Consider the following 55315-nt stretch of genomic DNA (forward strand, 5'->3'; position numbering starts at 1 on the left):
GCAACTCGCCGCCGAGTTTCAGCGGCGCGCAGACCTTCAGCGCGAGTTTTTATCCGAGGCCGACTTCGTCGCCTACGTGATGGCCGAGCGTGGCGATCGGTCATAGAGGGCTCAATTCCGCAAGGCCGCAGCCGCGCCAGAAGCGTCAAGTGCTCTTTGGGCCGGGGGAGCTGACGAGGGCCATCCTAGACGTGCTCAGGGACGCTACGGAGCCAATGGCGACGCGGGAGATCGCGCGGGCCATTTTGGCCGTGAACGAGCAAGACCCGCGCGATAGGCGGCTGCTTACAGAGCATACGCGGCGGGTGAGCAAGGCGCTGCGCATTTTTAAAGAGTAAGGTCTGGCGGCAGGAAGGGCAGAAATGAGCGGCGCGCTCGAATGGTCCGCAACTGGAACCTTGCATGGCGCAAAACGTTGATAAATAAAGACGTTGATTCGTGCCTCGTAAATTATTAGCTTAAGCATGCTGATTTGGAACGTCGGCCAATCTGAAGCGTTCCTACAGTATGTGGCGTTTACCTTACGTTCATTTCGGCCGGTGCAAAATCTGGGAGCCTACAATGGGTCTTGCACAGGTGATGAATTACGATCTTGCCGAAGACTCGGTTAACAAAAAGGCGCGCGAGCGGATTGAGTCCGCGCATCTCGGAGATTTGGTTTTTATCGTCAAGCGCATCGCCAAAAAGGCGCTCAGCGACGATGATGCGATCTTCCTTGCATCCGTTCTAAAAGAAGCTCTAAATCTTTCGTCAGAAGTTACGAAGGACCGCATTGTCGAGCTTATGATGAAGCGCGGTCGCACGCGTCACAAAGCGGAAGACCTATCTGCGGCGATCTTCAAGTAGTTAATTTTGAGTTAATTGATAGTCGCTACGCCATGCGCTATGCGGGAGCTATTATTTGGGCAATGGCGTATGACTGATTCGGAGCAAGACCGTCGCTTTAGTGAAGCTTCTGACCTCCACAAGGCGCTAGAATCCCTCTGCAATGTTGACCAGAGTCAACGTCAGATCTTCGCGCATGACAGGCTTATGTCGGCGATTGAACTTGTGTGCAAACCTTCGGATGAAGGCAGGCGCGCTTTCACCAAAGAACAAGTTGATATTTTAAAAGAGATTTCATTCCGTATTTTTTACATACTTGATCCTCTTAACAAACCCAAGCGCGGCTTTATCAATGCACTTAGACGCGAGTTTAGTGAGAAAAGCCCTTTCCAAAAGATTGCGGCCGTTGCTGGTGTGCTGGTCTTTCTCGTTACATCTTCATATGGAATAGTTACAACATCCGTTGATGTTTATCAAAAGTATGGTCAGCCGCCAAAAGCAGCATCAGCAACCGAAAAACTAGACCCAACAAAAACAACCCCAGCGCCACTCATCCCTCAGTTGCCGGGACTTCTCGGCAAGCCTTAGCGCTGCCAATACCCCTTCCACTGGCGCGAAACCGGATGCGTGAGCGCCGCAAGGCCGCGCCTGCTTCGTCTCGTCTGGCGCAGCAACTTTCGTCGCGCGGCGCGCGTCCGGTTCTGATAGACCAAGGTCTCGCGCGGCTTAACGGACTCCGGCCTCGGGACGGCCACCTTGTGGTTTTGCGTCAAGTTGACGCGAAACCATCTCCGCTAGCCGTAGCCACTCGGCACGCGACCGCAAACATTTAGAAACTGCGGATCGAGGGCGTTGGCGACGACGCCTCCAAGGATTTCTCGTCAGCTGCGGCTCTGTCGACAGCCTCGATTAATTCTTGAATGACTTGAAGGCTCGCCGCCCAACTTTCCGGACGCTCGGTTTGCGGCTCGATCCCCAATCGTGCAAGTCGGCGCCGCTCCGACACCAGCTTTTCCCTAAGAGAGTTCAAGATCTCGAATTCGGACATAGCTGTCTCCAATGCGATGGTGACGCAACTGGCGCGCAATCCGCCACGCGGACGCGCTACAGAGCAGCATTAAGTTTCGTCGCCCTTTTTGTCGATACGTAAACAAATGCTGGAAAATAGATCGGCAAAAACCAGCTGCCTCGCCACAGAAATAATATTAGCCACCTACTCGGTTTGTCTTTTTCGCTAAGGCAATTGATCATGACCTCTCTTTCGCTTTCTGCTTTTATCGCCAGCAGCAAGGTCCCAGGGATACCTGTGTCGATCAGTCGCGTCTTCTCTATATAAAGGCCAATTACATTTGCGCCTCCGCGACCGATCTTAATTCGGCAGAGATCGCGAACTAAACGCATGCTCTTCGCCGGATTGATGATCCTCAATATGAGATCGCAGGGGACGGACTTGCCCGGCTCGATTTCAAATTGAGGACGATCTGGAAGGAACCGCGCTAGGGCGAGTAGTGAGCTGAGAACGGCGCCCCAGATAGCTGCAAAATCCCGCCACTCCGGATCGATAGTCATTTGCGCCTTTGCTCTTTCTCAGCCGCACACAAGCTCGCCGATTCACTTCCTTCCGAGCGCCTTCTCAATCAGCCGCCGAAGGGCCTCCGATCGCGACGGCGCGTCTTTTTGGCGAGCCGCCCATGCGTCAATTCGTTCGGTCAGTTCGGCGCGCGCGAACCTTAAGGCCACCACCATGCCTTGGGCCATTGGTGCGAATTCCACCAATGGGAGGGGACAGGCGATGGCCGAACATGCTTCGTCTCCGGGTACAGCGCCTCATAGGCGTCCTTGCGGCGCTTGGTGATGGCGCGCGCCAGCACACACTTGCCAGCGGATGCTTCGCCGCTAACTGAGCACTGTCGCTCGGGGTATGCAATCGAGCGACAATCGACACTAAAGCACTTGCCCGCGGTTCGGACCAGGGTTGCGGGCCTTCCTGATCTTTGCCTACTCACTCGCCGCTATGCGTGCAAAGCGAGATCGGAGCCGCCATGCCAAAACCGCTTTATGGGGAGCCAAGAATTGACCAGACAAAGGGGAACATCATCGGAAGGGCGAGCGCGAGCTGTAGCCACGGTGGACGGTGGGGCGTCGCTGCGATCGGCCGCGAAAGAGCTCGGCGTGTCACGCGAGAGCGTTCGCACTTGGGTCAACAACGCGCGCGCGACGCGCATTGTTGAACCTGTCAAAGTTTCGCATGCGCGCACCGCGCGCGAGCAATCCTTATCGACGGGACGAGGCTTGGACGCCTGGCGCTGTGGAAGTGAGATGTAAGGCAGTGCGGCATTGGGCGACGCGCTGGCGCTGTTTCACGCCAAGCTCGTCGAAGTCGCAGTTCCTCCCGCATGAAAAAGCCCGATCGTCGCTGGCCGGGCTGCGATGGGAGCTACAAGCCTCCCCGACGATCTTTTCGCCATTCCCAAGGCGGTTGAGCCGAGCCGGCCCATAGCCCTCTTTTTGCGTTCTTCGCTTCCTGTTCGGCGCCGATGTGGTCGCTCGAATAGCGACGATACGCGAACGCATGCCCGTTTCGAACAAGCCAAGCCTCTATATCGACGCCGCGCACGGCGCACGTGGCGACAGTGCGGCCGTAGCGATCTGTGTCTCGCTCTAGGCAGGCGACAGGCGACGCGCCGATGAATTCATCGAGAGCCATCGCGGCAATCTGGCCGCAGCGATAGGACTTGCCAGAGGCGTCAAAACAGGGCTGTCCTTTCTCGGGTGCGTCGATGCCGTGAAGCCTGATACGCTGTCCATGAATTTCGATCGTGTCGCCGTCGATGACCGAGGCGCGGCCAACGACGTCGGCGAGCGCGGCGCTTGAAAGGGTCGCCGCTACGATGGTGATGATGATCCGCTTCATCGAGGCAATCACTTTGGCGCGACCTCCTTTGGCTGCTTGGATTCGATCACCTTCACTCCGAACTTGGCCGCCTCTGCGGCGCCAGCATTCGGACCCTCGGGCGTGCAGCGTGTCTCCGGCGGGCTCCCGCACTTGCGCCCGACATCAGCCCAGCCGACGCAGCGGCCGTCCGGCGCGCGGTAGCCGGGTCCCCCGCGGCACCCGCAGCCGCTGCAGGCCTCCGTCTGCGGGATCGCGCCAACGAAGGATAAGAGAACGGAAGCGATGAAAAGCGCCACGCGCATCTACCCGCCCCGCCAAAGCGCGTAAGTGAATGCGACCAGAAAGATCACGAAGAGCGCGAGGCTCGGCCAGTCATAGCGCTCGCGGAGCGGCAGCTTGCGCCACTCACGTTCCGCAGCACGGTCCCGGTTGTCTTGCCCGCGCCAGCCCATGAGCGCAGGCTAAAGGAGTTCCTGGAGCGCTGGAAGAGATGAATCCCCCTCCTTACACCTTGCCGCTGCGCATCCGACATGCCGCGGAGTCTTTCGTCGTCGAGGACGCGAACGGCGTCGCCCTGGCCTACGTCTATTTCGAGGAAGATCCGAGCCGGCGAGGACTCGTGAATCGGCTATCGGGCACCGACGCCAAAGCCGTTGCGCAGACGATCGCCAGGGCGCTGACGGCTCGAGCGGATGGGGACGGCGGATGATGCGTGGTGGGCGGATCGGTGCGATGAAATGCGCATGTGAGGGCGTCGGCTCGTCGCCGACGATCAATCTTTTTTGGTGGGCTTTTGCATTACAGGTGGTGGCAGTTGCTCTTGCGTCATAGGTGCGCTTTTCCTTTGTTCCTGTTGCTCTTTCACCACAGCTTGCACAACATCGCGAACGTTCATGCCGCGACCGAATAAGGCGTCACCGTAAGTGGCGAGCGCCACTGCTAAGGCACCCAATGCGAAAGCACTAGTTAAGACAGTTCCGATTAAGATCCATCGGCTATCATGGTTATATTGCTCGCCGGATGAGATCTTTTCCTTGATTGCTTCATTCTGAGCAGTATTCGCCGCAGCGTTAGCGTTGATCGCCGCCGTTATCGTGGCCGTAAGGGTATCGATCTTGCCCTCCAGGCGCGCGAGCTTCGTCTCGTTCCGAGCCTCAGATGCTGCAATCATAGCGCTGATTTCATCTCTGGTCGGGTCGCTCATGCTGACCTTGTGTCTAGTTGGCAGCGGGATCTCACTTAGTGTCGGACCCGTCATTGTGACATTGCCCGTGACGGTCGGCTGCGCCTTTAGGAGGTAAGCTACCGATGCGGCGTTCGCGCTCTGTTTGGTTCTATAGGCCTCAAACTCGAATACCTGATTCTGAGTCTGCTCAGCGTCCACTCCAGACGAATGAGCAAGGCCGCTAGCGGGCATTATCATCCGCCTCTGGCGTATCGGTTGTTGATGGGGAGAGCGAAGCGGCGGTAGTTGCCACTTTGTTGGCATCATCAACCTGCTGCTGTGTAATAACTCCTTGTTCAATCATGACTTGAAGCTTCTGTTGCAAAAATGCCGCCGACGCCACGAACCCAGTGATCGGCATTACTATCTGAAGAATAGGAGTCGGGACTGCTCCGCCACGTCCATAAATGTTCGGATCAACCCGCCCCAGATAGAGTTTCACGACCTCGGCCGAATGCGTGGCGCTCCATATTAGATCCACGAATACAGCAGGAAATGTCGAGGAAGGAAATTCCTCCGGTGGACGTCCTTGTCTAGGGTCGCTCGCCGATTCAGTGTCCAGCTTGTCGGCCACCGCAGCCTCCTCTAACTTTCGTTCGCTCAAAACATGCCCGATAAGCAGAAACGATTGCAACAAGGCAAGACATCGCGTCTGGCAAAAAACGAGAACGCCCCGCGCATAGGCGGCGGGTTTGCTATGCTGCCACCACGTGCGGCCGCTTCACACGCCATCTCTATATCGCGTCAATATTGCCTACGGAATCCGCTACTTAGGTGCCATGGACGCGCTCGAATATTTGGACATGATCGTCGATCCAACGATCGCTGAGTTCGAGAGGGAGCCGACCTGTCGCAGGCGCGCTTTCCTGGCCTGTGTCGTGACCTTCCACACCGTTGACTACCTCGAAGCATCAATGGGGAGCACGGGACTGAGACAGCAGTTCTGCCGGGAGTATGAGGATTTTCTTTTAATCGACCGCGTTGCTCACGCCTTTAAGCATGTTGAAACCGGATCGAACAAATCCGGTTCCCCCAAGCTGCCTCTTCTCGTTTCGGAAATCGGGAGTCGGCCGCCGGCGAGATTGGGCCAGATGAAATTGGGCCTGTCTCGCCTTGGCGATGCAACCGGCGGCGTCGCTACCGCTTTTGGCCGCGGAAAGGACCTGCTTGCTCCGGTCAAGCACGCCGCAGCATTTCTTCGTCGAAAGGCGATGGAGTCGCCGCAATAGAAAACGCCCCGCCGTTACATCCACGGTCGGGGCGTTCTGTTGCGGCGGGCGGGGCCGTCACTCCATACAAATTTTAGGCGCTAAACCCGGGGACCATCACGGTCCCGGCGAAACCGCTGCGGTGAAAGGGTCCGTCGTTATCGGATATGCCGGCTTGGGAGTTTTCCGCAGGGATGGCAAGTCTTTTTGCCATGAGCCCAATGCCAGCAGGGACAAACGTGTGCGTAGGCTGACGTCGTAGCCCCCACAAATAAGATCGCAGCGGCTAACGCAGGAATAGTGATCCATTTCCGTGTCATGCGCATATCTCCACTCGGGCGACTGGAATAGCCCACGACCAAGCCTCCGGCTGCCCATGGCCAAACGATAGCACTTACGTAGCTCCAATCGTCAACCCGCACCCCAACCCGTGAACACAAACGCAAAAAACGCCCCGGCCGTACATCCCGGCTCGGGGGCGCTCACGTAGGGATACGCTTCGTTATTTCTACAGGCTCAGATCACGCTTGGTACTTGCCGAGGCAGAGAAGCCCGCTAGGCGCGTTTCGAATCCCGAAAACGCGCCCCATGGGTCGTTTGCGCCTCGGCAAACGCGGCCAAGGTCCTTCGCCGCCGTCCAGGCCGTCGAGGCATTGCCCAAACGTCCAGCCGAGCCCGAGGCGCTTGACATCTGGGAATCGCTTGTGAGCGTCCCTCATGATCGCGGCGAGGTCAAAGGTCACGGCTTCAGCCTTCTCCGCAACTCGTCCGAACTGACGGCGCAGCGCTCGGCGCTCTCGACGATGCGCCGAGACGCTCGCATCGCCACGCCGTCGTAAGTGTCCGTCACGCGCGCGAGCCAAAGAAAGAACCGCGCGAGCTTGAGCCGCCATGTCAGCGCAATGATGGTGCGAAGCGGCAGACGGTGAAGCCGCGCCTTGACGTTGCTCAGGTCAGTCATCGGCGCGCCTCCACACTGGCCACAGTCGACGCGGCGAACATGGCATATTCATTAACGCAGTTGAGGAAACCGAATTCTAACCCACCGACTCGGCCACGCTCCGCCATCTCGCGCACGATGCTATTTAGGAGAGTGGCGTTGCCGTTCGTGGGATATCGTCCGATGAATGCCAGATATTCGCGCCCAAGCGCGCGCCCGGTTTCGTAGTCACGGGAGTAGCTTCCCGATGGCTTCACGGTCCAATAGTTTATGCCCGTCCCCTTTGGTTTTCGCCGCTTCATAAAAGACAGCGCCTCAGCATGGTGGGGGACCTCGCCGCGCTGACGGTCGCGCACGTCCGCAAGCTTGGTAATGTTGCTCATGACCGCGCCTCCTGCTCCATCACCGCGACGGCGGTGCGGATCGAGTCGCCAATCATGTCGCCGACCCAATTGTCATTGACGACGTCGTCTTCGTCCAGAAAGTTGGCGATGAACCGAAGGAATTTGGCCGCGCCTGCAGGCGTCGTCGGCTTAGTTGAGTGCAAGTCGATTTCTGCATCGAAGTAGACGCTACAGGCGGCGTCTTGGTCGGGCCCTTCCTCCGATTGATTGAAAGCGGCATAGGCGCGTTGGTATTTCTCAATAGCCGCAAAGATCGGATCAGCTTCCGTGGCGCCGCCGGCAATGGCGGGAAGCCCGGCGACGGGCGCAGCGGCGAGGCCGGCCATGACGGCGCGGCGGGTGGTTTGGGTAGTCATGACTTGGCTCTCCAAATGCTTATAGAGCGCTTATATCCGCCCTATGGTTGCGATCAGGAAGCCGACAAAAGACGATAACTCGTTGTTTTTGTTGGTGCCGCTTGAGGGATTCGAACCCCCGACCCCCTCATTACGAATGAGGTGCTCTACCAGCTGAGCTAAAGCGGCGATTGGCGGACGCCCAAAGGCGCGCGGCGGGTCACTCTTATCGGCGCGCGGCGGGTTTTTCAAGCAGCCTCGCGCCTTGCCAGCGCAGAGCCGCTCAGAAAAGGGGAGGGCGCTCAGAATTAAGGACGCGGCGCGGAAAAAGCCGAATAGGCCTGCGCGACGGCGCGGGCGATGTCGGGCGTCGCATTGACCGGCGCGCGGCGCCAGTCGTCGAGCGCGCCGCTCCAGATGCGGATCGCGCCGGCCTCGGCGAGCGCCGTGAGATAGGCGTCGATCTTGCCTCGGCGGCCGGGCGGCGGGATGACATAGACCGGCGCGGCGGTCGCGATCGCCTCTCCCACCATATTGACGCTGTCGCCGGTGACGATGATCGCGTCGGCGTTCGCCAGCATCGAGAGATAGGGGTTCTCTCCCTCTCCATCCCAGAAGAAGCCGCTTGGGGCGACGAGAACGCGCCGAAGCCTCTCGCGCAGGGCTGTGGGCGTGCGTCGCGACGCTGTGGCCATCACGCCGCGCCCGCTCGCGAGCAGCGAAGCGGCGATGTGCGCCAGTTTGGCGATGTGCGCCGCGCCATAGGCGCCGTGCCGGCTGTCGCCGCCGACAATGAGCGCGATGCGTGGGCGGCGCAGGACGGCGATGCGGGGATCTGGCGCGGCGCACGCGGCGGCGAGCCGCTCCGGCGAGATCCGGTTCGCCGGCGTGAGCGGCGAGAAGACATTGGCGGCGCGGAGGCAATCGTGGCGCGGCGCGACGATGAGATCGGCGGCGCCGGGCCCGTTCGCGGGCTTGTTCAGATAGACCGTGAATGTCCGCCCGCCGGAGTCGCGCTTCAGCCGCTTGAGCGCCGGGATCGTTCGCCGTCCCGCGGCGATTGCGATATCGGGGTAGGGCGCGGCGTGTGTGAAGCAGTCCCGCGGGTCGGCTGGCGCAAACGGCGCGAGCGCTGCGTAAATCGCGCGCGGCGCGACGCAGCGAATGTCGGGCGCCGCGCCCAGCGCTTCGGCGACGCCGAGCGTCTGCGCCTCATGCCCGGCGCTTCCGTCGGAGAGAATGCGAAGCGTCGTGCGCGGTGGCAGCGCCGGGCGAGCGGATGCGTCCCCACCCCAACTCTCCCCCGCTTCGCGGGAGAGGGGGTTCGATCCGGGCCGGTGCGACAAACCGCGTAACCTTCGTGGTTAGGACAGGGACAGGGCGCCGCCCCGCGCCTCACCCAAACGCGACCTTGAGGATCTCGTAGCTCTTGCCGCCGCCCGGCGTCGTCACTTCGACGGTGTCGCCGACGGTTTTCCCGATCAGGGCGCGAGCGATGGGGCTCGTGATCGAGACCCGGCCGCTCTTCACATCGGCCTCGGTCTCGCCGACGATCTGATAGGCCTTCTCCTCTTCGGTGTCCTCGTCGACGATCGTGACCGTCGCGCCGAATTTGATCGTCGAGCCGTTAAGCTTCGACACGTCGATGACCTCGGCGCGCGACAGCTTGTCCTCGAGTTCGGCGATGCGGCCTTCATTCAGCGACTGCGCCTCTTTCGCCGCGTGATATTCGGCGTTTTCCGACAGATCGCCGTGCGCGCGCGCTTCAGCGATCTGCTGAATGATTCGCGGACGGTTCTCCTGCTGTCTGCGACGCAATTCTTCGGTGAGCGCGGCGTAGCCGCCGGCTGTCATGGGCACCTTCTCCATTGCTCTCGCTTTCCGGCCTTTTTTGAGTTTCGCCAATCATGCGGCGCATCGGCGGCGGCTGCGCCCGCCGATCCGTGGCCATGCGCCAAAAGCTTAGGCCACCGAGTGGCGGTCATTGTTGCCGCACCGCCGCTTGCGTCGCAGAACTCCCAAATGTCACTTGGTCGCGTTCGGCGGAAAATAGTCCTGCAGCGCCCGGACCCGTAGGTCTCCGGACACGTAGGCGCGTATTCCCTGGGCCGCCGCGACCGCCCCCGCCAGGGTCGTATAATAGGGAACCTTATGCAGAAGCGCCGCGCGGCGCAAGGAGCGCGAATCCGCAAGCGCCTGCGCCCCTTCGGTCGTGTTGAAGACGAGCGCGATCGAGCCGTTCTTGATCGCGTCGACGATATGCGGCCGTCCCTCCGACACCTTGTTCAATTTCTGGGCGGGAATTCCCCGCTCGACGAGGTAGCGCGCCGTGCCGCCCGTGGCGACGATGGAGAAGCCGACCTCCTTCAACAGGCGAACCGCCGGAATGATTCGGCCTTTGTCCGCATCCCTGACCGAGACGAAAACGACGCCCTCGCGCGGAGCCTTGGTGCCGCCGCCGAGCTGGCTCTTGACGAAGGCGGCGTCAAACGAGGTGTCGAGACCCATGACTTCGCCCGTTGAGCGCATTTCGGGGCCAAGGACGGTGTCAACGCCTGGAAACCGCGCGAAGGGGAAGACGGCCTCCTTCACGCCGACATGCGCCGGCTTCGTGTTGAGCGGTTCGAAGTCGACGAGCTTCGCGCCGGCCATCACCCGAGCCGCGATCTTGGCGATGGGGCTGCCGATCACCTTGGCGACAAACGGCACGGTGCGCGAGGCGCGCGGGTTCACCTCGAGCACGTAGATCTCGCCGTCCTTGAGTGCGAATTGCACATTCATCAAGCCGATGACTCCAAGCGCCATGGCGAGGCTTTCGGTCTGCGCCTCGAGCGCGGCGATCGTCTCGGGCGCGAGCGAGCGCGGCGGCAGCGAGCAGGCCGAATCGCCTGAATGAATGCCCGCCTCCTCGATATGTTCCATCACGCCGGCGATAACGGCCTCGTCGCCGTCGGCGAGACAATCCACGTCGATTTCGATGGCGTCGGTCAGATAGCGATCGAAGAGCAGCGGATTCTTGCCGAGCACCGTGTTGATCTGCCCGGTCTTGTCATTCGGGTAGCGCGCCTTGATCTCGGACGGCACGAGGCTCGGCAACGTGCCGAGAAGATAATCGTCGAGATCGCTTTGATCGCGGATGATCGCCATGGCGCGGCCGCCCAGCACATAGCTTGGGCGCACGACGAGCGGCAGTCCAAGCTCCTGCACGACGATGCGCGACTGCTCCACGGAATAGGCGATGCCGTTTTTGGGTTGTTTCAGCCCCAGCTTGTCGAGGAGCCGCTTGAAGCGATCGCGGTCCTCGGCGAGGTCGATCGAATCGACCGGCGTGCCCAGAATAGGCGCGCCCGCCTGCTCGAGGCCGTGCGCAAGCTTCAGCGGCGTTTGCCCGCCATATTGCACGATGACGCCCACAAGCACGCCGTTGGACTTCTCGACATCGAGAATTTCGGCGACGTCTTCATTCGTCAGCGGTTCGAAATACAGCCGGTCGGAAGTGTCGTAATCCGTCGAAACCGTCTCCGGATTGCAATTGATCATGATCGTCTCGAAACCGGCGTCGGCGAGCGCGAAGCAGGCGTGACAGCAGCAATAGTCGAATTCGATGCCTTGCCCGATACGGTTCGGGCCGCCGCCCAGAATGACGATCTTGTTCTTTGCCGAGGGATGCGCCTCATTCGCGGGACTCCCTATGAACGGCGTCTCATAGGTTGAATACATATAGGCCGTGGGCGAGGCGAATTCGGCCGCGCATGTATCGATGCGCTTGTAGACGGGTCGCACGTCGAGACGGTGGCGCATGTCGCGCACGTCTTCTTCTTCCAGGCCCGTAAGCGTCGCGAGGCGCGAATCGGAGAAACCCGCGAATTTGAGCTTGCGAAGATTCTCGGCGTCCTCTGGCAGGCCGTATGTCTTGACCTTGTTTTCGAGCGCGACGATTTCCGCGATGCGCTCGATGAACCAGATGTCGATCTTGCTCGCCTCGTGAATGGCTTCAGCGGTCATGCCGAGCCGCAGCGCCTGGCCGACGACGAGCAGCCGGTCCGGCGTCGGCGTGCCGAGCGCGCCGCGCAGCACATTCATGTCGTCGCCTTTTCCGAAGCCTTCGATCTCGATGTCATCGAGGCCGCAAAGGCCGGTCTCCAGCGAGCGCAACGCCTTTTGCAGCGACTCGGCGAAATTGCGTCCAATCGCCATCACTTCGCCCACCGACTTCATGGCCGTGGTCAATATCGGTTCGGAGCCCGGAAATTTTTCGAAGGCGAAGCGCGGAATTTTGGTGACGATGTAGTCGATCGTCGGCTCGAAGGAGGCAGGCGTCGCCCCGCCGGTGATGTCGTTGGCGATCTCGTCGAGCGTGTAGCCGACCGCCAAGCGCGCCGCGACCTTGGCGATCGGAAAGCCGGTGGCTTTCGACGCCAGCGCCGACGAACGCGACACGCGCGGGTTCATCTCGATGACGATCATGCGGCCGTTTGAGGGATCGACCGCGAATTGCACGTTCGAGCCGCCGGTTTCGACGCCGATCTCGCGCAACACCGCGATCGAGGCGTCCCGCATGATCTGGTATTCTTTGTCGGTCAGCGTCAACGCCGGCGCGACGGTGATGCTGTCGCCCGTGTGCACGCCCATCGGATCGATGTTCTCGATGGAGCAGATGATGATGCAATTGTCCGCTTTGTCGCGGACGACCTCCATCTCATATTCCTTCCAGCCGAGAACGCTTTCTTCGACCAGCACTTCATTGGTCGGCGAGGCGTCGATGCCGCGCTCGACGATCTCGATGAACTCCACCTTGTTGTAGGCGATGCCGCCGCCGGTGCCGCCGAGCGTAAAGGACGGACGGATGATCGCCGGCAGGCCGATATCGTCGAGCGCCTCGAGCGCGGCCGCCAATGTCTTGACGTGATGCGAGCGCGGCGTGTCGAGGCCGATTTTCGTCATTGCCTCGCGAAACAGTTCGCGATCCTCGGCCTTGTCGATCGCATGGGCGGTCGCGCCGATCATCTCGACGTCGAATTTTTTCAGCACGCCCATTTTTTCGAGGCTGAGCGCGCAATTGAGCGCCGTCTGTCCACCCATCGTCGGCAGCAGCGCGAAGCCGCCGGGCGCCGCGTAGCGCTCCTTCTCGATGATCTTGGCGACGATTTCGGGCGTTATCGGCTCGATATAGGTGCGGTCCGCCATGTCCGGGTCGGTCATGATCGTCGCCGGATTGGAATTGACGAGAACGATCCGATAGCCTTCCGCCTTGAGCGCCTTGCAGGCCTGGGTGCCTGAATAGTCGAATTCGCACGCCTGGCCGATGACGATGGGGCCGGCGCCGATGATCATGATCGTGGAAATGTCGGTTCTTTTCGGCATGCCGCCTCAGTTGTCATCCGCTCGTCAGCGCTCTTCCGCCCTCATGCTGAGAAGCGCCGTAAGGCGCGTCTCGAAGCAGGAGGGCGAGATTTGTCCAGCGGTTTCCTCGTCCTTCGAGACGGCGGCTGCGCCGCCTCCTCAGGATGAGGAAACCTTTCGTCTTTTGCCCGGCGCACGCCGCGCGGGAGGCGAGCGCGCATAAAAAAGGGCCGCGTTTCCGGCCCCTGGACCGGAACGCGTCCCGAACTTGCCCGTCATTCTGTCGGCGAACCGGCGATGCGGGCGGCGAGCGGGGCGCGCCCGGCTCGAAAGTCGCCGACTATCTAGACGAGATTGACGGTTATGTGAAGGGGCGGCGGTGGCGGGATAGGAGCCTCGGATCGGCGGGATCGCGCCGCAGGCTGGCGAATTGCGCTATCATCCCCGTTCCTCGTCGCTTCGAAATGGCGCCCATGCGGATTACGACCTGTCTGCTTTTCCCGATGTTGCTTTTCATCGCCGGCGCGGGGCGCGCCCAGGCCGGCGACCTCTCCGACGTTTTGGCGCAATGCGCGGCGTGTCATGGCGCGGACGGGATCGCCAAAAGCGCCGACGTTCCGCATCTTGCCGGCCAGCACGAACTCTATCTCCTCAACCAGATCAAGGCGTTCAAAACCGGCAGACGGGCGCATAAGGAGATGCGCTACATGAGCCGCCAAATGTCTGAAGCCGAGATGCGGGACATCGCGCGCCATTACGCCGCGATGCCGCGCTGAGCATGTCGACGGCGCGCCAGCTTGCGACTTACGCGTCGGTCGGCGTCGGCGCGACGCTCGCGCATTACGCCATTCTCATCGCCTTGGTCGAAGGCGCGGGCTGGCGCGCGGTGCCGGCGACGCTGTGCGGCTATGTGGTCGGCGGCGTTGTGGCCTATCTCCTGAACCGGCGCCACACCTTTGCAAGCGACCGGCCGCATGCCGAGGCGACGTGGCGCTTTGCGCTGGTCGCCTTCGTCGGCTTTTGCGTCACCTATGCGTTGATGAGCCTCTTCGTCGATCGCTGGGCCGCGCCATATCTGCCGGCGCAGATGGTCACAACCGTGCTGGCGATGTTCGTCACCTTCGCGCTGAACCGGCGATGGACATTTGGGTGAAGCGCTGTCTGGCGGTCATGGCCGGGCTTGTCCCGGCCATCCACGTTGTGACATGCCATGAATGCTGCAAGGAGGCCGCAGCGGCGCCGCGTGGATGCCCGCGACAAGCGCGGGCATGACGCTGCTGTGGCCAATGATGCACGAAAAAATTACGGCCACTTCACCAGCGGCGGCATCGAGGAGAGGATCGAGTCGACATTGCCGCCGGTCTTCAATCCGAAGATCGTGCCGCGGTCATACAGCAGATTATATTCGACATAGCGGCCGCGCCGCACGAGCTGCTCGTCGCGCTGCGCCTCGCTCCATGGCTTGGCGAAATTGCGCCGCACGAGTTCGGGATAAATATCGACAAAGCTTTCGCCGACGTCGCGGGTGAAGGCGAAATCCTGATCCCAGGCGGAATTCTGCGCGTCTCCCGCGCTGTTGAAATAGTCGTAGAAAATGCCGCCGATTCCGCGCGGCTCCTTGCGATGGGCGAGAAAGAAATATTCGTCGCACCATTGCTTGAAGCGCGCATAGTCGGCGACGGGATGGCGTTCGCAGGCGTTGCGCATCGCGGCGTGAAAGGCGATCGTGTCGGGATCGTCCTGCGTGCGGCGGGCGTCGAGCACCGGCGTGAGGTCGGCGCCGCCGCCAAACCAGGCTTTCGTCGTAACGACGAAGCGCGTGTTCATATGCACGGCGGGAACGTTCGGATTCCAGGGGTGCGCGATCAGCGAGATGCCGGTCGCAAAAAAGCGGGGGTCTTCCGCCGCCCCGGGGATCTGCTTGGCGAATTCAGGCGCGAAGGTTCCAAAGACCGTTGAGCAATGCACGCCGGCCTTTTCGAACACGCGGCCCCTGATCATCCCCATGCGGCCGCCGCCTCCCGGCGCGTCGCCGATGTTTGGAGCGGCGCTTCCTAAAGTCGCGCCGCTGTGATCCGTTCGGCTCCAGGGCGTGAGAGCGAAGCGCCCTGGCGCCTCGGCATCGGGGGCGAACGGACCCGTCGCTTCGTCCTCCAGCGCTTCGAAGGCGGCGACGATGCGCAACTGGAGCGACTCGAACCATGCGCGCGCGGCGTCTTTGCGGGCTTCGAGCTGATCGGGCGCGGCGTTCATCGACGTCTCCTCTTGTCGCCGCTTCATCCCGCCCGCGCCGCGCCTTGTCAATTCGGCAGGACTATTGCGCCATCTCCGCGACTTTCATCGTGGGACCACGCCGCGCGGCTGGCGTTCCTGTCGCCGCCGCGAAGCCGGCGCGCAGAAACTGCGCGAGCGCCGTCTTGACGTTTCTGCCGCGCTCGGTGAGCTCGGTGACATAGCAGGAGCGGGGCTCGCCGTTCGGCCACCCACGGTTCCGCGCTTTCGCCTGGCGCATGTCTTCAAGCACCTGCGCCTTGACCTCGCGCGAGTCCTTCATCGTAATGAGTCCGTCAGCTGACAGATGCCGGTCCGCATTATGGTCTTCGACCATTTTCTTATTCGGCGATTCGAACTCGCACAGCTTGCCCTGGTCGCCCACATAAAGGAGTCGCTCCACCCAGCTGGCGCGAAGCGATCGAATGTCGACGGGCAGCATGTCCTTCATGTCCGCCGGCAGATCCTGATAGATCGGCGTCGCCTGCGCGATTTGATCCACCCGGAACGCCGCCTTCACATTGAACCCTTCGATGCTCTCAATCTGCGTGAACTTTACAAACAGCTTGCCGACAGCGCCGCGCGCCTCTGAGATATTGGTCACAAGCGCATAAAGGGCGACGCAGAGAAGCCCGGTCAGCAGAGCCGCATTGAGAGATTTCAACAGCCGCTCCCAAAGCATCAGCGAGATGCGAATAGTCTGGTGGGTCATAGCGCCCTCCCGAATTCAATGAATATCGCCTTAATATGCTGCGACGATCGCAGACTAAAAGGTCGTTTCGCCATTGCGCAGTGCGGCGGCGCACCTGTCTAAAGCGCGCGCAACTGCCGGAGCGCCTCGCCCATGACCATCGCCGCGGCGACGGCGACGTTGAGGGAGCGCATGCGCGGCCGCATGGGGATGCGGAGCGCCAGATCGGCGGCGGCGTGGACCTCGTCCGGCGCGCCTGCGGATTCCCGGCCGACGAGCAGAATGTCCCCCGCGCGGTAGTCGCAGTCGAGATAGGACGCCGCCGCCCGCGTCGACAGCAGCAACAGCCGACGGCTCTCGCCCGCCTGGGCGGACGCGGCCCGCCACGCTTGAAAGGCCGTGAAGGATCCATGTCGGTCAATCGTCACGTGATCGAGATAGTCCATGCCGGCGCGGCGAAAGTCGCGATCGCTTGTGGGAAATCCGGCTGGTCCGATGATCGCGGCGGAGACGCCGAGGCACGCGCATGTGCGCAGCATGGCGCCGGCGTTCTGAGGGATGTCCGGCTGGTACAAGGCTAGCGTAAGAGAAGTCATGGTCCGTTCGAGTGGCATGAGATGGCGAATTTGCGGCATATCGCCGCGAATATCGGCAACGGTCTTGTGCGGCAGGGTGAATAGCCAAATTTCCCTGTGTCGGCTTGTGGACAGCGGCGGGGATTCGCGTCACATATCACCTCCGCCCCGCCGCAGCCTTGGCATTGCCTTGGTGCGGCGTACCGCAGCGATTGGCCGGAAACGGCAAAACGTGGAACGATCGCCTTGGGCGCAGCCGCAGCCTCGGCCGCGAAGACTTGAGAGCGTTGGGAGAGGTTCGAGCGTGACAAGCAAAGACACCGCCGTAAAACCGGCGGAGCCAAGCCGGCGGGACATTCTCTACATCGCGACGGGCGCCGCCGCAGCAGGCGCCGCGGCCGCCGTGATCTGGCCGCTGATCGCCCAGATGAACCCGGACGCGTCAACCCTCGCCCTGGCCTCGACGGAAGTCGATCTTTCTTCGGTTCCAGAAGGCCAGATTGTTACCGTGAAATGGCGCGGCAAGCCGGTTTTCGTGCGCCATCGGACGCCGGCCGAAATCAAGGCGGCGGAGGACGTGGCCTTGTCGGCGCTGCCCGACCCGGAGCCCGATTCCAAACGCGTTCAAAAACCTGAGTGGCTCGTCGTCATCGGAGTCTGCACGCATCTCGGCTGCATTCCGACCGGCAAGGAAGGCGAATTCGACGGCTGGTTCTGTCCGTGCCACGGCTCGGTCTACGACCTCTCGGGGAGGATTCGCAGCGGCCCGGCGCCGACGAATCTGGAGGTGCCGCCTTACGCCTTCATCGCCGAAAACAAAATTAAGATCGGCTAGCCAAGGCCAAGCGCCTTCAATTTCCCGCGCGAGATTCCGAGAGCACCAAGCCCATGGAAGGTCATTCCCAATACACGCCCAAGAGCGGCTTCGCTCGCTGGTTGGAGCGCCGTCTGCCGATTTTGAGCTTCATGCATGATTCCTTCGTCTCCTATCCGACGCCAAAAAACCTGAACTACATGTGGGTGTTTGGCGCGATTTTGAGTTTCATGCTCGTCGCCCAGATCGTGACGGGCGTCGTCCTTGCGATGCATTACACTCCGGAAACGACGCTCGCTTTCGATTCCGTCGAAAAGATCATGCGCGACGTGAATTGGGGAACCATTTTGCGCTACGCGCACGCCAATGGCGCGTCGATGTTCTTCCTTGCCGTCTACCTCCACATCTTCCGCGGCATGTATTACGGCTCCTACAAGGACCCCCGCGAGGTCCTGTGGATTCTCGGCGTCGTGATCTTCATGCTGATGATGGCCACGGGATTCCTGGGCTATGTCTTGCCCTGGGGGCAGATGTCGTTCTGGGCGGCGACCGTCATCACTAATCTTTTCTCCGCCATTCCGGTCGTTGGAACCGCAATCACGACCTGGCTGCTCGGCGGCTATTCCGTCGACAATGCGACGCTCAACCGCTTTTACGCTTTGCACTATCTGCTGCCGTTCATCATCGTCGCCATCGTCGCGCTGCACGTATGGGCGCTGCATGTGACGGGCCAGAACAATCCGGCCGGCGTCGAGGTGAAGGACGTCAAGAGGGACACGGTTCCCTTCACGCCGCACGCGACCATGAAGGATGCCGTCGGCATCGCGGCTTTTCTCGTCGTCTACGCCTGGCTGACGTTTTTCGTGCCGAATTACCTCGGCCATCCAGACAATTACATCGAAGCCAATCCGCTGGTGACGCCGCCGCATATCGTGCCGGAGTGGTATTTCCTGCCGTTCTATGCGATCCTTCGCGCGATCCCGAACAAGCTGATCGGCGTCATTGCGCTCTTTGCATCGATTTTGATCACCGCGGCGCTGCCGTGGCTCGACACGTCGAAGGTGAAATCGGCCGTGTTTCGGCCGCTGTTTCGCAAGGAGTTCTGGATTTTTGTCGCGGTGTGCATCGGGCTCGGCTATCTCGGGGCGCAGCCCGCGGAAGGCGCATATCTTTGGTTCGCCCGGGTGCTCTCGGCCTATTATTTCCTCCACTTCTTGGTGATTTTGCCGGTCATCGGCAGAATCGAGAAGCCGGAGCCAGTGCCCGAATCCATCGACGCTTCGATCATGCGGGGGAAAACCTCCCATGTCTGAGGCGCACAGAAAATCGCGTCGGCTCGTCTCTTCGATGAAGCGCCGGGCGCTCATTTCCATCGCGGTCGCTGCGACGCTCGCGCTGCTCGGCCCTGCCTGGGCTCAGGAGGAGGCCCCGCCGTCCACAACCGATCAGGCCGCCGCGCCTTCCGCTCAGGAAAACGATCAGGGCGCCGCGCCTCCCGCGAAGGAAGCTGACAAGGCCGCCGAGCCTCCCGCGAAGGAAGGCGATAACGCCGCTGCGCCTCCCGCGAAGGAAGCAGAGAAGGTCGCGGCGCCTGAGGCCAAGGAGAAGGAAGCGCGGCACGAGAGCGAGCGCCATGAGCAGAAGCCCAAGCGCTTCGATTGGAGCTTCGCCGGCGCCTTCGGCCGCTATGACAAGGCGCAGTTGCGCAGAGGCTTCAAGGTCTACAAGGAGGTCTGCTCCTCCTGCCATTCGATCAAAATGCTCGCCTTCCGCAATCTTTCGCAGCCCGGCGGACCGGAGTTTCCTGAAAAAGAGGTCGAAGCGCTGGCCGCGAGCTACAAGATCAAGGACGGCCCGAATCAGGCGGGCGAATATTTCGATCGGCCGGGTCGCCCGAGCGATCGCTTCCCCCCGCCTTTCGCCAATGAACAGGCGGCGCGCGCCGCGCTGGCTGGCAATTATCCGCCGGATATGTCGGTCTTGGCCAAGGCGCGAGGCTATTCGCGCGGCTTTCCGCTTTTCCTGTTCGACGCTTTGCCGGGCTTTTCCTATCAGGAGCACGGCGTCGACTACATCACCTCGCTGATGGAGGGCTACGAAGACCCGCCGCCAGACGTGAAAATGCCGGACGGACAGTTCTACGACCCCTATATGCCGGGCCGTCGCATCGGCATGCCGCCGCCGCTTTCCGAGGGCGTGGTGACCTATGAGGACGGCGCGCCGCAAACGATCGACCAATACGCCAAGGACGTCGCCGCCTTCATGATGTGGGTCGCCGAACCGCATCTTGAGTCTCGCAAGCGAACCGGGCTCGGCGTTGTGGCCTTCCTGCTCGTCTTCGTCGGGCTGCTCTATTTCACCAAACGCAAGATCTGGTCGAACGTGCCGCATTAGGCGGGGCGCTCGCCGACGCGCCGCGCGCGCCCGGTCGAGCGCGAATTACGCCGCGAGAGAGCGGCGAGCAGAATGCCGAGCTATCTGGCGACGACCAAGTCGCCGCCAGGAGTCCTTGCCGCGCCGCGCGACGTCGTCACTTGATCTTTTTCAGTTCGGCGAGCGCGCTCGTCGCGTGCTTGACCGCGCGCGCCGAGTCGCCAAACCGGGCGCGCATTTCGGCCAAGCGCAGATGCCTGATCGCGCGATGCAGCAGCTTGTTGGCGGCGCGGTCCTGTTCGATGGCCTTTTCGTGCAGCGACTCACGCGCATGGCCGAGCGCGCTCATCACATGCGTAACGATCTCCTTGGAGTCGCCCTTCGCGCCGTCGTCTATCGCCTCCTGAGTATGCTCAATCGCCGCCTGCACATGCATGCCGATGCCGGCCAGCGCGCAAGAGCCGGAAAACGCCAGCGCCAAAGCGGTCAGAATCGCGAATACGCTCATTCGACGCGTCATTGTCATCTCCTCGTCGCCGCCAGCGGGCTGGGCTTCAGCTTGCCCAAGAGTTAGGGCGTCAGGCGCAACGGCTCAATCCCCTCCTGGCCCCTCCTGGCGTCAGCGGTTTCTTGATTGAAGGCGCCAAATCGGGCACAAGGCGCTAGCGTCTCTGGGCGTCCGTCGCCCGCCAATTTTTCCCGGAAAGGTTGCAATGTCGGAGATTATGCGCGTCGGCATCGCGGGGCTCGGCACCGTCGGCGCGGCGGTGGCGCGCCTGCTCCGCCGCCAAGCCGAGGCGCTCACGGCCCGTACCGGACGGCGCATCGTCCTGGCGGGCGTTTCGGCTCGCGACGCCACGAAGGAGCGGCGCGCCGACCTTTCCAGCGCAGAATTTTTCCATGATCCGGTCAAGCTCGCGGCCTCGCCGTCGATCGATCTCTTCGTCGAATTGATCGGCGGCTCGGAGGGGCCAGCGAGAGCCTGCGTCGAAACCGCGCTCGCGCATGGCAAGCCGGTCGTCACCGCCAATAAGGCCCTGCTCGCCGCGCATGGCTTGCATCTCGCAGCGCTCGCCGAGGAGAACCATGCCGCGCTCGCCTTCGAGGCGTCGGTCGCGGGCGGCATTCCGATCGTCAAGACGCTGCGCGAGGGGCTCGCCGGCAATTCGGTCGAGCGCGTCTATGGCATTCTCAACGGCACCTGCAATTACATCCTGTCGCGCATGGAGCAGGAGCAGCTGTCCTTCGAGGAATGTCTGAAGGAGGCGCAGAGGCTCGGCTATGCCGAGGCCGATCCGACCTTTGACATCGGCGGTTTCGACACCGCCCACAAGCTTGCGATCCTCACCTCTCTGGCCTTCGGCACGCGCATCGCCGCCAGCGCCATCGATATCGAGGGCATTGAGCGCGTGACGCTCGCCGACATCGACGCCGCGGCGGAGCTTGGCTACCGCATCAAGCTGCTCGGCGTCGCGCAGCGCACCGCTGAGGGGGTCGAGCAGCGCGTTCATCCGACGATGGTCAGCAAGAATTCCGCCATCGCCCAGGTGATGGGCGTGCTGAACGCCGTCACCATCGACGCCGACGCGGTGCATGAGTTGACGCTTGTCGGGCCAGGGGCCGGCGGCGACGCGACAGCCTCGGCCGTCGTCGCCGACATCGCCGATATCGCCAAGGGCGTGCGTTCGGCGCCGTTCGGTCTGCCGACCGCGAAGCTCGCGGAGCTCAAGCGTATGCCGATGCAGCGTCACGAAGGCGGCTATTACATCCGCATGTCGGTGCGCGACGTCGCCGGCGCCTTCGCCAAGATCGCGACGCGCATGGCGGAGCGCCGCATATCGCTTGAAAGCATCGTGCAGCGCGGCGCGCGGGGCGCGCCGGGCGATTGCGTCGATGTCATCCTCATCACCCATGCGACGAGCGAACATCTCGTGCGCGAGGCGCTGGACCTGATCGATCAGGACGGCGTCATCGTTTCGCGTGCGCAGGTCATCCGAATCGAACGCGAGTAGCGCGACATGACGCAACAGCCCGAACCCGACGCGTCGCAGATCGACCGCTACCTGACGCTGGAGCTGGCGCGCGCCTCCGAGCGCGCCGCGGTCGCCGCCGCCAGATTCCGCGGACGCGGCGACGAGATGGCCGCCGATCTCGCGGCGGCGGCGGCGATGCGCGAAGAGCTGTCGCGACTTCCCGTGCGCGGGCGCATCGTCATCGGCGAGGGCGATGCGGACGCGGCGCCGATGCTCTACATCGGCGAAGAAATCGGCGCTGGCGTTGGTCCCCGAGTCGATCTCGGCGTCGCGGCGCTCGAAGGCTCGACGCTTTGCGCCAAGGACATGCCGGGCTCGATCGCCGTCGTCGCCATGGCGCCGGCCGGTTCGCTCCTGCATGCGCCCGACGTTTACATGGACAAGATCGCCATCGGTCCGGGATATCCCGAAGGCACGATCGATCTCGATCGCGATCCCGGCGACAACATCAGAGCGCTCGCGATCGCCAAGGGCGTGCGTGCGAGCGAAATCACGGTGAGCATTCTCGACCGGCCGCGCCACGCCGAAATCATCCGCAACTGCCGCAACGCCGGCGCGTGCGTGCGTCTCATCGCCGGCGGCGACGTCGCGGCGATCATTCTCACCACCCATCCTTCGGAAACCGGCGTCGACATGTATCTTGGCCGCGGCGGCGCCTCGGAAGGCGTGCTCGCCGCCTGCGTGCTGCGTTGCGCCGGCGGCCAGATGCAGGGGCGGCTGGCGCTCGAAACTCGCGATCAGATCGCCAAGGCCCAGCGTTTCGGCCCGATCGATCCGCGCCGCAAATATTCGGTCGGCGACATGGCGGCTGGCGACGTCGTCGTTTGCGTGACCGGAGTCACCGCCGGACCGCTCGTCGGCGGCGTGTCGCTCGGCAAGACGACGATCGACACCGAGACGATCGTCTATCGCTCGGCGACAGGCACGATACGCCGCATCCACGCGACGCACCGGGCGGTGGGGAAGTTCGATTGACGTCGGTCCTAATACGTCCGGCCGGTCTCGAGCTGGGTTTTGGCGTCGAGCTTGCGCCTTGGCGGCGGCGGATAATCCGGCGGCGGCGGGGGCTGTGTCGCGCAGGCGGCGAGCGACAAAGCGATAAGTGAAGCAAGGATCAGATGAAGGCGTCGCATCAGTTTCGTCCGCATTTTTCAAGGTGGCGCGCATCTTCGCGCCTGTTGCGTAAGAGCGTGGCTTTGGCGACGGAATTATGTCCATCGCGCGCCGGCGGGACGGCGCGTCGATGACTCCCGCCGCTCATATCTCCGCCGCAATCGAGGTGCTGGACGATGTTGCAAAAAGCCGCCGACCCGCCGCCGAGGCCCTAAAGGACTGGGGCATCGCGCATCGCTTCGCCGGCTCGAAGGATCGGGCCGCGATCGCCAGTCTCGTCTTCGATGCGCTCAGGAAGCGCGCTTCGGCCATCTATGTGATGGGCGCGGACGATCCGCGCGCGATCATGCTGGGCGCGCTGCGCGAGGCGCGCGGCCAGGGCGTCGAGGCGATCGCGGCGTTCTGCTCCGGCGCCGGCCATGCGCCAGCCCCGCTTGCCGATGAGGAGCGCCAACGGCTGGAGATGGCCTCGCTCGCTGACGCGCCGGATCATGTGCGCGGCGACTATCCGGAATGGCTCGCCTCGCATTTTGAGGCGGCGTTCGGGGCGCGCGCGGCGGAAGAAGGCGCGGCGCTCGCCGCCCGCGCGCCTATCGATCTGCGCGTCAATATTCTGAAATGCTCGCGCGAGCAGGCGCTCGAAAAGCTCGCGCATCTGTCGCCTGCGCCGACGCCGCTTTCGCCGATCGGCCTGCGCATCGAGGCGGGGCAGGGGCGGGGTCCGGCGCTGACGGCTGAGACCGCCTATGTGAAGGGGCTCGTCGAGCTGCAGGACGAGGCCTCGCAGCTTGCGGCGCTGCTCTGCGCCGCCGGGCCGGGCGAGCAGGTTCTCGATCTTTGCGCCGGGGGCGGCGGCAAGGCGCTGGCGCTCGCGGGGCAGATGCATAACCGCGGGCAGGTCTACGCCTATGACGCGGACGGGCGCAGGCTCATGCCAATCCATGAACGGCTGGAGCGCGCCGGCGCCCGCAACATTCAGGTTCGCGCGCCGCGCGGCAAGCTCGACGTGCTGGCAGATCTCGAAGCGCGCTGCGACCTCGTGCTGATCGACGCGCCCTGCACGGGGACCGGCGCGTGGCGGCGCCACCCTGACGCCAAATGGCGGCTCGCGCCCGGCGCGCTGGACCGAAGATTAAAGGAGCAACGCGAACTCTTGGCGATGGCCGTCCGCTTCGTGAAGCCCGGCGGTCGGCTCGTTTACGTCACCTGTTCGGCGCTGCGCGAGGAAAACGAGGACCAGATCGCGGCCTTTCTCGCCGCCAATCCTGATTTCGTGGCGCGTTCAGCCGCCGAAGTTACGGAAGGCGCAGGCCTTCCAGACCTCGCCCGCTTCGCCTCGCCGCACGGGCCGGGCATTCGCCTGTCGCCGGCGACGAGCGGCACGGACGGGTTTTACATTTGTGTTATTGGGCGAAATTGAATTCGCTTGAGTTTGTGCAAATGTCGAGCGTTAGCGTCCCCTCGCCCGCGAAGCGAGGCAGGGACAGGGAGGGGGCATGACGCACGGAAAACTGCCCAAGGTCGCCTTCGCCCGCAAGCTTCGCCGTGAAATGTCGAATGCAGAGCGGCAGCTATGGGCGGCGTTGCGCGGCCACCGATTTCATGGGCTGCAATTCCGCCGCCAAGCGCCTTGCGGCCCCTATATCGCGGATTTTCTTTGTCACGCCGCACGGCTCGTCGTCGAGGTTGACGGCGCGACCCATTCCACGAGAGCCGAGCTAGCTCGCGACAATCGACGCGACGCATGGTTCGAGGACAACGGTTTTTCGGTCTTGCGCGTGACCAATGCAGCGGTCTACGCAGAATTTGACGGCGTGCTGGAAACCATCCGTTTGCGCGCCGAGGATAGACTGCCCCCACCCCAACCCTCCCCCGCTTCGCGGGAGAGGGAGTTAGACTCGGGTCCCGCCAACGAACCGCGCACTCTGCGTCGTTAGGGTCCCCTCTCCCGCTTTAGCGGGGGAGGGACAGGGAGGGGGCCTACAAAAAAGAGAACCCATGACTACCGCGCCCGACGCCTTCCATCACGACATCGCCGATCGCCATGACAAGGTGCTGATCGTCGATTTCGGTTCGCAGGTGACGCAGCTCATCGCGCGGCGCGTGCGCGAGGCGGGCGTCTATTGCGAAATCGCGCCGTTCCAGAACGCCGAGCGCGCCTTCGCCGAGATCCGCCCCAAGGCGGTGATTCTTTCGGGCGGGCCCTGTTCGGTGACCGAAGAAGGCTCTCCCCGCGCGCCGCAGAGCATTTTCGAGTCCGGCGTGCCGGTGCTCGGCATCTGCTACGGCGAGCAAACGATGGCGACGCAGCTCGGCGGCACCGTCGAAGGCGGCCATCATCGCGAGTTCGGCCGCGCTGATGTGACGGCGCTGGAGCAGAGCGCGCTGCTCGACGGCGTGTGGGAGAAGGGCGGCAGCTTTCCTGTCTGGATGAGCCATGGCGATCGGGTGACGAAGCTGCCGGAAGGCTTTCGCGTCATCGCCGCTTCGGAAAATGCGCCCCTCGCCGCGATCGCGGATGAACAGCGGCGCTATTACGGCGTGCAGTTCCATCTCGAGGTCGTGCATACGCCGGACGGCGCCAGGCTGCTCTCGAATTTCGTGCACAAGGTCGCGGGGCTGAAGTCCGACTGGACGATGGCGGCGTTTCGCGGCGAAGCGATCGCGGCCATCCGGCGGCAGGTCGGCGACGGGCGGGTGCTCTGCGGCTTGTCGGGCGGCGTCGACAGCGCCGTCGCGGCGGTGCTGATCCATGAAGCGATCGGCGAGCGCCTCACCTGCGTCTTCGTCGATCACGGCCTGTTGCGGCAGGGCGAGGCGGAAGAAGTCGTGCGGCTCTTTCGCGATCACTACAACATTCCGCTGCATCACGTCGAAGCGGCGGACCTGTTCCTCGGCGCGTTAGAGGGCGTCGACGATCCGGAAGTGAAGCGCAAGACCATCGGCCGGCTGTTCATCGAGACGTTCGAAGCCGAGGCCAAGAAGATTGCGCAGGACGGGCGCGGCGCGCCGCAGTTTCTCGCGCAAGGCACGCTCTATCCCGATGTCATCGAGAGCGTCTCCTTCACCGGCGGCCCGTCGGTGACGATCAAGTCGCATCACAACGTCGGCGGATTGCCGGAGCGCATGAACATGCGGCTCGTCGAGCCGCTACGCGAACTCTTCAAGGACGAAGTGCGGGCGCTCGGGCGCGAACTCGGACTGCCGGAAGCTTTCGTCGGGCGCCATCCGTTTCCGGGGCCTGGTCTCGCGATCCGTTGCCCGGGCCTCATCACCCGCGAGAAGCTGGCGATTTTGCGCAAGGCCGACGCCGTCTATCTCGACGAAATCCGCAAGGCGGGATTGTATGACGACATCTGGCAGGCCTTCGCGGCGCTGCTGCCGGTGCGTTCGGTCGGCGTGATGGGCGACGGACGCACTTACGATTATGTCGTCGCGCTGCGCGCGGTGACGTCAAGCGACGGCATGACCGCGGATTTCTATCCCTTCGACATGAGTTTTCTGGGCCGCGCCGCCACGCGCATCATCAACGAAGTGAAGGGCGTCAACCGCGTGGTGTACGATGTGACGAGCAAGCCGCCGGGGACGATTGAGTGGGAGTGAATTAGGGTGGTTTCAGACCGTCCTGCTCCGTGCCAAAAATCGCACGATCTCTTTGACTGACAAGGATTATTTTTCCCACCCCGTATCGCTGCGTGTCACCACAGCCGGGCCACTTTGTTGGTAGCGATGTTGGTATGGCGCAGGATGGTCGAGAAACGGGCTTCCGATACCAACAGCCCATCTTGATGGTATCGGTTTGCCCCAGACCGGATGCGGATTTATGGGTCATCTTACTGATAAAGAACTGAAAATTCTGAAGCCGAGGGCCAAGCTTTATAAGGTGGCGGACCGCGACGGGATGCACGCAGCCGTCACGCCCACGGGTGTCATCTCGTTCCGATACCACTACCGGGTGAACGGACGGCAGGAGACGCTGACCATCGGCCGATATAGCGCCGAGGCGGCGCGCAAGCTCACACGGGCGCCCGACGCGCTGGAATACGGCATGGAGGTGTCGCTTGCGGAGGCCAGGACGCTGCTGGCGCGCGCTCGGCGTCAGGTCGAGCGGGGTGAGTCGCCGTCGAAAGCCAAGGTGGAGAAACGCACCGCGTCAGCCGAGGCGGTGACGTTCGGCGGATGGGCGGAAGCCTATTTCAAGCACAAAGCCGATCCCAAGTCGGGGGCCGAGAAACTGGCCGACAGCACCCTGGCGATGCGCCGATCCGTCTATGACCGCGCCATTGCGGGAGAGTTGTCGAAGCTCAAGCTGGCGGAGGTGACGCCGCAGCGTCTCAAACGTCTGTGCGACGAGGTTAAGCAAAAGCGCGGGCCGGCCGTTGCCGTGCATGTCCGCGAGGTCGTGTTGCTGGTGTTCCGCCATGCTCAGGGAAGCGGGCTGGACGTGAGCAACCCAGCCGAGTCGATCCGCACCAGCACTATCGCCACGTTCGAGCCGCGCGAGCGCGCCCTGTCTCCATCGGAGGTCCGCGCGGTCCTGGCGGCGTTGGATCATGTGACGGCGGCGCCCACGTTGCGCTCAGCGGTGAAGTTTGTCCTGCTGACCGGCGTCCGCAAGTCGGAGTTCATCGACGCCACATGGAAGGAAATCGACTTCGCCGCCGCGCGCTGGACGATCCCGGCCGAGCGCATGAAGGCAGGCAAGGCGCATGTCGTCCCGCTGAGCGATCAGGCTCTGGATATCCTGACGGCGTTCCGCACCATGTTCGGCGCCAGTCGATACCTGCATCCGGGCCGATACGATGGCGATACGCCCATCAGCAACGCCACGCTCAACCGCGTAATCGACACGGTCGTAGAGCGCATCCGAGAGGATGATCCCGACTTTCAGAGCTTCGGCGTTCACGACCTGCGCCGCACGTTCTCGACCGGCTTAAATCGCGCCAAGTTTGATGATCGGTGGATCGAGATGAGCTTGGCCCACGCGCCCCGGAACCGGATCGCGGCCGTCTACAACGTGAATCGCTACCTCGCCGAGCGGAAGATCATGCTTCAGTGCTGGGCTGATATGCTCGACGCCTGGGTGAAGGGCGAATCCGCGAGAGAGCTGATCGCCGACGCGAAGCGACGCGCCGCCGAGGTCCACGACGACGAAGTGGACGACGATCTCTGAACTACGTGCGGCTCGCGTCCATTCTGTCAGTCGTTGTCATTGTGGCCCGCCAGCCAGCGGGATCGGCGATCCATCGGTCGATTTCGGATTCATGCCAGCCCGCGCCGTTGGCGCTGATTTTGATCTGTGCGGGGAACGTGCCCTCGGCGATCTTGCGGTAAATGGTGGAACGGGACAGGCCGCTCCGGGCGAGGACGGTTCTCAGGCGGATGATACGGTCTGGTTGGCGCACGGCTGCCTTGCCTTCTTCTGGCTTTGTCTGACTGCTCCCGAGCCAGACAGGACAAGGATTTATCGCCTGTGCAAGAGGGGTTTTGCGCGCCATCGCAGCGTGGCGCGCCGGCGGCGGAAAATAGGCGGGGTCAAAGTCCGATGTTCCGGCCTCTGCCAAGGTCGATGCCGTGGCTGAAGGCGAGCTCCAATCCGAGTCGGCGGCCCGATTCGACCCCGATTCCGAGGTCTCGCTTGCGGCCGGCGAGGATCGACTCGAGCTGCGGATCGCGTTCGAGGCTCATCACCATGTCGCCCATCGCCGATCGCGTGGCCTTGTAGCCGGACATGTCCGCCGCCTGATACTGGCGCTGGCTGGTTTGGCCGAGTTCCCGCCAGCGTTCCACGAAGCGATCGGCGCGGCGCTGCGGATCGGTGCGCAATTCGGTTTCGAGCTGTAGGGCGCGGATGGCGCGGGCGGTGCGCCCCGTAGCCGCTTCCGAGGCGAGTTCCGGGTTCTTCTTGTAGGCGGCTTCGGCATCGTGCGAGCCATAAGGCCGCACCTCCTCGAAGACCTTGCGGGCCTCCTGCAATTCCTTCACCTGCTCCGGGTTGGCCTTGCCGCCTCTCTCCTGCATCTCGAAGATCGCATCCGCGGCGCGGGCATGGCGGATGAGCGACTTGGTGCGGGCGCGACGCAGCGCCGCTTCCGGGTCTTCCGCTGCCTTCCTTTCCGGCCCCTGTCCGCCGGCGGCGGGCAGATGCAGGCCGTCGAACATGCCGCGCACCTTCTCGGACGCCTGCTTGACGATCTCGACGACTCGCTCCATGCGCTCGCGGAAGGTGATGCCGCGCCGTTCGGCATAATCGCGCGCGGGCTCGAGCCGCTCGTAATCCGACGCCATATCCTTGGCCCGGTCGCGCGACAGGGCGCCGAGAAGCCGGTCCTGGCTCGTGAAGTCGTCATGGCCATAATGCAACTCCATGCCGTCGCGGTGGCGCGACAGCGCGACATAGGCGCCGTGGGCGTCCAGGCCCGGCGTGGCCAGAACATGGGTGCGGTCCACGGTCATGCCCTGCGCCTTGTGAATGGTTGCGGCATAGCCGTGGTCGATGCGGTCGTAATCCTTCAGGTCAAAGCGAACGGAACGGCCATCATCGGTGCGCACGCTCATGCTCTGCGTGCTGACCTCTTCGATGGCGCCGAGCGTGCCGTTCTTGACGCCGAGGCCGCGCTCGTTCTGAAGGAACATGACGCGATCTCCGCGAGCGAAGCTTCGCTCACCGCGTTCGACCACCAAGCGCACCTCGGCGCCGAGATTTCCGGCTTCCCGCATTCTGCCGCGCGCGGCCTCGTTCAAAGCGCGCACCTCGTCATTGGTGTGGGTGAGGATGATACGGCTGCGGCCCGGCGACGCCTGACGGTCGCGATCCCAGCGGTCGATCAGATCGTCGCGCGCCTGTTGCCGTGTCGCAGCGGCATGGACCATGCCATGTTTGTCATAGGCATGGAGCGCATCTGCGGTTCGGCCGGTCGCCAGATCGCGCGTTGCGTCGCGCTGCCAGTCCTCCCGCTGGCGGCGCACCTCGCCGATCTCCGCCCCACCGTGACGTTGGTGGATAGACCGGAACGCCGCGCCGGCTTCGATGGATTGCAATTGTTGCGGATCGCCGACCAGCACCACCTTGGCGCCGGCCTCGGCGGCATGAGACAGCACGCGCTCCAACTGGCGCGTGCCGACCATGCCCGCCTCGTCGATCACCAGAACATCGCGCGCGGTGAGCACATCGCGGCCCTGTCCCCAACCGTGTTCCAGGCTGGCGATGGTGCGCGACGAGATGCCCGATCCGCTTTCGAGATTCTCGGCGGCGATGCCTGACAGCGCCACGCCTCGAACCTCGTAGCCCGCCGCTTCCCAGGCTTCGCGCGCCACACCCAGCATCGCGCTCTTCCCCGTTCCGGCATAACCAACGACGACGCCGAGATCGCGCCCGTCCGTGACGTGCGCCAGCGCGTCGGCCTGCTCTCCCGAAAGGAAAAGACCGCGCGCTTCCGCGCGCGCAAGTGCCGCTTCACGGTCCCTGTCACCGACCTCGTGGCGCTCCTTCGCAGCCATGAGGTCGGCAGCGCGGTGCAGGCGTTGCTCGGTCTCGATCATCTGGCGTGTGGTGAAGCGATCCTCGCCCCGTCCATCCTTGCCCAATTGGACGAGATCGGGCGCCTCCCGCATCGCGCTCATCACCGCATTGAACTGGTCGCTCCCGTCGCTGTGCCGGTGCGCGAACATCGCCATGTCGCGCCGTGTGAAGGTCGATTGCTGATGCGTGATGGCGTCGAGCGCCAGGGCGGGATCGGCGATGATGCGCTCGCCATTGCCGCGTGCGATCTCGCGATGCATTTCCGCGCGGTCGGCGGCCTCGATCCCTTCGCCTTCGATGCGATGCGCGGGCGCGCCGATCTGACTTTGCGGCTCCAGCGCGATGCCCTGCGCTTCCAGGCTGCGATGATCGATACGCGCGTCGACGTCGAGTTCGGCCAAACACTCGTTGGCAAGCTCCGCCCAACGCTCCCGCCAGCGTTCGAGCAACTCGGTGCGGTTCCACTCCCGCACCTTCGGACCGAAGCCATTCTCGTCAACCGAGCGCATGGTCAGCATGACATGCGCGTGGGGCTTCAGCATTCCGTCCTCGGCCATATCCCAATGCACATTGAGGTCGGCGATCATGCCCCGATCCACGAATTCGGACCGCACGAAATCACGGGCGAGTTCGATGCCTTGGCGCTCCGTCATCTCGCGCGGAAGGGCGAATTCGACTTCGCGGGCGAGCTGCGAATCTCTTCTGACCTCGACCGTCTCGACATCGTTCCAAAGTCGTTCGCGGTCCTTCCACGCCTCCGGCGCATTCTCCGGCAGCATCACCTCGGAATGGACGACGCCGTGCTTGTCCGAGAAATCGTGACTGCGCCCGAGCCTGTCGTCGCGCAACCGCGAGGCCGAGCGGTAGGCGGCGGACGCCACCGCGCTGGAGCCGCATTTGCGGCCGATGACCTTGACGTGAAGATGATAGATCGCCATCGCGATCCGAACAACATCACAGCGAAGCGCACGTCGGAACGACGTATAAGCGCGCCCTCCCTCGAAAAATTCTCGGGAGGGACCACGCCGTCCCCAACCGTCCCGGCGACCTTACAGCGTTTCGGCAAGCGCTCGACTATTATCGCTCCATCAACAGCATGTGGAGGACATGATGCGCAAGCCACGGGACTTCGACGTGGAACTGAAGTCGCTCGAACACAAGGCGCGAGACCTCAGAAACCGCAAGGTGCAACAGCTTGGCGAGCTGGTCATTTCGACAGGAGCCGACGCGCTCAACGCGGAAGAACTGGCGGGAGCGTTGATCGTGCTGGCCGAAACCAAGGATGCCGGAAAGAGGGAGGCATGGGCGAAACGCGGGGCCGCATACTTTCAGGGCCGGTCGCGACGAACTGCGTCGGCGCCTGGCCGCGACACTAGCGGCGCTTCAGCGCAACAGAGTGGCGCGCAACAGTCATCAGGCGGCACAGGCGCGGCATGATATGCGAACATGGCAGATCGAGCGCCGCAAGCGCACGCGGCACCTGATCGAACTCGGCAGCCTCGTCGTCAAGGCGGGCGTTGTCGAACTCACTGGCGACGACCGCGCCATCCTCTACGGCGCGCTGCTCTGGATGGCCGACAAGTTGCAGAGCGAGGACGGCGAACGGGCGCGCGGCGTCTGGATAAAGCTGGGAAAGAAGGCGTTTGAGGCGGATCGTCCAGCAGACACGCATGACAGAACGCAACCGCCGCAGGACCGGGCGTGACCGATGGCGGGCGGCGCGGAGACCTCAAATATCGTAGCGCCGCCCGCCATCGCGCGGCAGCGCCGCGCAAATGCAGTATGTCCTCTGAGAAAAATGGGCGGCTGCACTTCATGCAGCGGTGCCGTGCCCCAGACACGTTGGCATCACCTCAAACCATCATAAAGGAGCCAGGCTCCACCTCTGACTGGTGACAATCAGGGGCGCACGTGAACGCCAACCTTCATTGGAAGCCGCAAACGATCCGCAAACCGGGCGTCGAGCTTGCCGGATATCTCGTCGAAATAGGCGCGATCATCTTCGAGAACAGACAAGATTGTCTGCGTTTGAGTGGTAAGCGCTGCGATCAGCCGCTCAAGCGGAACGCGGAGGATTGCCGCCTTCTTATGCGATAAGACCGCCGCGTGCGCGGCTTTTGCGGCCCAATTTGAGAGAGCCAGGTATTCCAACACGCGTCGCTGCTCGGACTCGTCCGGCTCGACAGTCAGATTCTGCAATGCACGTGTGGCACCGAAATGCTGTAGCAGCAAGCGACCGATCAGACGCGGCCAGTCGTGACCTTCTGCCGTGTACACTGGAAGGATTTGCGATGGTGAGAACGAACCCTCGATAGGCTGGGCGTGTGAAAGAACGATCTGCATAAGCGCGCGCAGTCTGACCATTTCCGATGTCGTGATCTTCTTTTCGACGAGCGCCTTGCAGCGGGTTTCGAAAGCGGTGACGGCCTCTTGGAATTTCTTGGCCGTCGCACGGGTTTGAGCGGAAAGTGTCCTGCTCTGCGGCAGGCTGTCGGCACGTGTATCGCCGCTTCCGTTATCGTCTGCGGGTTGTGGCTCCGTGGTTCGGAAATCTATCGCACCGAGCGCATCAATGTCCTTGTCTTCCATGCCCCTCAGATCAGGACCGACCATCCCGATCATTTGATTGAGGCAAGCACTCATCAGACTGGCAGCGCTATCATTGCGGCTGTTCAGATAAAGCCCGAAGGATTTTCCTTGCACGTTGGCATGGGTGCGCGCGCGGATGAATTCGTCATAGGAAAGAACTTCATATACAGGTGGCGCAGCATCAGCGGCTTGCGGTTTGGTTCTCGGGGTTGAATCGAGCCGACTTGCACGATCCTCTTCCTCCAAAGATTCGAGCTGATTGAGCGTTTCGATCAGAACCAAATCTTCGTGGATGGATTCCAAAAGGGTATCCATCAACCGCCGTTTGCGTCCACGTTGTGCGGGCAGGGTCGTCACCTCGAGATAGTCGAGATCGACGATCTGCACTGGCGCTGACATCGCCCCGTCCGCGAATGTCACGATCCCATATTTAGGGCGCTGTGCATCGGGCAAAATGGCATAAGTCGGCGAACGACCCTCCAGTTCCATCTCTGCCAAGCCGAGTCCATCTCGATCATAGAGATGGATCGTTGCCGGTGCCGCCGGCGACGACGCCGGAGCGGTCCATGACAGCTTGCCCGACTGCAATATCAATGTGCCGCCATCGATAGTTGGCTCAGCGGTCTTGGCCTCTTCAAATGATCGCTGAAGGTCAGCGAGTCGCGCGCCCTCGACGCGGGTATTTTGATAATCTGCCAGCCCGAGCGCTTCCAACGCAACGCCGCGGGCCACACGCTTGTAGATTCCCGCCTCTGCATTTCCGTGGATCATCGGCCCCATCAAGGCCGGAAAGGTGCAATTCATGCTGCCGGAGATCACATGATCCCAGCGCTGGCCGTGAGCGATGATGAGCTTTGCGTGCAGAAATCGGCTCTCCGCGTGCGATCTGACATCGAACAAGGATGTGTCCGAGACTCCCGATAGCGCGCTCGAGGGAAAGCCGTTCGCATCGCTATCGATCAGAATGTCGGTGACGGGATTTTCGAGCGCGGCGCGGAGCCGTGCCAAACCTTCAAGCCGGACATCCCAATAGGGTGATACGACGACGAGACGCTCGATTGGATCGTCGCCGATGGATGCGACGATCTGATCGAGGAAATTGATATCGGGACGGTCGAAGAGAAGATTAAGGTCCGCCGTTCCGTTCACATCGAATGCGTGATCGAAGTCATCATCGCGCAGCCACGGCGCGGATCGCGTCGCCCGTTGCAAGCTAATGGGAAACCACGGGTCATCCTGCGGCACGTATCGCCGCAGATAGCCGAGCGCACTGATGAAGAACTTGGCGCTCTCGGGCGCGTCTGGCGAATAGGAGATGCTGGCAATCTGTTCCTTGTTACCGCCTAGGCCGAGAGCCGTTAGGTTCGCGGACCCTACAATCAATCGGCCCTTCGCTTCGCCAATCAGCATCGTAATTTTGGGATGGAACGCCCCAGGCGCATCGGCCTTGACGAGATGATAGCTGGTTCCGGCAAATCGTGGTGGGCCGAACTCCGAAAAGGCCTGATTGACCATCGCCCGGTCGGCGAGCACCGTGATATTGCGACATCCGGCTCCCCGAAGTTTGGGAAACGGGATGTCTTCGAAGGCGAGCGATCCGAACGCATACGTCGTCATGAACGCGGAGTGGAACCCGCCTTCGCCAAATGCTTCGAAATATTTCATGCCGCCGCCATTTCCGCGCGGCCGAGTTGCGTGATTCCGCCTTCATCGATCAGGCCGATATCACGCAGGAATCGGAGGGCCTGATCGAGACGCGGGCTGCTAGGAGAAACGCGAAAATGGTTGCGGTAGCGAAGCTGACCTTCGTCGGGTTCCATATGGAAGGTGTAGGCTTTCTGGTTGCGGAATTTACGCGATGCGACCCAGAGATGCCGTTTCACAACCCGCTCGCGAACCATATCCGCGATCACGCGGCGCGCCGGAACAGAGAGCGCGCGATCGAGGAACTGCACTTCCGTCCGTAGCGACTGGAAATAATCGGCCCCGCTGAGAGCCTCTTCGATCAAATTGCTCGCATCCGATGCCCCGACATAGAGGATTGCGATGAGAGATACAGCAAGGCGGACCTGCTCGGCTGTTTCGCCTTCGTGCATAGCGTCCAGCATGGCTAGCGCATGTTCTCGCGCTGCAGCCGTTGATCCATCGGCGAGACCAAGCGAGAAATCTTCCCACGTTTGATCCTCGGCGACTTCAACAAAGCCGATCAACTCGTCGGTGAGATCGGCGAGAGACATCCGCCGCCGTGGCGCTGTTTCCAACAGGGTCAGCGCTGACGAGAGGATCACCTCATAGGCAAGACGTATGAGATCACACGCCTGATACAGAAACCAGAGATGCGGAACCTCGTGGGCATTCCCGCCCTGCAATTCCGGCACATTCTCAAACCAATGCCATTTCACCTGCTCAGCGCGCGGGATAGAGCGCGATGTTGCGGTTACGTCGAGAAGCATCTGAAGCGTGCGACGACGCATCAGATCCGTTTCGCTGCGTGTGTCGGATTTGCCGAACAGGATATCCGTCAGCAGGATATGCTCGCCGCCGCCGAGCCGAAGCCGATTGGGTTTCATCGCTTCGAACGATTGCAACGATGACAGAGCGATTTTTCCAGCCGCCACTGCTTCAAAAAACTCGTCTGCCGTTGCTCCCAGCTCCCGCGAAAAGGCATCTGCCAACTTCAAGGCCAAATCGGAACATACAGGATTGGGGTTGGGATCACCGGCACCGGGAAAATGGATGAGGCCCATTTCCGACATCTGCGTCGCGTAGATTGCGCCAAATGCGCCGCCCTTGTTCCGTAGGTAGCGCAGACTCTCATCGGCATCGGGATCGGCGCCGACGCTGAAATCTATGATCGCCGTTTCGCTGGACTGCGCGCGCGCGTCATTCAGCGTCCGGCTCGCCCAATCAGAACCCGTAATGCCCAGCTCCGGTTCGCCATGTGTGCAGATCAGCGCGAAGAGTGCTTCGCATCGGCGCTGGAAAGCGCGGAACACTTTCGGATCGGGATGTCTGATGTGTTCTTCGTAGTGCTTGAGAATGAATGGAAAGAACGAATAGTAGCGATAGCGAAGCGTGATCGTGCTGATTCCGGGCACAATCGATTGGTAGATGACTTCGATTGGCCTCTGCATTCCAAGTGGATCGAGGCCACTATCCGGCCCCAGCTCGGTCCATTCGGGAAATCCTTGCCCTAAGTCCATTCAAACACCGCCCTTTTTGTTCTCCGTTAGATCGCCGAACTATGGCGTTGGCGCGGGAAATCACAACCTCTGTTTGTTACAGATTGTGCCAACGGGCGGGGAGACTGACTCGGGTCGGGATTTGCGCGCTTCTCGCCCAAAAGGTTGTTCCCCGTCCACCACCTCGGACCTTTCCGTAGACAATGCTCTCCTAGGGCTATGGCGTAGATGTAGTGATCATCGCTATCGGTCGCGGCCCGCCACGGCCGTCTGGATCGTGAAAGGGAACCAGGCATTCGACGATGGCTAGACCCCAAACCGCTCCCGCATTTCCCCGGCCTTCGCCCATTCGTCGCCGGGTATCCGGTCGATCAGTTCCTTCATCACTTGGACAAACGTGGCTTTGAGCGTTTCGTTGGTCAGGGCCTTGGCGCGTTCCGTCGAAAGCAGCGGGCGCATGTCGGTGAAGAATGTCGGATTGGCGATTTTCTGGAACATGCGCTGCTGCGCTTCGGCCCTGGAAATCGCTGTCTCCGCCTTCTTGAGGTAGAGCAGGAAACATTCGACGATCCGGGCCGTGTCCAGCCCCTCGAACACGGTGAGCGCGTGATCGAGGTCGAACAGATCGCGGCCCTTGTTGCGCTGAAGCAAGGCCCGCAGCTTGGTTGCTAGCATTTCCTCCCGCGAGAAGGTCGGGATCGCCGCCTCGCCGGTGAACCACGGGTTTTCGACGCCGAATGGAATCTCGATGGGAGGATCGTAGGCGTCCCGCTCGCGCGTGTTGATTTCGATCTTGAGGTTGATGCGCGCATCGGCGGGCTCGCCTTCCGCATCGACGCGAAAGCGGAGTTTGGGAGCGACGGGGCTTGGATCGGACTTTGCCTTGCCAAGCCACGGTTCCAGTACAGCGCGAACACCATCGAGGACCGGCCCAATCGGTCCGGCGCTCGTCCGCACGAGGTCGATGTCCTCCGAATAGCGCAGCGGTGCGGGGAAATGCAGCTTGTTGAGCGCCGTGCCGCCACGGAAGCGCAGTTCGCCGCGCAGGAACGGATCGGAGAAGATGGTGACAAGCGCGCGGCTGATGATGAGGTCTTGCTCGACCTGCCGCTGGCTTACCCACGGTGCGACGCGGTTCCAGGCGGTGATGTAGTCCTGCGGGATCATTCGTCGATCTCCGGCGGTCGGCGAACGATCACGCGCCAGCGTTCATCGCGTTCGGATGGCGGCGGCGACAAATCGGGATCGCCCACCTGTTTGGGATCGAGTTCGACCCACGGCAGCGGCCCGCGCGCCGACAATGCCGCGAACATCGTCTCCGCGATCTGGGGATGCCCCAGCCTTCCGAGCAGATGCCCAAGGCGCTGCACGATTGCTTTCTCGAAAGCGCCCGACAAGGAGGCGAGCTTTTTGGGTTGCAGCCGTTCGGCAAGCTCGGAAAGCACCGTCGCGATATTGTCCAGGCCCGCGCCGGATTGCGGGTAGCGCGTCAGATCGAGCGCCGTGAGTTCCGGCGAGGACAGCTTCATATAGCCCGATTGCGTCTTGCGATCCTCGATCCCCGCCGCCACCGCCGCCATGTCCTTGCGGTAGGAAAAGACGATCCGCGTCCGTCCGGCCTCAATGTCGGGCAGGAGTTTGTCCGTGACGACCTGAAACTCCATGACGGCCTGATGGGAAGCGCCGTGGGCCGCCGCCGCGGCCAGTAGCCCCACATAATAGGGCCGCTTTTCGTGGCGCATCAGGGCGTCGATGTACCCTTCAGGCGGCGGCGCTCCCGTCGTGGAATGCTGGGGCGGCACGACCACGTAGAAGCCGCGCCGGGGCCGGATAAGCTGGCCGCGCCGCTGCAAACGCTCGGCGGCGTCGAGGAACGCGCCCCGGCTGACGCCGATCTCCTTCTGCGCCTCATCCGCAGAAAAGACTCCCCGGCCCCTGGCCAGCAGGCCGGAGGCGTAGGAGGATAGGGCCGATCGTTCGACTCGGATCATATCTCACTATCCGCTCTTAGCGCGGAATTTTCAATATGACACTATAATCGGATCATTCTTAAAAATCCGCTTTCAGGGCGGATTTTCCAATATGATGCTACGGCGGCTTCGGTTCCTGCCGTAATTTGCCGCGAGGACCGTGGACCACCACTATCTTCTCGAATTTTCTGATCCTCTATATGCTTCACGGAGCGCGACTCACGGCGGGCGCATGGCCGACGAAATACTGACGATCCGGGAGGTGGCCGAGCTTCTCAAGCTCAATGAGAAGACCGCCTACAAGCTCGCCCTTGCGGGCGAGATTCCCGGCTTCAAGGTCGGCGGGTCGTGGCGGTTCGAGCGGCAGGCAATCGCAAGCTGGATCAAGCGCAAGGTCGAGGAGCAACAGAAAGGGCGACCGGCATGAAGGCCGGTGCAGGGGACGTATGAACGCCGTCGAGATCGAGGAAGCCATATCGGCGCTTGCCGAGCTGCCGTTCGACGGCGGCGAGTTCCCGTTCGCCTTCCTGCAAGCCTTCGGGAACAAGGACACCACGATCAAGCGGCTGCGCGCCGGATCGACCAACGCATCCGACCTGCCCGGCGGCGTTCTCCAACGGAACAACATCCACATCGCCGTCGCCGCGCCCGGCTCGGTGACGCAGACGCTTGCCGCGCTGCGAGCCAGCCCCGCCACGGCGAAGGCCAAGGCGAGGTTCATCCTCGCCACCGATGGCGACGGCTTCGAGGCCGAGGAGCTGGAGTCCGGCGAGACGGTCGCCTGCGCCTATGCCGACTTCCCCAATCATTTCGGCTTCTTCCTACCCCTGGCCGGCATCTCCACGGTCAAGCAAATCCGTGAAAGCTCGTTCGACATTCGGGCGACTGGCCGCTTGAACCGGCTGTATGTGGAGTTGTTGAAGGACAACCCCGACTGGAGCACGGCCGACCGCCGCCCCGACATGAACCATTTCATGGCCCGGCTGATCTTCTGCTTCTTCGCGGAGGACACCGACATCTTCAACGGTGAGGGGCTGTTCACCACCACTATCGAGCAGATGAGCGCGCGGGATTCATCCAACACCCATGAGGTGATCGGCGAACTGTTCCGCGCCATGAACACGCCCATCGCTCAACGGGCTACCGCCAAGCTGCCGCGCTGGGCAGACATATTTCCCTATGTGAACGGCGGGCTGTTCTCCGGCAGCCCGGCGGTGCCGCGTTTCAGCAGGATCGCGCGATCCTACCTTCTCCATATCGGCGGCCTCGATTGGAGGAAGATCAACCCGGACATTTTCGGGTCGATGATCCAGGCCGTAGCGGACGATGAGGAGCGCGGCGCGCTGGGGATGCACTACACCAGCGTTCCCAACATCCTCAAGGTGCTGAATCCCCTGTTCCTCGACGACCTACGGACGCGGCTTGAGGAGGCGGGCGACAACACGCGGATGCTGTTGAACCTGCGCCGGCGTATGGCGCGGATCAGGGTGTTCGATCCCGCCTGCGGCAGCGGCAACTTCCTCGTCATCGCCTATAAGGAAATGCGGGCCATCGAGGTCGAGATCAACAAGCGGCGTGGAGAGGCCGACCGCCCATCCGAGATCCCGCTGACCAATTTTCGTGGGATCGAACTGCGTGACTTCCCCGCCGAGGTCGCGCGCCTCGCGCTCATCATCGCCGAGTACCAAGCGGATGTGCTGTATCGCGGGCAGAAGCTGGCGCTGGCTGAGTTTCTGCCGCTGAACAAGGAAAATTGGATCACCTGCGGGAATGCCCTACGGCTGGACTGGCTGAGCGTCTGCCCGCCGACAGGAACGGGCGTGAAGCATCGTGCCGATGACCTGTTCCACACGCCGTTGGATCAGCCGCAGATCGACTTCGAGAACGAGGGGGGGGAGACATATATTTGCGGAAACCCGCCGTATCGAGGGAGCAAGTGGCAAGACGACGAGCAGAAGGCGGACCTCGCGCGTGCCTGGTCCGAACACCCGCAACTCGCCAAGACGACCGACTTCGTATCAGGCTGGATCGCTGCGTATCTTAAATACGCCCGATCGGTGCCAGATGCGATGGCGGCTTTCGTCGCTACTAACAGCATCTGCCAAGGCCAGCAGGCATCCGAGATTTGGCCGATAGTGACTCGACAAGGGAGGGAAATCCGCTTCGCTCACACTCCCTTTACGTGGAAGAATCTCGCGAGCCACAACGCCGGCGTTACTGTGATCATTATTGGACTAGGTCCGAGATCATCACGATCGAAACGCCTGTTCGGCGACAATGGCCTCGTGCGCGAGTGTGAAGTCATTGGACCGTATCTCGTGCCCAATATGCCCGACACCGTCACCAAGGCGAACAGACCGCTGGGCCCTCAATTCCCGATGCTGTTCGGCAACATGCCACGAGACGGAGGGCACTTGTTCCTTACGACACAAGAGGCACGCGAGCTTCGCCGGGACTCCGTCACCAATTCCTACGTGCGCCGATTCCTTGGCTCCGACGAACTGATCAACGGTAAACTTCGATTTTGCCTCTGGATCGAAGACAGCGAGGCCGACGCAGCCAGGACGGATGCACTTATCGCCGGGCGCCTCGCACTCGTCGCGGACAACAGGCGCCGATCTCCGGCCGAATCCACGCGCGCGTTCGCCAACTCGCCTCATCGTTTTGTTCAGATTGCGGGCACGGCTAAGAACTCAACGATCGTCGTGCCGAGAGTGTCTTCTGAAAACCGCGAGTATCTGCCGGTCGATCTCGTGACGGGCGACTGCATCATCGGTGACCGAAACTTCGCTCTTTACGACGCGCCCCTTTGGAACATGGCGTTGATAGCCTCCCGTCTGCACTGGGTTTGGATAGGAACGGTTTGCGTCCGCATGCGCACTGACTTCTCTTACTCGAACACGCTGGGCTGGAACACTTTCCCGGTCCCGCTTCTCACCGAAAAGAACCGGAGCGATCTCAATCGATCGTCGGAAAACATCCTGATCGTGCGTGAACGACATTTCCCTTGCACGATTGCCGAGCTTTACGACCCGAAAGTCATGCCGGAGGACCTGCGCGAGGCCCATCGTCAAAATGACGAAGTAGTTGAAAGAGTCTACTTTGGTCGCCGGATGAAGAATGACACCGATAGGCTAGAAAGCCTGTTCGCTCTGTACCGTAAGGCGGCGGCATGATGAGTGGATTTGCCCATAATCTTGCATCGGGTACGACAACGTTATTAGAGATCGCGCGGGTTCGAGCTGCAATTTCGGCAGACAACTTTTTCGGGTGTTTCGCTTACGCAACCCAGTCCGGCTTCAGAGTATTCGAATTGAGCGTCGGAAAGGATTTTTGGACTGGAACTGAGTCGCGATGGCTGTTTGGTATTGACTATGGCAGGACAGACCCACGCGCATTGCGCGAGATTGCTGGTCGCCCAAATACGGAAGTTCGAATTTTTGACGGACGTTTTGTCGTAGATCGAGTCGGCTTTGTTCCGCGCCGCGACTTCCACCCGAAGGTAGCGATGATGAAGAACACGGCTTCCGGTAAGCAGGGAGTTGTACTCGGCTCTGGGAATTTCTCGTACAATGGTCTTCGACGCAGTATAGAAGCCGGCTCGGCTATCATAGCCGCGACAAAGGTCGATTTTAATGAGCACGTTGAGCCTGTCCGCTCAGTATTCGAGAAGCTTTGGGAGGACGCCTGTCCGCTAGACGAGATCGCAAAGGATTATGAAACGCGTTTGGCCAGCCTAATCAATTCGCGGGATACGAAGAGACCGGTCAAAGGGGAAGGTCCAATTAAGGGATTTTGGATCGAGGCAGGCTACGTCACCAAGAACCGTGGACCGGACAAGCCGGGAAATCAAATATTTGCTCCCAATGGCTTCCGACGCTTTTTTGGCCTCAAGAAGGGCAAGGGCAGCTCGACCCACATCGGCGAAATCACCTTTGAAACTGAGACGGGTCCAAGGGTCACAAAGAATTATCGAGAGAATGACAACGCCATGGAAAAATTGACCCTGCCAATGCCTGAGGATCATGGTTTCGGTGTTTATGATGGCAAGGTTCTGATCTTTGAGCCGAAAGGTAAACGGTTTTTGTTGACTGCAGTCGAGCTTGCCGATTTTGAGCTGATCTATGGGTATCGGGTGGCGAATGTTAATAAGATGGCTGGAGGAAGACGTTTTGGGGAGTTGATTTAAGCCATGGTCTCTATCCCGTCCGTCTCCGTCACCTATGCGCACAACGGCAGCTCGACCAAGGCCAATGCTCTCGGCATGAGGCCGATGCAGGAGCGCGTCTATGAGAAGCGGGGCGAGCAATACCTTCTCATCAAGTCGCCGCCGGCTTCCGGCAAGAGCCGCGCGCTCATGTTCGTCGCACTCGACAAACTCGCAAACCAGGGGCTCAAGCAAGCCATTATCGTCGTGCCGGAGAAGAGCATCGGCGCGAGCTTCAACGACGAGCCGTTGACCAAGTATGGATTTTGGGCGGATTGGCACGTCGAGCCGAAGTGGAATCTCTGCAACGCGCCAGGCGGTGATAACGGCGGCAAGGTCAATTCCGTTGAGGTGTTTTTAGGTAGCGGCGACAAGGTGCTGGTTTGCACCCACGCCACCTTCCGCTTCGCTGTGGACGGGTTCGGCGTGGAGGCGTTCGATGACCGCCTCATCGCCGTGGACGAGTTCCATCACGTCTCGGCCGATCCCGACAGCAAACTCGGCCAGCATCTCGGTCAACTGATCGCCCGCGAGAAGACGCATATCGTGGCGATGACGGGTTCGTATTTCCGTGGTGACGCCGTGCCGGTGTTGACCCCACAGGACGAGGCGAAATTCGAGTCCGTCACCTACACCTATTACGAACAGCTCAACGGCTATGAATATCTGAAACAGCTCGACATCGGCTATTTCTTCTATTCCGGCTCTTATGCCGACGACATTCTCGCCGTCCTCGACCCCGCCGAGAAAACCGTCATCCACATTCCGAACGTCAATTCGCGTGAGAGTACGAAGGACAAGATCAAGGAAGTGGAACATATCATCGGTGCGCTCGGCGATTGGCAGGGCATCGACGCCGCCACGGGCTTCCAGCTTGTCAAAACACCGGACGGCCGGACGCTTCGCATCGCCGATCTCGTTGATGACGAAGCGAACAAGCGCGACCGTGTTTCCCTGGCTCTGAAAGACCCTGCGCAGAAGAACAACCGCGACCATGTGGACATCATTATCGCGCTGGGCATGGCCAAGGAAGGCTTCGACTGGATCTGGTGCGAGCACGCTTTGACGGTGGGCTATCGCTCTAGCCTCACCGAGATCGTGCAGATCATCGGCCGCGCAACCCGCGATGCACCGAACAAGACCCGCGCGCGCTTCACCAATCTGATCGCCGAACCCGATGCCGCCGAGGATGCCGTGACCGAGGCCGTCAACGACACGTTGAAGGCCATCGCCGCCAGCCTGCTCATGGAGCAAGTGCTTGCTCCGCGCTTTGAGTTCAAGCCGAAGAACCCGCAAAGCAGGCCGACCTCTGGCTTCGACTATGGTGAAGGCGGCTACGATCCGAACAAGTGCAATGTTGGTTTCAACGAGGAGAGCGGTGTCTTCCAGTTCGAGATCAAGGGCCTTGTCGAGCCCAAGAGTCACGAGGCTGCGCGTATCTGTCAGCAGGATTTGAACGAGGTGATCGCCGCCTTCGTTCAGGACAAGACCACCATCGAGCGCGGTCTGTTTGACGACGAGCTGGTGCCCGAGGAGCTGACGCAGGTTCGCATGGGCAAGATCGTGAAGGACAAATATCCCGAGCTGAGCGATGAAGATCAGGAGGCGGTGCGCCAGCACGCTATCGCCGCGCTCAACATTACGCAGCAGGCCAAGCAATCCATGCTTGATCGCGTGAGCGGCGAACCCACCGCCAACACCGCCCTGATCGACGGCGTGCGCAAGTTTGCGATGGACGTGCGCGAACTCGACATCGACCTGATCGACCGCATCAACCCGTTCAAGGAAGCGTATTCGATCCTCGCCAAAACGATGAACGAGGAACGCTTGCAACAGGTGAAAGCCGCGATTGCCGCGAAGCGCACTACGCTGACGCCGGAGGAGGCGAAGGAATACGCCGTGCGCACGGTTAAGTTTAAGAAGGAGCGCGGACGGCTGCCTTCGATCAACTCGACCGATGCCTGGGAAAAGCTGCTGGCCGAAGGCGCAGCCACCTTCGTGCGCTTCAAGGATGAGGGCCGCTATGAGTGACCTTGACCTTGATGAACTGCGCGACGAACTCGCGGATTTCGCCCAGCCTGAAAAGAAGGGCGGACGCTCCGCGCGCGAGGAACGCATCATTGCGGGCTTCGAGGAAATTCAGCGTTTCGCCGATCAGCATGGCCGCCCCCCGCAACATGGCGAGGGGCGTGACATCTTCGAGCGGCTTTACGCCACGCGCCTCGACCGCCTGCGCGCGCTGGAGGAGTGCCGTTCTCTTCTTGCACCGCTCGATCACCAAGGCTTGCTTGCGGTTGCAGAGGATGCGGTTGCCGCTCTAGCGGAGGAAATGGACGACGATGAGCTGCTCGCCGAGCTAGAGGGCGCGGCAGGCGCGACGGACATCACCGATCTTCGCCACGTCCGCACCACCGCCGAAAAGCGCGCCGCCGCGGAAATCGCCAACCGCGAACGATGCGAGGATTTCGACCGCTTCAAGCCCCTATTCACGGCTGTTCAGAACGACCTCGATACCGGCGTGCGCATCACCCAACCGATCCGCAAGGACGCTGGCTTCCTGAAAACCGACATCAGGACCGGGGAGTTTTTCATCCTTGGCGGCCAGGTCGCCTACATCGCCGAAGTCGGTGAGCCCTTCAAAGCGCCCAACGGCCAAAGCGACGCCCGCCTTCGCGTCATCTATTCCAACGGCACCGAGAGCGACCTGTTGCTCCGCTCTCTGCAACGCGCCCTCTACAAAGACGAGGTGAGCCGCCGCGTGTCGGAACCGAGCGCCGGGCCGCTGTTCGCCAACGAAAGCGAAGCCGACGACCTCGCCAGCGGCGCCATCTATGTTCTGCGCAGCCAGTCGGACAATGCCATTGTCGCCGCCAACCGCGACCTCGTTCACAAGATCGGCGTCACCGGCGGCGATGTCGCCAAGCGCATCGCCAACGCCAAGCTGGACCCGACCTTCCTGCTGGCGGACGTGGAGATCGTGGCGACCTACAAGCTGTTCAACATCAGCCGCATCAAGCTCGAAAACCTGATCCACCGCATCTTCGACCCGGCCCGGCTCGACATCGAGATCAAGGACAGGTTCGGCAACGCGGTCATCCCGCGTGAATGGTTCCTTGTGCCGTTGTTCGTGGTCGATGACGCGGTGGAGAAGATCAAGGACGGCACGATCACAGGATATGTCTACGATCCGAAGAGCGCCAGTCTTGTAAAGCACAGCGCGTCGCCTTTGCCGGGGGGCTTGACATGAGCAATGTCAACGTCAGGCGTTTGGCCGAGAATATCCGTTCCAGCACTAATCTAAGTGTAACGGCGGAAGTCGGATGAGACCGCTGTTCCAAATTCGACGTGCTTGAGAATGCGCCCGACCTCACGCGCCGCCTTGATCGGCGCCGGAAGCTTCTGATCGAACTGCGTCGTATTCCAGTTCACCTTCGTCAGCGCGAGCACGTCCTTCCCCAGCGTCAGGATTTTGCTGTCCGAATTCTCATGGGGCACAAGCAGCAAAGGGCGCGGCACGCGCAGACCGGGGAATGTCCCGTAGAACGGCACGCTGCCGCGCGTATACAGTAGGCCCTTGCCGCCCAAATCGACGAATGTCCCGCGCAGAACGGGATAATTGCCGTCCCGGAAAATGGCGATTGGTGAACTCTCCTGCACCCATACGAGGTCGGACATCTCGATGCCGGACTTCCCAAGAGCGGCGTCGATGCCCTCCGCCTCTTCAGGACGGAAGCGCGAGGTCTTCAGGACCACCAGTCGCGCAGGCACATGGCGGTGATGCGCTTTGTACGCCGCGATGGATTGCACCACGAGTTCTTCCGCGTCTTGGGCGGTCAGATATGGGTGACGCCCCCGCGTCTCCGTCTGCGCGCGCGCGCCGCGCAGAATGAGACCGCGACCACGCTCATCGAACATCTGCGCGGTGCTGGTCCAGAGTTGCTGACCGTCGAGGTCACGATAGAATCCGATGCCCAGGAAGCTTGTGCGGTATTCTGCCTGATCGGGCAGCAAACGCCACGGCACCTTGCCCGCCTTGTAGAAGAGCGCGTTGAGAAGATTCCACGCGCGCGTCGCCTTTACCTGCGTTTGGCGGTTGCTGTCGCGTTTGACTTTGCGGGGGATTTTCGCGGCATCATCCCACGTATCCGGCCAGACGATCTGCGTCGGGACCGGCAGGTGAAGCGTCTTCGCCTTGAGCAGGTCACGGAAGTTGAGCATGTCGCCCCCGTCATCGTCGTCGTCGCTGTCTTCCACTTCGCTCTTGGCGTTGACGAGCTTTTCGATGAGCGGAGTGGGGAGGGCCAGAACAATTACGTCGGGCTTCGCGCTGCCTTCGACCAGAGCCGAAAGCTGCGACGTGATCAACTCGACGGCATGGCGGACCGCTTCGTCGTGACGGCCTATGCCGGTGATTTCATTGACCTGACGCCGGGAAATAGTGGCCGTAGCCCCGTCCGGCACCTCGAACTTGCAGCGGAACGGGTTCTGATTGCCCAGACCCGGAAAATCCGGGTTGAGATTAATAAGCTGCTTGTTTCCGCTTTCGATGCCGCGTCCGGTTTCTCCCAGAAATTCCGTGAATCCGGCAACGGTGTCGTCCGTACCGATGACGCCAACGCGGATAACGTCGCCGGAACGCGGTTGCAACGGCCCATGCTCGCGCAAACCCTGACGCGGATCGCAATGCTGTCCGCCATCGCCAAATTCAAGCATCGGCTCGTCAAAGACATGTGCCTTGAAAATCACCCGATGCCCCCTTCCTCAAAGAGGTCCTGCGCTTCCATCTCCTTGGCTCGCGGATCGGTCCGGTTCCATGAGGACTCCGGCACCGCCTGAGACAACTGGATCACCGGGAGGCGCTCGAATTGCAGTAATGGCGCAGGTTTGTCGGCATCGAACAGGCCAACTTCGTGTTTGCCGCTCTCGACTAGCAGGTGCTGCCACATCATCACCTGACCGCGCACGGCGGCGTTGCGTTCCAGACGCTTCTTGCCTGCCAAAAGCGCCTCTGGATAACGGTGCGGTTGAAAGCCGTCCGTGGTGAAATAAAAATCAGGATCGACAACTACGAACCATTCATCAGCAAGGCGTTCGAACCGAAGCCGCGCCGCATGGTGCCGAACGTAGCCACGGCCTTCCTTCTTCTTGCTCGCGTAGGCACTCACGACCTTGGCAGAGGTTTCATTGATGTTGGACATGTAGCGGTAGCTGCGCGATTTTCCGACCCCGACCGCCTTGAAGTGGAAAAGCCTGTCTTTGCGGAGAAAGGAAAGCTGCGCCGTTGTCTGTCGCTCGACCGTGCGCCGCAACAAATCCATTGTGTCGTTGATGTCGTCGCGTTCGTCGTTGAATGCGATGAGTTTGGTATCAACGGCCTCGACCTGATCGAGATCGATAATCGCGCGGGTGCCGTACTCCCTGGGATCGAAGAAAGAGACAAAGCGCCGCTTGCGGATTACCCAATCGAACCGAATGTTGCTGTGCTTTACTAGTTCGGGCACGGCGTCGCGCCCGCTGCCGAATGGCGAGGTTGAGATGAAGATTTCATCCGGCAACTTGACGCGCAGCAGGTTGATGATGGCGTCCTCGCCCTGATTGAGCGGGGGCAGGAAAACGCCCGGCGTGCGACGATCAATGGTGAGCGCGCCAATGCGATCAGCGCAGCGCGGATCGAATACGTCGGCCTTCTTATCGAACTTCAGGCGGCGTTCCTCGCCCCTGACGCAATCGCTAACGTCCTTCCAATACGCCGTTTCATCGGACTTCCGCCAAAGGACGATGATGACGGGGATGTTGGAAGTGCGCCAGTATTTCAGATCGTCCGGCTTGAGAAGGTATTCAAAGCCGTTGTCGTTCTCGCGGACATATTGGCCGCTACCGGTGGATTTGACCTGGACCCCGAGCAGCTTGCCGAGCGGCGCGCCGCTCTTTGGATCGCGCAGTTCGACGATGCCGTCTGTGCCCGCTTCGAGGCGCCCACGCTGCTCGTAAAGAAAGCCGGTTTCGAGAACGATCTTTTTGATCGCTGTCTCGCCCAACTCGCCCAGAACCTGGCTATCGGTGATTCGCTTCGACATGCCGCATCATACGGAGCTTCGGAGGCATTCTGAACAACTATGTTCCCGTTATGTTTTTGCAAAGCTTGTGCAACAGCCTGTTGGGCGGGCGTGCCGAACGCTGTAGGTGGTGTCCAGCGAGGCTGCCACAGCGAGAAGGGCGAGGGGGGGGCCTTCTCCCAAAGCTCGTTTATGATGCGAGTGCGTTTATAGCGGGACGGATCGCCATATAGAATCCACGAATCCAGCGCCCTTACCCTGGTGGTATCGCAGTTGGTATGGGCTTGGGGCCTGAGCGGAAAGCCAAATAGTTACAATGTGAACTCAAACCCATTGACCATCGAGTGGGAATGATTTTTGCCCATCCCAGGGTATTCAAAAATACCACATAATACGCTGAAATCAAAAAGAAAATCGTTCATGATCGTTCGAGAACTATCGGCCGGCAGAGATGGCGGCTGACGTGCAGCCCTTAAACACCTGAAAGCAAAAGAGAAAATTTATAAGGTGACGGACCGGGACGGCATGTATGTGCTCGTGAAGCCGTCGGGGACCCTCACTTTTCGGCTGGACTACCGGATGAATGGGCGGCGCGAGACCGTCACATTCGGCAAGTACGGCCCAGCCGGGCTGTCGCTCGCTCGTGCTCGAGAGCTGTGCATCGACGCTAAGCGGGCGATCAGTGAGGGGCGATCGCCGGCGATAGAAAAGCAGCGGGAGAAGCGCCGACTTCTAGAAGCGAAGAGCTTTGGCGAGTTCGGCGAGAAATGGCTGACCGCGGCGCCGATGGCGGACAGCACGCGGGCAATGCGCCGGTCGATCATCGAGCGCGAGCTGCTGACCAAGTGGCGCAATAGGCTTCTGACCGAGATCACGCCCCGATGATCTGCGAGCTCACTGCGGCGCGATCGTTGAGCGTGGTGCTCCCGCGACGGCAATCCACGTCCGCGACATCGTCAAGCAGATCTACGGCTTTGCGATATTGCATGGCGAGAAGGTCGCCAATCTGGCCGATGATGTGGGGCCGGCTTCGATTGCGACGTTCGTGCCCAAGGACCGGTCGCTCTCGCCGACCGAGATCAGGATTATGCTCAAGCTGCTCGAGAAGGTGGCGACGCTGCCGACCATCCGGCTCGGCATGCGGCTGTATCTGCTGACCATGGTGCGCAAGAGCGAGCTGCAGGACGCGATATGGGACGAGGTCGATTTCGAAAACGCCGTCTGGACGATCCCGAAGGAACGAATGAAGCGCTCGAAGGCGCATAACGTCTATCTGTCCGGGCAGGCACTCGACATCATGATCGCGCTGAGGACCTGCGCCGGAAATTCAAGATACCTTTTGCCGTCGCGCTATGACGCGGACGCGCCGATGTCGCGCGCGACGTTCAATCGCGTCACATATGCGGTTGTCGAGCAGGCGAAGAAGGAAGGCCTGCCGCTTGAGCCCTTCACGGTTCACGATCTCCGAAGGACAGGATCCACGCTGCTCAACGAACTGGGCTTCAACAGCGACTGGATCGAAAAGTGCCTTGCGCACGAGGACGGTCGCTCATCGCGGGGCGTATACAACAAGGCAGAGTATGAAATTCAACGTCGCCATATGATGCAGGAGTGGTCGGATATCATCGACGCCTGGGTCGCGGGCAACAAGCGTATCCCGGTACTTATCCCGTCTTCGATGCCATTGCTTGAACCCGACCCGGCTCTCGAACAGGGCGCGATCGCCGTTGCCTGACGTCAGGAGACTGCGCCCGGACAATTGGGGTTGATCGGCGCGACGCCAACCAGGTTTCGACCGCTGCCAGATCCCATACGACGCAACGCGGCGAGAGAGCGAAGCGTCGGGGAAACTCCCCGCGCTGTTCCATCTCGTAAATGGTGCTATCGGCAAGCGGCACCATTTCGCGCAGTTGTTGTCGACGGATAGTCCGCTTGATAGGAACGCCATTTTGGTGAGCCATCGTCGTTTCCTCAACTCTTCCTCTTGAGAAAATGAGCGCGATAGGCCCCGAAAGGGAAGGGAGCAAATTTAGATGTCGGATAGCAGGATGCTGTGGCGTACAAATAGATAGCTGTGTGCTTGATGCGCCAATTCGCCGTCGTGTCGGTTGTCAATCGGTTTGATATGAAAACCGTGATTCGAATTAGCAGAATTTCCGCGTCCATTTTTCTCTAAAGTATTTCTCGTAATCAGCTTGATCTTCGGGATCGAAATCATCCTCGGATTTGACGGGGTGCATATCGAAGAAGAAGTGGAGGACGAGGACCGCTCCAACACGTTTCTCACGGGCTGGAAAGGCCGCGGGACGAAAGAGCTATTGCTGCGATAGGTCTAATGCACCATAGGCGCAACGGCGAATCTAATATCTTGATTTATCAGTATTTGCTGTTTTATCTCAATGGCATATGTCGCGTCGTGTGCACTCCATTCTGGGCCTCGATACGACACTTTTCGTAACTTTTCGACCTCTCAGTGTACACAGAGCGCGCACGTCATGGCGACATTTACCAGGCTCAAATTCGGCTCCTGGCGCGCCCAAGTTCGTCGCAAGGGGATATGTCAACGAGATATTTTTGCGCCGGCGAGACGCCGAGGAATGGGCGTTTGGATATCGAGCGCCGGATCGATCGTGGCGAGTCTCCGAGTAAACGCGCGCGGAGAGACGCCAAAACATTTGGCGTTCTCATTCGACTTCATAGAGACGACCTTTTGAAATGGGCAAGCGGATTGGTAGATCAAAAGCCGCGAGCCTCACCTTTCTGGAGCGTCGTCTTGGAAGATGCAAAATTCCGGAGTTCGACGTGTCGCGCACCAGCGCTGCGAGTCCTTTCGCGCCATTGGGGAAGTCGACGGGCTTCGTCGCCACCATGACGCCGACCGCGCCCGTCAAGCCGATCATGAGCGCGCCTTCAAGGCGCCGATAATCGCCGTGAACATGCCGGCGGACGCGTCGCGCCAGATCCAGGTGCTCGCGCCCATAAAATCAAGTTCGAGCACATGCGGGCGTGCCGCGACCGATCTGCTCTTCGACGCCAAAGCGATCGGCGCTTCCTCTCGTCGCTCGACAATAACCGGCGTGAAAGAAAAGCGTTAGATTCCACCGCCCGCCGCTGCGCCTCCCGTCACCACGAAAACAATTGCTGCGGCGTCGGCCCAAGCCGCCGCGCGACCTCCGAAACCCACCGCGCCAGGTGCGAGCGACTCTTCGACCGCTTGCGCCTTCTCTTCACCCAGCCGGCGCCGACGGCGCTCGCATCCGACGAACGGAGCCGCCGTTAGGCTCCCAGTCGCTGCGGGGATTGCGTTGAGGCTGGACGACAGTCTGGTTTCGACCTCCGAGAGACGCTCGCAAGTCCAAGTCTAGACACAAGCGTTATCTCCACATCAGGGGATCAGACTCGCCGCTTTCATCCTCCGTTGAAAGGTGGCGCCGTAGCAGCGCTCACCGCCTAACTGGCGCGTGTTGTTGCCTTAGGAAAGAACGCTAATGCACCCTTGCCATGCTTTGCGGGTTTTTCAGGGATATGGGACAGCGAAGACCGTTGCCGGCATAGCGCAGCTGATCGAAGCCAATCTGCGCAATATGCACGTCGCCCGGGTGCCGACTAGACTTTCCGATAACATGACTAAATTGATAGAGCACAACGTAGCGTTTTAGCCAGCACCGACCATTCGGTGGCAAAGCTCCCCGCCATGTCACGCCCCAGATTGAAATGGACGTACCGTCGACCCCACCTAACCTGGCCGGCGGGCGCCAGGGCTCCGCCCGCGAGTAACGGGCGGAGCTTTTCGCGACCAGCGTCGGAAAGTCAGGAACTAACCGACTTTCCGACTTCCGAATTCTCGACGCCTGATGGCTTGCCTTTTACGGGCCTGAGATCGCTTTCTGCGGCGCTAGCCTTCGCCTCTTCAATTAAGCCCGTAAGCTGCGCCCCTGAATTTGCCGCGTCAGCTCATGCTCGCCTTAAAAAAAGAGACCCAAGGCACCGCCGGCCAACCCGCCCACGACGGCTGCAGCGATCGTGTTGGGAATGCCGCCGAGGCTTAGATAGGCGAGAACGCCCAAAATTAGTGCGCCAACACCGGCGAAGATATAGGTGTTGGTTGTGATTTCCCATTCCCTGTCGCCGGATGGCCTTTGATCCGTCATTGCCAATCCCTCCCTTCGGCGAACGTCCTGCTCTCGGAGGTCGACGCCCGCCAGAGTCATCTGGCTTAACGAGAGGGAGGGTCAATGGTCGCGGCGCACATAGCCGACATAAAGGCAGCTCATCATGACCGCCGCCGTCGCCGCAGGGTCACCCAAATCCGCCGGGGCCGCTTGGTAGCAATCGCAATCAAAGACGAAATAGCCATCGGAACCGCCGTTCGACTCGAACGTCGAGAATTTGTAGGCACGACATGTTTTGCCCAAGCTCTCGTCGAGCAAGCGGGCGGCGATAGGGGCTAACCCTTTAATATCCGGTTTGCAGCACGTGGAGGCGTACGCCCAGGCATAAGAGCAGCGTGGCGAAAAAGCCGCCGTGTCGCCGCAAACACGGTTCTTTTTGTCTATGAGGACAAGACGCGCCAAAACGCTGAGCCTCACTGTAGTCGTTGAAGTTCGAAAAGATATCACAGGGCCGCAGCGCAGCCACAACATTCGACGATCTATGGCGAAATTCGTTGCTGCGGCGCGAGACCTACGATTGCGCGCCCTTGTCCTGGCCGCCACCAAAAAAAACGCCCCGCGCTTACGTCCAGCGTCAGGGCGTTCCTCCGGAAGGCAAGTGACGCGCTGTTCTGGATTGCAAAAGCGGCTCTGCCGCATTTGCAGCCGGGACCGTCGATCATCAATACGAGCTCGATCGTCGCCTTCGATCCTTCGCCGCATCTTCTGGACTACCCGGCGAGCAAGGCCGCCTTCTCAACTTCAGCAGATGTCTGGCGAAGCAGCTCGCTGCCGTCGCGACTGGCCCGTTTTGGACGGCGTCGCAGCCAAGCGGCGGCCAGTGGCGGCGATGTCGCATTGCACTTAATTGCCAGAATGCGCCGGTTCGCGCCTCGGGCCGTGGTGGGTGGACCGTCAAATTAATTTGAATTTTCCGGCGATTTCCCCGCCTCGACCTGAGCCATCAATTCAAAGCGTTATAGTGCAGGCAGGGCAATGCCGGGCGGATGGGGGCAACTACCGCTCTCGATCGCATTGCCGCCTGGTAGACATCTCGGCTGTCGTCGCTCGCTGGATATCGTCTTCGGTGAAATCGACAGATAACCCTGAACGCATCGCCTATGAAACGATCTGCGCTATCTACGTCGACAACTATGATGAGGCTGGTGAGGCGGAGCTTGCGCGTATCCATGAGCGAGGCCAGTTCGCGCTTGGCGCTGATGGGTAGAGCCACGAAAGTATAACGCCCTGCATCCCAGCGAGAGAGGGAGCGGAACATGGCCAAGATCGTATGCGTGCTGTACGACGATCCGGTCGACGGGTATCCGAAAGCCTATGCGCGCGATGACGTGGCTCAGCCCAAATGCTATCCCGACGGACAAACGCTGCCCTCCCCAAAAGCAATCGATTTCAAGCCGGGTACGCTCCTTGGCAGCGTTTCCGGCGAACTAGGACTACGCAAATTCCTAGAGTCGAACGGTCATCGCCTAGTAGTGACATCCAGCAAGGACGGCGCGGACAGCGTACTCGACCAAGAGCTCCCTGACGCCGACATCGTCATTTCGCAGCCTTTTTGGCCGGCTTACATGACCCGCGAGCGGATTGCGAAGGCGCCCAAGCTCAGGCTCATCGTGACCGCGGGCATTGGATCTGATCACACCGATCTGCAAGCAGCGATCGATCGCAATATCACCGTCGCTGAAGTCACATACTGCAACAGCATCAGCGTATCCGAACATGTGGTGATGATGATCCTCGCACTGGTTCGCAATTACATCCCTTCGTACCAATGGGTCGTGACAGGCGGCTGGAACATAGCAGATTGCGTAGCGCGTTCTTACGATCTTGAAGCCATGCAGGTCGGCACTGTCGCCGCCGGTCGCATCGGCTCGGCAGTACTGCGGAGGTTGAAGCCATTCGATGTCGGCCTTCATTATTTCGACCGCCATCGTCTTTCGGAGTCGGTCGAACGAGACCTGAATGTGACGTATCACCCCAGCGTGGAAAGCATGGTCGAGGTTTGTGACGTCGTCACTATAAATTGCCCGTTGCACCCGGAGACCGTACATCTGTTCAATGACGCGTTAATTGCCAAAATGAAGCGCGGTTCCTACATCGTTAACACCGCGCGTAGCAAGATCTGCGATCGCGACGCTATTGTGCGTGCCCTCGAAAGCGGACAATTGGCCGGCTATGCGGGCGATGTCTGGTTCCCTCAACCAGCACCGGTCGACCATCCATGGAGAAGTATGCCGCACCATGGCATGACGCCGCATATTTCTGGCACCAGTCTGACGGCGCAGACGCGTTATGCAGCTGGCGTGCGGGAGATTCTCGAATGCTGGTTCGACAATCGCCCGATCCGCGATGAATACCTAATCGTTAGCGCAGGGAAGCTCGCCGGCGCCGGGGCGCATTCATATAGCGCAGGCGACGCAACCAGCGGATCGGAAGAAGCCGTCCGCTTCAAGAAAGGCTGACGTCGCCCGCTTCCCGATGCGTTGGAGCTGGTCCTAGACCCGATCATGGACGACTGAAGCATTGCTTTGGTGTCGAGCTCGGGAGCCCAAACAGTTACTTCATTCGAGCGCT

At 61.3% G+C, this 55315-nt stretch carries 55 protein-coding genes, 1 tRNA gene and 1 pseudogene; 27 read left to right on the forward strand and 30 right to left on the reverse strand.

All coding sequences use genetic code 11. From position 1 onward, the window contains the following. Window positions 1-561: 561 nt before the first annotated feature. Both HUN39_RS15590 and HUN39_RS15595 read left to right on the forward strand, forming a co-directional pair. A complete protein-coding gene (locus HUN39_RS15590) occupies window positions 562-846 on the forward strand; it encodes a hypothetical protein (protein WP_210267010.1) in 285 nt (94 codons plus the stop codon). A 69-nt stretch (window positions 847-915) separates the two neighbouring features. Continuing rightward, window positions 916-1413 carry a hypothetical protein gene (locus HUN39_RS15595; RefSeq protein WP_175095404.1) on the forward strand — a complete coding sequence of 166 codons (498 nt, stop codon included), beginning with the start codon at window positions 916-918 and terminating at the stop codon, window positions 1411-1413. 241 nt (window positions 1414-1654) lie between these two features. Here HUN39_RS15595 and HUN39_RS15600 read toward each other — a convergent pair whose 3' ends face one another. Both HUN39_RS15600 and HUN39_RS15605 read right to left on the reverse strand, forming a co-directional pair. Further along, complete coding sequence (locus HUN39_RS15600) at window positions 1655-1873, reverse strand: hypothetical protein (protein ID WP_175095405.1); 219 nt, start codon at window positions 1871-1873, stop codon at window positions 1655-1657. A gap of 56 nt (window positions 1874-1929) precedes the next feature. After that, window positions 1930-2394: a hypothetical protein gene (locus tag HUN39_RS15605; protein WP_175095406.1), complete on the reverse strand. Its 465-nt coding sequence runs from the start codon at window positions 2392-2394 to the stop codon at window positions 1930-1932. A gap of 489 nt (window positions 2395-2883) precedes the next feature. Between HUN39_RS15605 and HUN39_RS19705 the strand changes: the two genes are divergently transcribed. After that, on the forward strand, window positions 2884-3150 hold the full coding sequence (locus tag HUN39_RS19705) for a transposase (RefSeq protein WP_408631418.1): 267 nt from the start codon (window positions 2884-2886) through the stop codon (window positions 3148-3150). Between the two features lie 112 nt (window positions 3151-3262). Here HUN39_RS19705 and HUN39_RS15615 read toward each other — a convergent pair whose 3' ends face one another. Next, window positions 3263-3739 carry a thermonuclease family protein gene (locus tag HUN39_RS15615; protein WP_175095408.1) on the reverse strand — a complete coding sequence of 159 codons (477 nt, stop codon included), beginning with the start codon at window positions 3737-3739 and terminating at the stop codon, window positions 3263-3265. Window positions 3740-3747: 8 nt separating this feature from the next. Next, entirely contained in the window at window positions 3748-4023 is a 276-nt protein-coding gene (locus tag HUN39_RS15620; protein WP_175095409.1) for a hypothetical protein, read from the reverse strand. Window positions 4024-4211: 188 nt separating this feature from the next. Here HUN39_RS15620 and HUN39_RS15625 point away from each other — a divergent pair, with 188 nt between their 5' ends. Further along, complete coding sequence (locus HUN39_RS15625; RefSeq protein ID WP_175095410.1) at window positions 4212-4430, forward strand: hypothetical protein; 219 nt, start codon at window positions 4212-4214, stop codon at window positions 4428-4430. A gap of 63 nt (window positions 4431-4493) precedes the next feature. Here HUN39_RS15625 and HUN39_RS15630 read toward each other — a convergent pair whose 3' ends face one another. Next, on the reverse strand, window positions 4494-4925 hold the full coding sequence (locus tag HUN39_RS15630) for a hypothetical protein (RefSeq protein WP_175095411.1): 432 nt from the start codon (window positions 4923-4925) through the stop codon (window positions 4494-4496). Window positions 4926-5127: 202 nt separating this feature from the next. Next, window positions 5128-5520 (reverse strand): hypothetical protein, encoded by a 393-nt coding sequence (locus HUN39_RS15635; protein ID WP_175095412.1) that lies wholly within the window; start codon window positions 5518-5520, stop codon window positions 5128-5130. 205 nt (window positions 5521-5725) lie between these two features. Between HUN39_RS15635 and HUN39_RS15640 the strand changes: the two genes are divergently transcribed. Next, on the forward strand, window positions 5726-6175 hold the full coding sequence (locus HUN39_RS15640; RefSeq protein ID WP_175095413.1) for a hypothetical protein: 450 nt from the start codon (window positions 5726-5728) through the stop codon (window positions 6173-6175). 718 nt (window positions 6176-6893) lie between these two features. Here HUN39_RS15640 and HUN39_RS15645 read toward each other — a convergent pair. The 7 genes from HUN39_RS15645 to carB form a co-directional block, all read right to left on the reverse strand. Continuing rightward, complete coding sequence (locus HUN39_RS15645; RefSeq protein WP_175095414.1) at window positions 6894-7115, reverse strand: hypothetical protein; 222 nt, start codon at window positions 7113-7115, stop codon at window positions 6894-6896. Then, window positions 7112-7477, reverse strand: coding sequence for a hypothetical protein (locus tag HUN39_RS15650; RefSeq protein ID WP_175095415.1), 366 nt, complete (start codon window positions 7475-7477; stop codon window positions 7112-7114). The genes HUN39_RS15645 and HUN39_RS15650 overlap by 4 nt, the downstream gene beginning before the upstream one ends. After that, the gene (locus HUN39_RS15655) at window positions 7474-7854 is read right to left on the reverse strand and encodes a hypothetical protein (RefSeq protein WP_175095416.1); all 381 of its coding nucleotides are present in this window, start codon (window positions 7852-7854) and stop codon (window positions 7474-7476) included. The genes HUN39_RS15650 and HUN39_RS15655 overlap by 4 nt, the downstream gene beginning before the upstream one ends. 92 nt (window positions 7855-7946) lie before the next feature. Further along, a tRNA-Thr gene (locus HUN39_RS15660) sits at window positions 7947-8022 on the reverse strand. A 119-nt stretch (window positions 8023-8141) separates the two neighbouring features. Then, window positions 8142-9179 (reverse strand): mitochondrial fission ELM1 family protein, encoded by a 1038-nt coding sequence (locus HUN39_RS15665; protein WP_175095417.1) that lies wholly within the window; start codon window positions 9177-9179, stop codon window positions 8142-8144. Window positions 9180-9228: 49 nt separating this feature from the next. Beyond that, window positions 9229-9702 carry a transcription elongation factor GreA gene (gene greA / locus HUN39_RS15670; RefSeq protein WP_175095418.1) on the reverse strand — a complete coding sequence of 158 codons (474 nt, stop codon included), beginning with the start codon at window positions 9700-9702 and terminating at the stop codon, window positions 9229-9231. Between the two features lie 156 nt (window positions 9703-9858). Then, a complete protein-coding gene (carB, locus tag HUN39_RS15675; protein ID WP_175095419.1) occupies window positions 9859-13197 on the reverse strand; it encodes a carbamoyl-phosphate synthase large subunit in 3339 nt (1112 codons plus the stop codon). Between the two features lie 452 nt (window positions 13198-13649). On the opposite strand from carB, the gene HUN39_RS15680 reads away from it, so the two are divergent. Further along, window positions 13650-13952, forward strand: coding sequence for a c-type cytochrome (locus HUN39_RS15680; RefSeq protein ID WP_232366146.1), 303 nt, complete (start codon window positions 13650-13652; stop codon window positions 13950-13952). 2 nt (window positions 13953-13954) lie between these two features. Next, complete coding sequence (locus HUN39_RS15685) at window positions 13955-14329, forward strand: GtrA family protein (protein ID WP_175095421.1); 375 nt, start codon at window positions 13955-13957, stop codon at window positions 14327-14329. A gap of 149 nt (window positions 14330-14478) precedes the next feature. On the opposite strand, the gene hemF is transcribed toward HUN39_RS15685, so the two are convergent. The 3 genes from hemF to HUN39_RS15700 form a co-directional block, all read right to left on the reverse strand. Then, complete coding sequence (gene hemF / locus HUN39_RS15690; RefSeq protein ID WP_232366147.1) at window positions 14479-15429, reverse strand: oxygen-dependent coproporphyrinogen oxidase; 951 nt, start codon at window positions 15427-15429, stop codon at window positions 14479-14481. A 61-nt stretch (window positions 15430-15490) separates the two neighbouring features. Beyond that, window positions 15491-16159: an rRNA methylase gene (locus HUN39_RS15695; protein ID WP_175095423.1), complete on the reverse strand. Its 669-nt coding sequence runs from the start codon at window positions 16157-16159 to the stop codon at window positions 15491-15493. 98 nt (window positions 16160-16257) lie between these two features. After that, complete coding sequence (locus HUN39_RS15700; protein ID WP_175095424.1) at window positions 16258-16734, reverse strand: tRNA (cytidine(34)-2'-O)-methyltransferase; 477 nt, start codon at window positions 16732-16734, stop codon at window positions 16258-16260. Window positions 16735-17017: 283 nt separating this feature from the next. Here HUN39_RS15700 and petA point away from each other — a divergent pair, with 283 nt between their 5' ends. The 3 genes from petA to HUN39_RS15715 are packed head-to-tail and all read left to right on the forward strand — an operon-like array spanning window position 17018 to window position 19921. Further along, a complete protein-coding gene (gene petA, locus HUN39_RS15705) occupies window positions 17018-17548 on the forward strand; it encodes a ubiquinol-cytochrome c reductase iron-sulfur subunit (protein WP_175095425.1) in 531 nt (176 codons plus the stop codon). Window positions 17549-17601: 53 nt separating this feature from the next. Next, complete coding sequence (locus HUN39_RS15710) at window positions 17602-18840, forward strand: cytochrome b (RefSeq protein WP_175095426.1); 1239 nt, start codon at window positions 17602-17604, stop codon at window positions 18838-18840. Continuing rightward, a complete protein-coding gene (locus tag HUN39_RS15715) occupies window positions 18833-19921 on the forward strand; it encodes a cytochrome c1 (protein ID WP_232366148.1) in 1089 nt (362 codons plus the stop codon). The genes HUN39_RS15710 and HUN39_RS15715 overlap by 8 nt, the downstream gene beginning before the upstream one ends. 136 nt (window positions 19922-20057) lie before the next feature. On the opposite strand, the gene smbP is transcribed toward HUN39_RS15715, so the two are convergent. Continuing rightward, window positions 20058-20420: a small metal-binding protein SmbP gene (gene smbP, locus HUN39_RS15720; RefSeq protein ID WP_175095427.1), complete on the reverse strand. Its 363-nt coding sequence runs from the start codon at window positions 20418-20420 to the stop codon at window positions 20058-20060. A 193-nt stretch (window positions 20421-20613) separates the two neighbouring features. On the opposite strand from smbP, the gene HUN39_RS15725 reads away from it, so the two are divergent. Together HUN39_RS15725 and glpX are read left to right on the forward strand one after the other, a co-directional pair. Next, complete coding sequence (locus tag HUN39_RS15725; protein WP_175095428.1) at window positions 20614-21912, forward strand: homoserine dehydrogenase; 1299 nt, start codon at window positions 20614-20616, stop codon at window positions 21910-21912. Between the two features lie 6 nt (window positions 21913-21918). After that, window positions 21919-22908, forward strand: coding sequence for a class II fructose-bisphosphatase (glpX, locus tag HUN39_RS15730; RefSeq protein WP_175095429.1), 990 nt, complete (start codon window positions 21919-21921; stop codon window positions 22906-22908). An 8-nt stretch (window positions 22909-22916) separates the two neighbouring features. Here glpX and HUN39_RS15735 read toward each other — a convergent pair whose 3' ends face one another. Further along, a complete protein-coding gene (locus HUN39_RS15735; RefSeq protein WP_164479364.1) occupies window positions 22917-23066 on the reverse strand; it encodes a hypothetical protein in 150 nt (49 codons plus the stop codon). Window positions 23067-23176: 110 nt separating this feature from the next. On the opposite strand from HUN39_RS15735, the gene HUN39_RS15740 reads away from it, so the two are divergent. From HUN39_RS15740 to HUN39_RS15755, 4 genes are all read left to right on the forward strand, one after another. Continuing rightward, complete coding sequence (locus HUN39_RS15740; RefSeq protein ID WP_175095430.1) at window positions 23177-24466, forward strand: RsmB/NOP family class I SAM-dependent RNA methyltransferase; 1290 nt, start codon at window positions 23177-23179, stop codon at window positions 24464-24466. A 76-nt stretch (window positions 24467-24542) separates the two neighbouring features. Further along, window positions 24543-24983 carry an endonuclease domain-containing protein gene (locus HUN39_RS15745; RefSeq protein WP_175095431.1) on the forward strand — a complete coding sequence of 147 codons (441 nt, stop codon included), beginning with the start codon at window positions 24543-24545 and terminating at the stop codon, window positions 24981-24983. Window positions 24984-25044: 61 nt separating this feature from the next. Continuing rightward, window positions 25045-26649: a glutamine-hydrolyzing GMP synthase gene (gene guaA / locus HUN39_RS15750; RefSeq protein ID WP_175095432.1), complete on the forward strand. Its 1605-nt coding sequence runs from the start codon at window positions 25045-25047 to the stop codon at window positions 26647-26649. Window positions 26650-26869: 220 nt separating this feature from the next. Then, window positions 26870-28219 (forward strand): tyrosine-type recombinase/integrase, encoded by a 1350-nt coding sequence (locus HUN39_RS15755; RefSeq protein ID WP_175095433.1) that lies wholly within the window; start codon window positions 26870-26872, stop codon window positions 28217-28219. A gap of 1 nt (window position 28220) precedes the next feature. Here HUN39_RS15755 and HUN39_RS15760 read toward each other — a convergent pair whose 3' ends face one another. Next, window positions 28221-28451 (reverse strand): helix-turn-helix transcriptional regulator, encoded by a 231-nt coding sequence (locus tag HUN39_RS15760; protein ID WP_175095453.1) that lies wholly within the window; start codon window positions 28449-28451, stop codon window positions 28221-28223. A 130-nt stretch (window positions 28452-28581) separates the two neighbouring features. Further along, on the reverse strand, window positions 28582-31506 hold the full coding sequence (gene traA / locus HUN39_RS15765; RefSeq protein ID WP_175095434.1) for a Ti-type conjugative transfer relaxase TraA: 2925 nt from the start codon (window positions 31504-31506) through the stop codon (window positions 28582-28584). Window positions 31507-31678: 172 nt separating this feature from the next. Between traA and HUN39_RS15770 the strand changes: the two genes are divergently transcribed. Continuing rightward, complete coding sequence (locus HUN39_RS15770; protein ID WP_175095454.1) at window positions 31679-32005, forward strand: conjugal transfer protein TraD; 327 nt, start codon at window positions 31679-31681, stop codon at window positions 32003-32005. A 1-nt stretch (window position 32006) separates the two neighbouring features. Continuing rightward, complete coding sequence (locus tag HUN39_RS15775; RefSeq protein ID WP_175095435.1) at window positions 32007-32273, forward strand: conjugal transfer protein TraD; 267 nt, start codon at window positions 32007-32009, stop codon at window positions 32271-32273. A gap of 194 nt (window positions 32274-32467) precedes the next feature. Here the strand turns inward: HUN39_RS15775 and HUN39_RS15780 are convergent, their stop codons facing one another. From HUN39_RS15780 to HUN39_RS15795, 4 genes are all read right to left on the reverse strand, one after another. After that, complete coding sequence (locus HUN39_RS15780) at window positions 32468-34822, reverse strand: phospholipase D-like domain-containing protein (RefSeq protein ID WP_175095436.1); 2355 nt, start codon at window positions 34820-34822, stop codon at window positions 32468-32470. Next, window positions 34819-36360 (reverse strand): hypothetical protein, encoded by a 1542-nt coding sequence (locus HUN39_RS15785; RefSeq protein ID WP_175095437.1) that lies wholly within the window; start codon window positions 36358-36360, stop codon window positions 34819-34821. The genes HUN39_RS15780 and HUN39_RS15785 overlap by 4 nt, the downstream gene beginning before the upstream one ends. 285 nt (window positions 36361-36645) lie before the next feature. Beyond that, window positions 36646-37506: a nucleotidyl transferase AbiEii/AbiGii toxin family protein gene (locus HUN39_RS15790; RefSeq protein ID WP_175095438.1), complete on the reverse strand. Its 861-nt coding sequence runs from the start codon at window positions 37504-37506 to the stop codon at window positions 36646-36648. After that, window positions 37503-38330, reverse strand: a complete 828-nt coding sequence (locus HUN39_RS15795; protein ID WP_175095439.1) for a type IV toxin-antitoxin system AbiEi family antitoxin — start codon at window positions 38328-38330, stop codon at window positions 37503-37505. The genes HUN39_RS15790 and HUN39_RS15795 overlap by 4 nt, the downstream gene beginning before the upstream one ends. Before the next feature lie 211 nt (window positions 38331-38541). Between HUN39_RS15795 and HUN39_RS15800 the strand changes: the two genes are divergently transcribed. The 5 genes from HUN39_RS15800 to HUN39_RS15820 are packed head-to-tail and all read left to right on the forward strand — an operon-like array spanning window position 38542 to window position 45763. Further along, window positions 38542-38736, forward strand: coding sequence for a helix-turn-helix domain-containing protein (locus HUN39_RS15800; RefSeq protein WP_175095440.1), 195 nt, complete (start codon window positions 38542-38544; stop codon window positions 38734-38736). Between the two features lie 19 nt (window positions 38737-38755). After that, entirely contained in the window at window positions 38756-41485 is a 2730-nt protein-coding gene (locus HUN39_RS15805; RefSeq protein WP_175095441.1) for a class I SAM-dependent DNA methyltransferase, read from the forward strand. Then, window positions 41485-42498, forward strand: coding sequence for a phospholipase D-like domain-containing protein (locus tag HUN39_RS15810; RefSeq protein WP_175095442.1), 1014 nt, complete (start codon window positions 41485-41487; stop codon window positions 42496-42498). Before HUN39_RS15805 ends, HUN39_RS15810 begins: the two co-directional genes overlap by 1 nt. Window positions 42499-42501: 3 nt before the next feature. Then, a complete protein-coding gene (locus HUN39_RS15815; RefSeq protein WP_175095443.1) occupies window positions 42502-44547 on the forward strand; it encodes a DEAD/DEAH box helicase in 2046 nt (681 codons plus the stop codon). Beyond that, window positions 44540-45763: a GIY-YIG nuclease family protein gene (locus HUN39_RS15820; protein WP_175095455.1), complete on the forward strand. Its 1224-nt coding sequence runs from the start codon at window positions 44540-44542 to the stop codon at window positions 45761-45763. The genes HUN39_RS15815 and HUN39_RS15820 overlap by 8 nt, the downstream gene beginning before the upstream one ends. Before the next feature lie 50 nt (window positions 45764-45813). Here the strand turns inward: HUN39_RS15820 and HUN39_RS15825 are convergent, their stop codons facing one another. Continuing rightward, window positions 45814-47262, reverse strand: a complete 1449-nt coding sequence (locus HUN39_RS15825; RefSeq protein ID WP_175095444.1) for an argonaute/piwi family protein — start codon at window positions 47260-47262, stop codon at window positions 45814-45816. Next, the gene (locus tag HUN39_RS15830) at window positions 47259-48593 is read right to left on the reverse strand and encodes a DUF4365 domain-containing protein (protein ID WP_175095445.1); all 1335 of its coding nucleotides are present in this window, start codon (window positions 48591-48593) and stop codon (window positions 47259-47261) included. The genes HUN39_RS15825 and HUN39_RS15830 overlap by 4 nt, the downstream gene beginning before the upstream one ends. A gap of 459 nt (window positions 48594-49052) precedes the next feature. Here HUN39_RS15830 and HUN39_RS15835 point away from each other — a divergent pair. After that, window positions 49053-50307: pseudogene (locus tag HUN39_RS15835) on the forward strand (tyrosine-type recombinase/integrase). Here HUN39_RS15835 and HUN39_RS15840 read toward each other — a convergent pair. From HUN39_RS15840 to HUN39_RS15855, 4 genes are all read right to left on the reverse strand, one after another. After that, window positions 50237-50533, reverse strand: a complete 297-nt coding sequence (locus tag HUN39_RS15840; RefSeq protein WP_175095446.1) for a helix-turn-helix transcriptional regulator — start codon at window positions 50531-50533, stop codon at window positions 50237-50239. The pseudogene HUN39_RS15835 and the gene HUN39_RS15840 sit on opposite strands and share 71 nt — an antisense overlap. A 723-nt stretch (window positions 50534-51256) precedes the next feature. After that, a complete protein-coding gene (locus HUN39_RS15845) occupies window positions 51257-51472 on the reverse strand; it encodes a hypothetical protein (protein ID WP_175095447.1) in 216 nt (71 codons plus the stop codon). Window positions 51473-52537: 1065 nt separating this feature from the next. After that, window positions 52538-52723 carry a hypothetical protein gene (locus HUN39_RS15850; protein WP_175095448.1) on the reverse strand — a complete coding sequence of 62 codons (186 nt, stop codon included), beginning with the start codon at window positions 52721-52723 and terminating at the stop codon, window positions 52538-52540. Between the two features lie 81 nt (window positions 52724-52804). Then, window positions 52805-53146 (reverse strand): hypothetical protein, encoded by a 342-nt coding sequence (locus HUN39_RS15855; RefSeq protein ID WP_175095449.1) that lies wholly within the window; start codon window positions 53144-53146, stop codon window positions 52805-52807. 237 nt (window positions 53147-53383) lie between these two features. On the opposite strand from HUN39_RS15855, the gene HUN39_RS15860 reads away from it, so the two are divergent. From HUN39_RS15860 to HUN39_RS15870, 3 genes are all read left to right on the forward strand, one after another. After that, a complete protein-coding gene (locus HUN39_RS15860) occupies window positions 53384-53647 on the forward strand; it encodes a hypothetical protein (protein WP_408631417.1) in 264 nt (87 codons plus the stop codon). Between the two features lie 163 nt (window positions 53648-53810). After that, window positions 53811-53951, forward strand: coding sequence for a hypothetical protein (locus HUN39_RS15865; RefSeq protein WP_175095450.1), 141 nt, complete (start codon window positions 53811-53813; stop codon window positions 53949-53951). A 49-nt stretch (window positions 53952-54000) separates the two neighbouring features. Beyond that, on the forward strand, window positions 54001-55203 hold the full coding sequence (locus tag HUN39_RS15870; RefSeq protein WP_175095451.1) for an NAD-dependent formate dehydrogenase: 1203 nt from the start codon (window positions 54001-54003) through the stop codon (window positions 55201-55203). The last annotated feature ends 112 nt before the right edge of the window (window positions 55204-55315 follow it).

The organism is Methylocystis silviterrae (assembly GCF_013350005.1).
GTDB classification, from domain to species: domain Bacteria; phylum Pseudomonadota; class Alphaproteobacteria; order Rhizobiales; family Beijerinckiaceae; genus Methylocystis; species Methylocystis silviterrae.

Excerpts from the sequence above, each read along its gene's own strand:
- HUN39_RS15595 (WP_175095404.1), top strand. The coding sequence starts at position 916 with ATGACTGATTCGGAGCAAGACCGTCGCTTTAGTGAAGCTTCTGACCTC.
- HUN39_RS15685 (WP_175095421.1), top strand. The coding sequence starts at position 13,955 with ATGTCGACGGCGCGCCAGCTTGCGACTTACGCGTCGGTCGGCGTCGGC.
- HUN39_RS15590 (WP_210267010.1), top strand. The coding sequence starts at position 562 with ATGGGTCTTGCACAGGTGATGAATTACGATCTTGCCGAAGACTCGGTT.
- HUN39_RS15800 (WP_175095440.1), top strand. The coding sequence starts at position 38,542 with ATGGCCGACGAAATACTGACGATCCGGGAGGTGGCCGAGCTTCTCAAG.
- HUN39_RS15710 (WP_175095426.1), top strand. The coding sequence starts at position 17,602 with ATGGAAGGTCATTCCCAATACACGCCCAAGAGCGGCTTCGCTCGCTGG.
- HUN39_RS15605 (WP_175095406.1), bottom strand. The coding sequence starts at position 2,394 with ATGACTATCGATCCGGAGTGGCGGGATTTTGCAGCTATCTGGGGCGCC.
- HUN39_RS15845 (WP_175095447.1), bottom strand. The coding sequence starts at position 51,472 with ATGATCGGCTTGACGGGCGCGGTCGGCGTCATGGTGGCGACGAAGCCC.
- HUN39_RS15830 (WP_175095445.1), bottom strand. The coding sequence starts at position 48,593 with ATGTCGAAGCGAATCACCGATAGCCAGGTTCTGGGCGAGTTGGGCGAG.
- HUN39_RS15625 (WP_175095410.1), top strand. The coding sequence starts at position 4,212 with ATGAATCCCCCTCCTTACACCTTGCCGCTGCGCATCCGACATGCCGCG.
- HUN39_RS15620 (WP_175095409.1), bottom strand. The coding sequence starts at position 4,023 with ATGCGCGTGGCGCTTTTCATCGCTTCCGTTCTCTTATCCTTCGTTGGC.
- hemF (WP_232366147.1), bottom strand. The coding sequence starts at position 15,429 with ATGAACGCCGCGCCCGATCAGCTCGAAGCCCGCAAAGACGCCGCGCGC.
- HUN39_RS15680 (WP_232366146.1), top strand. The coding sequence starts at position 13,650 with ATGCGGATTACGACCTGTCTGCTTTTCCCGATGTTGCTTTTCATCGCC.
- HUN39_RS15820 (WP_175095455.1), top strand. The coding sequence starts at position 44,540 with ATGAGTGACCTTGACCTTGATGAACTGCGCGACGAACTCGCGGATTTC.
- HUN39_RS15650 (WP_175095415.1), bottom strand. The coding sequence starts at position 7,477 with ATGAGCAACATTACCAAGCTTGCGGACGTGCGCGACCGTCAGCGCGGC.
- HUN39_RS15840 (WP_175095446.1), bottom strand. The coding sequence starts at position 50,533 with ATGGCTCACCAAAATGGCGTTCCTATCAAGCGGACTATCCGTCGACAA.
- HUN39_RS15805 (WP_175095441.1), top strand. The coding sequence starts at position 38,756 with ATGAACGCCGTCGAGATCGAGGAAGCCATATCGGCGCTTGCCGAGCTG.
- HUN39_RS15615 (WP_175095408.1), bottom strand. The coding sequence starts at position 3,739 with ATGAAGCGGATCATCATCACCATCGTAGCGGCGACCCTTTCAAGCGCC.
- carB (WP_175095419.1), bottom strand. The coding sequence starts at position 13,197 with ATGCCGAAAAGAACCGACATTTCCACGATCATGATCATCGGCGCCGGC.
- HUN39_RS15870 (WP_175095451.1), top strand. The coding sequence starts at position 54,001 with ATGGCCAAGATCGTATGCGTGCTGTACGACGATCCGGTCGACGGGTAT.
- HUN39_RS15815 (WP_175095443.1), top strand. The coding sequence starts at position 42,502 with ATGGTCTCTATCCCGTCCGTCTCCGTCACCTATGCGCACAACGGCAGC.
- HUN39_RS15745 (WP_175095431.1), top strand. The coding sequence starts at position 24,543 with ATGACGCACGGAAAACTGCCCAAGGTCGCCTTCGCCCGCAAGCTTCGC.
- HUN39_RS15785 (WP_175095437.1), bottom strand. The coding sequence starts at position 36,360 with ATGGACTTAGGGCAAGGATTTCCCGAATGGACCGAGCTGGGGCCGGAT.
- HUN39_RS15740 (WP_175095430.1), top strand. The coding sequence starts at position 23,177 with ATGACTCCCGCCGCTCATATCTCCGCCGCAATCGAGGTGCTGGACGAT.
- HUN39_RS15795 (WP_175095439.1), bottom strand. The coding sequence starts at position 38,330 with ATGATCCGAGTCGAACGATCGGCCCTATCCTCCTACGCCTCCGGCCTG.
- HUN39_RS15645 (WP_175095414.1), bottom strand. The coding sequence starts at position 7,115 with ATGACTGACCTGAGCAACGTCAAGGCGCGGCTTCACCGTCTGCCGCTT.
- glpX (WP_175095429.1), top strand. The coding sequence starts at position 21,919 with ATGACGCAACAGCCCGAACCCGACGCGTCGCAGATCGACCGCTACCTG.
- HUN39_RS15655 (WP_175095416.1), bottom strand. The coding sequence starts at position 7,854 with ATGACTACCCAAACCACCCGCCGCGCCGTCATGGCCGGCCTCGCCGCT.
- HUN39_RS15640 (WP_175095413.1), top strand. The coding sequence starts at position 5,726 with ATGGACGCGCTCGAATATTTGGACATGATCGTCGATCCAACGATCGCT.
- HUN39_RS15695 (WP_175095423.1), bottom strand. The coding sequence starts at position 16,159 with ATGACCCACCAGACTATTCGCATCTCGCTGATGCTTTGGGAGCGGCTG.
- HUN39_RS15775 (WP_175095435.1), top strand. The coding sequence starts at position 32,007 with ATGCGAACATGGCAGATCGAGCGCCGCAAGCGCACGCGGCACCTGATC.
- smbP (WP_175095427.1), bottom strand. The coding sequence starts at position 20,420 with ATGACGCGTCGAATGAGCGTATTCGCGATTCTGACCGCTTTGGCGCTG.
- HUN39_RS15780 (WP_175095436.1), bottom strand. The coding sequence starts at position 34,822 with ATGAAATATTTCGAAGCATTTGGCGAAGGCGGGTTCCACTCCGCGTTC.
- HUN39_RS15600 (WP_175095405.1), bottom strand. The coding sequence starts at position 1,873 with ATGTCCGAATTCGAGATCTTGAACTCTCTTAGGGAAAAGCTGGTGTCG.
- HUN39_RS15790 (WP_175095438.1), bottom strand. The coding sequence starts at position 37,506 with ATGATCCCGCAGGACTACATCACCGCCTGGAACCGCGTCGCACCGTGG.
- HUN39_RS15850 (WP_175095448.1), bottom strand. The coding sequence starts at position 52,723 with ATGACGGATCAAAGGCCATCCGGCGACAGGGAATGGGAAATCACAACC.
- HUN39_RS15735 (WP_164479364.1), bottom strand. The coding sequence starts at position 23,066 with ATGCGACGCCTTCATCTGATCCTTGCTTCACTTATCGCTTTGTCGCTC.
- HUN39_RS15810 (WP_175095442.1), top strand. The coding sequence starts at position 41,485 with ATGAGTGGATTTGCCCATAATCTTGCATCGGGTACGACAACGTTATTA.
- HUN39_RS15715 (WP_232366148.1), top strand. The coding sequence starts at position 18,833 with ATGTCTGAGGCGCACAGAAAATCGCGTCGGCTCGTCTCTTCGATGAAG.
- traA (WP_175095434.1), bottom strand. The coding sequence starts at position 31,506 with ATGGCGATCTATCATCTTCACGTCAAGGTCATCGGCCGCAAATGCGGC.
- HUN39_RS15630 (WP_175095411.1), bottom strand. The coding sequence starts at position 4,925 with ATGAGCGACCCGACCAGAGATGAAATCAGCGCTATGATTGCAGCATCT.
- greA (WP_175095418.1), bottom strand. The coding sequence starts at position 9,702 with ATGGAGAAGGTGCCCATGACAGCCGGCGGCTACGCCGCGCTCACCGAA.
- HUN39_RS15755 (WP_175095433.1), top strand. The coding sequence starts at position 26,870 with ATGGGTCATCTTACTGATAAAGAACTGAAAATTCTGAAGCCGAGGGCC.
- guaA (WP_175095432.1), top strand. The coding sequence starts at position 25,045 with ATGACTACCGCGCCCGACGCCTTCCATCACGACATCGCCGATCGCCAT.
- HUN39_RS15725 (WP_175095428.1), top strand. The coding sequence starts at position 20,614 with ATGTCGGAGATTATGCGCGTCGGCATCGCGGGGCTCGGCACCGTCGGC.
- HUN39_RS15700 (WP_175095424.1), bottom strand. The coding sequence starts at position 16,734 with ATGACTTCTCTTACGCTAGCCTTGTACCAGCCGGACATCCCTCAGAAC.
- HUN39_RS19705 (WP_408631418.1), top strand. The coding sequence starts at position 2,884 with ATGGGGAGCCAAGAATTGACCAGACAAAGGGGAACATCATCGGAAGGG.
- HUN39_RS15770 (WP_175095454.1), top strand. The coding sequence starts at position 31,679 with ATGCGCAAGCCACGGGACTTCGACGTGGAACTGAAGTCGCTCGAACAC.